The sequence below is a fragment of the Mycobacterium asiaticum genome (assembly GCF_001673365.1).
Taxonomy (GTDB): Bacteria; Actinomycetota; Actinomycetes; order Mycobacteriales; family Mycobacteriaceae; genus Mycobacterium; species Mycobacterium asiaticum_A.
The window spans coordinates 1-55,812 of record NZ_LZLS01000086.1 but is presented as its reverse complement, the minus strand read 5'-3'; the positions used below and the strand labels follow the sequence as shown (position 1 = coordinate 55,812).

Below are 55,812 nucleotides of genomic sequence, written 5' to 3'. Positions count from 1 at the left end.
GCGCGCGACCACAGCCAGCATTCACGCAACCGCTGCTTGGCTTGTCGCACGGCATTGTCTGAGTTCACAACCACTGTGGCAGATGCCGCCAGCTCCGCGCCATAGGCTGCGACTCGGTGATAGGTCTCGGCGAAACTCAATTTGGCGATCGAGCCGTCGCCCACCTGCTCGTCGCCCGATATCAGCCGCTCGACATAGTCGTCGATGAACGCCTTGGCTACTTCGACCTCGACCGCCAACTCGGCCACCTGCTGACGGACGTCGGCGAACTTCAGTGCCGGCACGCCGTCGATGTGGGCGTGGCGCGCCACGGTGACTAGATCATCGATCAGCAGTTCCAGCAGGATGACGTTTCCGCCGATACCAAATCGTTCAAAGTCGAGGCCTGCCATGATGATTGACCAGCCTTGACCTACCTCACCGATCAGGCCGTCGGCGCCGATTCGGACTCTGGTCAGGAAGACCTCGTTGACCTCGATCGCATCGCCGATCGTGCGGATCGGACGAATTTCGACGCCGTCCGCGCCGAGCGGCACGGTGAAGACCGAAAGCCCATGGTGGCGCGACGAAGCCGGGTCGGTACGAATCAGCGCAAGGCCCATATCGGCCCAGTGGCCGTCAGTGATCCAGATTTTCTGACCATCGAGGAGCCAGCCGCCATCATCTTGCTGCACACCGCGACTGCGCACCGCGGCGATGTCACTGCCGGCATCGGGTTCGCTGAACAGCTGGCACCAGACATGCTCGCTGCGCCGAATCGGCGGCAGCAGGGTGCGCTTCTGTTCTTCGGAACCGAAGTGCAACAAGACGTGTGCGGCCAGGTTGACCTGGTCGATGGGCCGTGGTGCGCGGGCGCGCAGGATCTCCTCGCTCGTAATGCGATCGTGCAGCGGGTGGTGGTCGACGCGCCCGCCGTATTCGACGGGCCAGTCCGCACCCACGAAACCCGCCTCGAAAAGGCCGGCGAACCACGCGCGCAGCTGGGCCTCCTGTTCGGTGGTCTTAGGTGCCCGGTGGCCTTCGCGCGCTTCGATTGCCGGTGCATGTTCAGATATGTGCGCCCTGACCCGGTTGCGGAATTCGCTCAGCTGCGCCTCGGTGGGCCGGTTTCCAAATGCGTTCACCAGCCGCAGGCCTCCGCCAGCAACGCCCGACTGGACCGGGCCGTCCCCACCAGATGACCGTTGGTGAAGACCCGACGCAGTTCGTGGTGCAGCGGGTACTCCCACGTGAATCCGATGCCGCCCGACAGTTGCATGCAATCGTCCACGGCGGCAGTGCCATTCGCCGCTACGAATGCGTGCGCCACCGCGGCCAGCGCCGGCGCCTTCTCCCGCCCCCGTTCATAGCCTGAAGCAACCGCCCGCGCCGCCTTCATGACGACAGCGCGGGCCTTGACCTCAAAAACCAGTAGATCTACCAGTCGGTGCTGAACCGCTTGAAAACTCGCGATCGGCACTCCGAATGCGACGCGCTCTTTGAGGTAAGCCGTGAGCCGTTCCAAGGTCGCCGATACCGCGCCGATGGAGTCGGCGGCAACGAGCAGCCGAGCCACGGCGCTCAGCTCAGCAGCTCGTTCGGGCGATCCGATCGCGACGCTCGGCGCTTCCGTGAGATCGATACGACACACCGGTCTGTTGACGTCCAGCAGATCAGCGTCCAGCTCGAACCTCGCCGGGTCCAAGTCTTCGAGCAGGTGAATCCCGTTACTTCCCAAGATGATAACGATATCCGCATCATCGCGGACGACCCGTGCACAGTCGCCGAGAAAGGTGCAGCCCGCTGTCGCAGTACCGGTCAGCAGGCTGGGCAGCCACTGCTGCCGTACCTGGTCGGGCGCGGAACCCAGGGCCGCGGCGGCCAGTGCCGTGCCGAACCAGGACGATCCGTCCCGGGCTCGCCCGAGTTCCTCGGCAATGACGCACGTCTCGACCGGACACCAGCCGGCTCCACCCATCGCCTCATCGACGAGTAGCCCGGTCCAGTCCATCGCCGCAAGTTCCTTGACGGATTGCGTCTCGCCGCGTTCAGCCAAGAACCTTCGCGCCGACGCCCTCAGCAGGTCCAGATCGAGGTCGACGTCCGCCGAATTGTCGTCGGCCATGCCGCCGTCAACTCCCGACAAGCAACTGGTCGGCGTTGTCGCGCATGATCCGCCGCTTGCTGGCATCGTCGAGGGGGTCAAGCAGCTTCACGAAGTCCGCAGGCTCGGCTATGCCTTCGGCGTGCGGGTAGTCCGAGCCCATCACCAGGCAATCGTCATATCCCATGCCCGCGACGATCGCCGGTATGTCGTCCTCGGGGTACGGGACGACGCGAACGTGACGGCGAAAGATTGCCGATGGCCGCTCCGTCAGCTTTCCACCGATCCACGGCCCGTTGCGGCCCATGCCGCGACTCTTGTCCATGTGTCGGACGAAGAACGGCACCCACTCCGCTCCATGCTCGGCGACAAGAACTTTCAGCTCTGGGAAGCGTCCGAACAGGTTGTCGAAGATGAGTGCGGACAACGTCTCCTCGATCGGGCGCTGACCATAGATGTTCATCCACTGCCACGCCGACATGTGCCACGAGGCAGGATCAGGGTTCTGACCCCACGCGGGCGAGATCGCATTGAAGTACCAGAACGGCATGATGTGAAACACCAGGATGCAACCGGCCTCCTGCAAGCGTGCGTAAATCGGGTCGAAGTACGGGTCACCGGGTGAGCGTCCGTAGGCCGGCCCGGTGGGCAGCAACACGAACTTTGCGCCTTGGGCGATAATCGCCTCGGTTTCTGCGACCGCAGAATCCAAGTCGCGCAACGACATCAGCGCGGTGGCGAAAATCTTGTCGTCGTAGCTGAAGCCCCACTCTTCGTCAAACCATCGGTTGAATGAGCGCAGATTGGCATACAGTGCCGCCGTGTCGTCGACGTAGTGTTCAGCGGCCAGGGCCATCCCGCTCGGATAGATGACCATGCGCTCAACGTTCTGCTCGGCCATCACGGCCAGGCGTGCACCGCGCTCGATGAATTCCGGCTGCATGGGCTGCGGCTCGTAGGATTCCTCGGGGTTGCCCGATCCCATTTGCTTGAGCATTTCCTTGAGCGAGCCGGGCCGGTACGCGACGTCAAGTCCCAGACCCCCTTCGCTATTGAAGGTGGCAACGCGATGCCCTGCCAGGATCACCTCGACGCCGTCCGCCCCGCGCACGGTGGTGATCGCCCGGTCCCGAAACTTTTCCGGCAGATAACGGGTGAATGCGTCCCGCGTCTCGTAGCAGTGGGTATCGCAGTCGAAGATGCCGTAATCGAGTTTCGTTGCCAACGCGTCGCTCCTAACGAGAATGATTATTCTCTATTTCCAGGAAAGATACTATCCTGATCCAGGAGTGGCCATTCGGGACGGTGACCACGCTGTGCCCGTGCCAGGCCCGCCCAGAAAGGTTTGTCGCCATCAAAGCCACTGACGGACAACATGATCAGTGGACCGATGGCTGAAGTTGACGATTTTCGACGGGTCGTGCGCGACTACCTGACCAAATCGTCGCCGAGCGGGACCGTCCGCGCGCTGATGGCGACGGAGAGCGGGTACGACCAGGACTGCTGGCGCCAGATGGCCGGAGAACTGGGCCTGCACGGCATCGCGGTTCCACAGCGGTGGGGCGGCGCGGGAGCTGGCATCGCCGAACTGGCTGTGGTCTTCGAGGAAATGGGGCGCGCGCTGTTGTGCTCTCCCTTTTTCGCCACCGTGGCGCTGGCGACACAGGCCGTCCTCGCCAGCGGTGACGACGCCGCTGCGCAACGGTTCGTCCCTGGTTTCATCGACGGCTCCAGCATTGCGACGCTGATCCTCAACGGCCGACTCGGCGCGTGGGACCCCGCGGCCGTGACGCTGCGGGCCGACCGCTTCGGCACCGGAGGTACCGGCTACCGGATCTACGGTGACGCGCCGCTCGTGATCGACGGTCACATCGCTGACGTCGTGCTGGCAGCGGCCAATACCGACGCCGGCATATCTTTACTCGCGGTGCGCGCCGGGTCGGAGGGGGTTCGGCGCACACTGCTGGCCGGGCTCGACCGCACCCGCAAGATCGCCAGAGTGCAATTCGACGGCGCCCCAGCGGAAGCGATCGGAGCCGACGGTGCTGCCGCGAACTTTCTCGCGCGGACATCGGATCTCGCCATCGTCGTGTTGGCGGCGGAACAGGTTGGCGCCGCGCAACGATGCCTCGATATGGCCGTGGACAATGCCAAGAACCGGATCCAGTTCGGTCGGCCGATCGGCAGTTTCCAGGCGATCAAGCACCGGTGTGCGGACATGTTGGTACAGGTCGAGGGGGCACGTTCGGCCGCCTCGCATGCGGCCGATGTCGCCGGTACCGATGGGGGGCCTACCGCCGCGTCGGTCGCGAAAATGGTGTGTTCTGAAGCCTTTCTCCAAGTCGCACTGGACAACATGCGCATTCACGGCGGCATCGGCTTCACCTGGGAACACGACGCGCACCTGTTCGTCCGGCGGGCCAAGGCCACCCAGTTGATCTTCGGCGACCCCGACTACCACGCCCAGCGCCTGGCGGCACTTGTCGCACCGTGAAAGGACCTGTTGAATTGACCGTTTCCTTCTCCCTCGAACTGCCCACCCAGCGCGTCGAGGCGGTGGACGAGTTCGTCACCGCTGAAGCCATCGCTGACATCGCACGAGTGGCCGAGGCAAGCGGATTCGGGGCGGTCCACGTCACCGACCACCCCGCGCCCGATGCGAAGTGGTTAGACCACGGCGGCCATCACGCCCTTGATCCCTTCGTCGCACTGACGTTCGCCGCCGCCGCAACTACCGATGTCAAGCTGCTGACCAACGTCTACATCGCCGCCTACCGCAACCCGTTCCTTGGTGCCAAATCGATTCAAAGCCTCGCCGCGCTGTCCAAGGGGCGGCTCATCCTCGGCACCGCAGCGGGCTACCTCAAGCCCGAATTCAAGGCCCTCGGAATCGATTTCGATCGCCGTGGCGCCCTGCTCGACGAGGCGCTGGAGGTCCTGGACAAGGTCTTCACCGGTGCCGACATCGCTTATGAAGGCACGTCGTTCGCCGCCCGCGGTGTGCGCCTACGCCCACTGCCGGACACACCGCCACCGGTGTGGATCGGAGGCAATAGCAAGACGGCCGTACGCCGCGCGGTAGCCCGCGCCCAGGGCTGGGCGCCGTTCAACACGTTCGGCTGTGCCGCGGCGTCGCGTACCGCGGAGATCTCGACGATCGATGAGTTGGAGCGCGCCATCGAATGGGCGAAGCAGTACGCGGCCGAAATCGGCCGCACCGCACCGCTGGATATCTGCTTTTCGGCGGGAAACTTGTTGGATGACAGCAAATCCACCGACGAGCGGCACGCGGGGATCGCACGGCTCCAAGCGGCCGGGGTCACCTGGCTCACCATCGCAGCACCGGGTGTCGACCGGGCCGAGTTGATCGAGCGTTCCCGATCCTTCGCCGCGGAGTTCATCGCGGCGTGAGGCGTTGACCACCATGTCAACAATGTCCCGCAAGACACGATAACGTCTATTCTCATGCCGCAACCTAGTCTGCACGACCTGATCGACCCCGCCACCACCGCGCTGGTTACCCAGGAGTGCCAGGGTGGGGTGATCGGACCGCAAGCCGGACTCCCCTTCCTCGCCGAAGAAGCTCGCCGCGAAGCGATTCCAAACATCGCAAAGTTGCTTGGCGCTGCCCGGGCCGCCGGGGTCGCGGTTGTGCACTGTCTGATGCAGAAGCGGCCGGACAACCGCGGGTCGAATACCAATGCCCGGCTGTTCATGGCCGGCAAGTCGTTCGCCACCGACCTGACTCCCGGCAGCGCGGGTGCATCGGTGTTGCCGGAGCTGGGGCCGGAGCCCAGCGATCTCGTGCTGACGCGAACGCATGGGGTTGGACCCATGACCGGTACCGACCTCGACTCCGTACTTAGGAACATGGGGATCAAGACAATTGTGGGAGTAGGTGTTTCGGTCAACATCGCGATTCAGAACTTCGTGATGGATGCCGTGAACCGCAGCTATCAGTTCGTGTTACCGCGCGACGCGGTGAGCGGCTATCCCCGAGAGTATGCCGAAGCCATCATCGACAACACCCTGTCATTGCTCAGCACCGTGACCACCACCGACGCGGTTGTCGGCGTATGGCAGGAGTTTCGCCAAGCCTGACCTGATCTGGATGCGCCGAGTCGATGGTGATAACGTCGTTCCCACATAGCGTAAATGCGCATATTCGCTGTTCAGGAGGAGAGTCCCATGTCTTCCCGGTCATTGCCGTACCCGGTGTTCGACATCGACAATCACATGTACGAGACGACGGACGCGCTGACGAAATACCTGCCGAAGGAGCACCGCGGGAAGGTCGGTTACGTCGAGGTCAACGGCCGGCCGAAATTGGTCGTCAAGGATCACATCAGCCACATGATCCCCAACCCCACCTTCGCGCGCGTTGCGCGGCCCGGCAGCGCGGAGGACTACTTCCTCGGCAACAATCCCGAGGGCCTCAACTTCCGTGAATTCATCGGCGAGGCAATGGATGTCATTCCCGCCTACCAGGACCCGGCGCCCCGGCTGGAGCTGATGGACGAGCTCGGCATCGACCAATGCGTCATGTATCCGACCTTGGCCAGCCTCATCGAGGAACGCACCACCGACGACGTCGTGCTCACCCACGCGATCATCCACGCGCTCAACGAGTGGATGCACGAGCACTGGACGTTCAATTACCACGACAGGATCTTCGCGACGCCGGTCATTTGTCTGCCGTTGGTGGACGAGGCCATCAGGGAATTCCATTGGTGCCTCGAACGCGGCATTAAGACTTTCCTGGTCCGGCCCGCCCCGGTGCCCAGCCGCTTCGGTGGGTCTCGCTCGATGGGCCTACCCGAGTTCGACCCGTTCTGGACAGAGGTCGTCAAAACGGGCATGCCGGTGACCATGCACGCCTCGGACAGCGGCTACCAGAAGCATCTGATGGAGTGGGAAGGCGGCGACGAGTACCTGTCCTTCAAGCCCAGCGCACTGCGTGAGGTCGTGATGGGCCATCGGGCGATCGAGGACACCCTGGCTGCAATGATCTGCCACGGCGCACTGTCGCGCTTTCCGGACCTGAGGATCCTCTGCGTAGAAAACGGCAGTGGCTGGGTTCGCAATCTGCTCGACCAGCTCAATACGGCGTACCGGATCATGCCCAAGGAATTCGACGAGCACCCCGTCGAAGTGTTCAAACGCAATATCTACATCCACCCGTTCCTCGAAGACGACCTCAAGGGAATCATCGACATCATGGGCGAGGACCACGTGATGTTCGGCTCCGACTTCCCCCACCCCGAGGGCATCGGCGATCCGCTGAGCTTCATCGACCGGCTCGACGGCATTTCCGAATCAGCCAAAGCGAAGATTATGGGCGGCAACGCGATTGAGCAGCTGGGGCTCAAGGTTCCGGCGTGACGCCCGCGTCTCCGAAGGAGTACGCCGGTGTCGCCGGCTTCGAGGCCCACGTCGGCGAGCATCTCGGTTACAGCGACTGGCGCCAGGTCACCCAGCAGGAAATCGATCTGTTCGCCGAGGCAACCGGTGATCATCAGTGGATTCACGTCGACCCGGAGAAGGCGGCCACCGGCCCCTACGGCCGGACCATCGCCCACGGCTATTTGACCTTGTCGCTGGTTCCCATTCTGGTGCAACAGATTTACCGAGTGACCGGATTGGCCATGCAGGTCAACTACGGCAGTGACAAGCTGCGCTTCCCAGCGCCAGTGCCGGTCGAATCACGCATCAGGGCGGGGGCCGAGCTCATCAAAGTGGAACGCACCGACAAGGGCGGCCGGGCCACCGTGCGCGTCACCGTCGAGGTCGAGGGAAGCCAGCGGCCGGCGTGCGTTGTCGACACGATCGCGGCGATGGTCGACGCCTGATCAAGCACGCGTTCAGTCTTCAGAATTCCTCGGCTTTCGCGCGCACGGGCACGTTGGACCACCCGCAGACATTGGACATCGCCACCCGACGCAACCCGCCGCGGTCGACTTCGTACTGAGGAAGGAGATCGAGTAGTGCCTCGAGCGCGATGCGGCTCTCCATCCTCGCCAGCGCCGCACCCAGGCAGCTGTGGATGCCGTATCCGAACGCAAGATTGAATCCCATCTTGCGCTCCCTGTCGATGTCCAGGCGATCGGGATCGGGGAACATCCGCTCGTCGCGCGTCGCCGAGCCCGTGACGAGCAACACGGCGCTGCCCGCGGGAATTGTCCTGCCGTGCAACGTGACATCACGGGTAGCGGTGCGGACCTGGTATTGCGACGGCGCCTCGTAACGCAGCAACTCCTCGATCGCGGCGGGAACCTTACTACGGTCCTCCCGCAACTTCTGCCACTGGTCGGGAAATTCGGCAAAGGCGACCATGGCATTTCCGACGAGCTTGGTCACCGTCTCCGCGCCCGCACCGCCGAGCATGGTCGCGAATCCGGTGATGTCCACATCGGAGAGCTTCTCCACCTGTCCGTCCCGCTCTACCTCGGTCTCGATGAGCCGACTGATCATGTCGTCTCGGGGTTCGGCACGGCGCTGCCGCACCAGGTCGTAGTAATACAGGCCGGTGTTCATCGAAGCCTGGAAACCGGCTGGGGTGGTGGCGATCCCACCAGGGTGCCGTTCCAGCAGCAGATCCAGCCAGACCCGAATCTGGTCGCGGTCTTGCTTCGGCACACCCAGCATGGTGGTGATGACCTCGTTCGGAAACAGTGCGGAGAAGTCCGCCACCACGTCGAAGGACGACGGGTCGAGCGCGTGGATTCGTTCGTAGACCTTCTCGCGCACCATGTCTTCCAGCGCGGCGATCGCGCGCGGGGTGAACACGTTGCTCACCAACCGGCGCATCTTTTGATGTTCGGGCGGGTCCATCGAGATGATGACCTTGGGCACCGGTATCGCGTCGTCGTGCGCCTGCACCATGTCCAGCGTGGCGCCCCTGGCCGAGGAGAACGTCTCGTAATCCTTGGTCGCGGGGGCGACATCGTGGTAGCGGGTCAGAGCCCAGAAGTCCCATTTGGCGCTGTAGTAAACCGGGGCGGTGTCGCGTAGACGACGGTACGTGTCGAAGGCTCCGTTGAAGAAGTCTTCCGAGAAGGGGTCGAATTCCACGGGGTCGCCTGAAACCGATTGCGGTGCAGTCGGACTCATAGGATTGCTCCGGTCCCCCGGTGGCCCGCGATAGTGTCCCAGTCGAAGGCGGCGTCTATCAGGACCTCCTCGGCGTGCTGTTCGTCGTGCCAGCGCACCGGCAGACAGCAACGGCGACAACGCCTGTTTGCATTATCCGAGAATGGCAGTTCTGGACGAGTTTGTAAAACGGGGCGGCGCCGGGCTCCGACATCGACCGGCAACCAACAATTGAGAACTGGTGTTTTCGCTTTACGGAAGGCCTACTATTCTGCGCCTATGCCCTTCCCGACCACTGCGCTCACGATTCCTGCACTGGTGAGGTCGGGCGCGGAACGCTACGGGGACAAGCCCTTCCTCATCGCCGACGGGCAGGAATTGACCTATGCCGACCTCGACCGCCGCTCGGCCGCACTGGCGAATGTCCTGTTGGCGCAGGGTATAAGCAAGGGTGATCACGTCGGAATCTTGATGCCCAACAGCGTCGACTGGGCACTGGCTTGGTTTGCCACCACACGCATCGGCGCGGTCGCCGTACCGCTCAACACTTTCTACAAGGCGCCCGAACTTGCCTGGACCGCCCGCCACGCTGACCTGCAAGCGATTCTGGCGTGGTCGCAGTTCCGCAATCACGACTTCCTCACCCGATTGGAGGAAGCGCTGCCAGGCCTGGCCGAGCAAGGCGAGCCAGGCCGCATCGCGGTACGCACCGCGCCGTTCCTGCGGACCGTGGCAGTGTGGGGACCATCCGATCGGAGCTGGGCGACAACCATGGACGCCGTTGCCGCGGTCTCGGCTGGCGACGCCGACTTCCTTCCCGCCGTGGAATCGTGTGTGACACCGGCGGACGAGGTGACGATCATCTACACCTCGGGAAGTACCGGTGACCCCAAAGGACCCGTGCATACGCAGGGCACGTTGATCCGTCACACCTACAACCTGACCTTTAGCTACGGCGTCACCCACGATTCGGTGATGTTCACGTCGATGCCCTTCTTTTGGGTGGGAGGACTGATCACCGGGTTGCACGCCGTGATTCATCACGGCGCGACCCTGGTCACACAGCCCGCCTTCGATGCTGCGGAAGCGCTGGAACTGATTGAGCACCACCGCGCGACGATCACGCTGGGCTGGCCGCAGCAGGGAAAGACCCTGGCCGAACATCCCGACTTCGCCATCCGTGATTTGAGCTCGGTGCAACGCACCAGTATGCCGGCGATGGTGCCGCTCGAGCGTCGACCCACGGGTCCCCCCAATGCTTTGGGAATGACGGAGTTGTGCGGCAATCACATCGGGGTGGACCCCTATGTGCCGCAGCCGCCCGATCGATCCGAAACCGGCGGCGTACCCATCGAAGGGCTACACCATCTGGTCGTGGATCTGGATACGGGACAACCGGCGGCCACTGGGAGCCCGGGCGAAATATGGGTTCGCGGATATTCGTTGATGCAACGGCTGCACAAGCGTGAACGCGAGGAGGTGTTCACTGCAGACGGCTACTACCGGACTGGTGACTGCGGTGTCGCCTACGACGATGGATGGATCAAGTTCACCGGCCGGTTGGGCGACATGATCAAGACGGCCGGCGGGGCCAACGTCACACCCGGCGAAGTCGAGCTGGCGCTGGTTGATTGCGACGGCGTGCTGGAAGCGTACGTGGTCGGCGCCGAAAGCGGTGACGACGCAACGGTGGTCGCCGCCGCGGTGGTGCCGCGCGGTGGATCGACGCTCGACGGCGAGTCTTTGCGGGTGCAGCTGCGTGCCCGGCTGTCGGCGTACAAGGTGCCGAAGTTCATCTGGGTCACCGCCAAGCAAGACCTCCCGTTCACCGCGACCGGAAAGATCAAGAAGCCCGAGCTGGCGCGACAGCTGAGCAGCTTAATGAAGGAGCAATATCTGTGAGTAGCAGGCCCTTACGCGTTGCGGTCATCTCCACCGGTTGGATCAGCAGCCTGGCGATACGCGCGATCGTGCGCCGTCCGCATCTCGAACTGGTCGGGGTGTGGGTGCACAGTCCGGAGAAGACCGGGCGCGACGCCGGCGATATCGTCGGCGTGGGTCCGATCGGGATTACCACGACCAACGATCTCGGCGACATCATCGCCTTGAAGCCCGATTGCGTCGTATACGGTGCGGCCAGCGCCGAGATGGATGCCGCCGCGGTGCCCGACTACATACGCCTACTCGACGGCGGGCTCAACGTCGTCACGACCAATACGCCCGGAATGATGTTCCCCGACAGGTGGATTCCCACCTTCGCCGACCAGGTGCGCACAGCCGCCCTGGCCGCCGGGAAAACCATCTATACCTCGGGTATCGAGCCCGGCTTCGCGGGCGATCAATTCGCGGTGTTGCTAACGACTTTGTCAGACACCATCCGGTCTATTCGTGCGCAGGAGATCTTCGACTACTCTGCGTATCCGAATCGGGACCTGATGGTCGACGCCATGGGGTTCGGCAAGCCGCTCGACTTCACTCCGCTGATCGAACTCGAAGGTGCTCAGCAGTTCGCCTGGGGGCCGCCTATCGGGTTGGTGGCGAAGGCCCTCGGCGTCGAACTCGAAACGGTCACCGAGAAGTACGAACGAATCGTCACCCCGCGCGACCTCCAGGTGGCGTGCGGGACCATTCCCGCCGGTACCTGTGGTGCCGTGCGGGCCGAAACCACAGGAGTGGTCGACGGGCACCCGGTGATCACCATCGAACACATCAACCGGATGGCTCCCGACCTCGCGCCGGAATGGGCGTCTGCGCCACAAGGCACGTACCGCATCGTCATCGAGGGTGAGCCGCACATCCAGTGCGACCTTCGCTTCGGTACCGAGGGCACCGCGGCATCGGCGAATGCGAATGCCATGCTGGCAACGGCGATGCGCGTGGTCAACGCCATCCCCTACGTCGTCGATGCGCCTCCCGGCATCGCGACGTCGATGGATCTACCGATCACCGCGCCGCGCAACGCATTGGATTTCAGCTAGACAACTAGCCGACGCGAGAGTCGGGTGACGAGTTCCGGTCCGGCCAGCGGCATTTCGATGACGCCGGGGGCCGCGGCCACCACTTGAGGAATGGCATTTACCGCGGCCATCGCGGTTGCCGTGATTCCCGGATTAGTCCGGTCTCCGCTGGACTGTTCCATGTACAGTTCCAGACTCATACTCGGGTCGCCTTCAACTCGGAACACCATGCCCCCCTGACCCTCTCGCGAAGGCTTGGGCCAGCTTTCGGGCCACGGGGTCGAACTCACCGTCGCGAAGTATTGAACGGCCACCGCTTTGCGATCGTCGACCACTCCCGAAAGTTGCCAGCGGTGACCGCAAATCGTGCCCGACGGCACTACACCGAGGGCGGTCGGTAGATCCGCTGGAGCCAGCAAGGTCTCCCAGTCGAGTTCTACGCGGTCAAGTTCGATACCCAACACGTCCGCGAGATAGCGGACGACCGTCTCCCAGTCATGATTCACCTTCCCCGAAGCGATTCGGACGGGTATGTGGCCGTCCGGCTTTCCGAAACCCATCGACTCATGCAGCACATCCCAGATCGGATAGGCCTTGTCCAAGTTGACCGCAAATTCGTCCATCCGGTAGGAGTCCACCCTGCCCGCGCCGGCCAGCAGGGCGGTCGGAATATTGAGACTGATGAAGCCGGGCTCGCTGCCGGTAGCGTAGAACGTCGAATTGCCCTTCCTGGCGGCTGATTCCAGCGCGGCACGCCAGTGTTGCGGCGCGGCAACTGGGTAGACCATCGGAATCGTCGAGATGGTGACGACGTTGATGCCCGACTCCAGTAGCGCAGCAATGTCCGCGATCGCGTCATCTTCCCGGCGGACCGCTGTTGCGCAGTACGAAACGCAATCGGGTTTCAGCGCAATGACTTCCGCCATGTCGCCGGTGGCCGTCACCCCAACGTCCGGCACACCGCAGAGCTGTCCCGCATCGGTGCCGACCTTGCTCGTGGTTGAGACGTGTATGCCGACAAGCTCCAGAGCAGGGTCGAGGATTGTGGCCCGCAGGGCTTCCCGTCCGGTAAAACCCGTCCCAATGTGCACGACCCGGTAGCTATCGACGGGGTGAGCAGTCACCTACCGCTCCCTTCTGTCCAATATCGCCACCGAGGCCGGCCTGATGCCCACGGCACGCCCACGCCGAGAATAGCAATTCTCGACATGCGACAATCACGCTAGCCCGCACGCTAGCCGCCACGGTAGGCCGAATTGGAAGGATGACTTCATGGATCTCGGTTTCCAAGGCGCCACCGCGGTCGTAACCGGAGGCAGCAAAGGGATGGGGCTCGCCATCGCCGAGAGCCTTGGGGGCGAGGGTGCCTCAGTGGCGATCATGGCGCGCGGGCGGCCTGGGTTGGACGCGGCCGCAGACCGAATCCGGCGAGCCGGCGCACGCGAGGTATTGCCGATCAGCGTAGACATGGCCGACGCGGATTCCATTGCAGCGGCGTTCGCATCTGTTGGTGAAGCGTGGGACAGGCTGAATGTCCTGGTGCACACTGTCGGCCCGAGCGCGGGCGCATTCGAGGATCTCGACGACGACGACTGGCACGCCGCATTCGATCTCGGCACGCTTTCGGCCGTGCGCTCGGTTCGGGCCGCCTTACCGCTGTTGCGATCGGCGGACTGGGCTCGGATCGTCACCCTTTCGGCGCACTCGATCCAGCGCCAGAGCTCGCGCCTGGTCGCCTATACGGCTACCAAGTCAGCGCTGTCGAGCTTTACCAAGAACCTGTCGAAAACCCTTGGTGCCGAGAGAATTCTCGTCAACTGCGTTTGCCCGGGGACCATCGTGACGGCTAGTTTCACCGAGATATTGCGCGACGTGCTGGCTGCGGACGGCCTCGACTCCTCGGACCCCAAGGACGTAATGACGTGGGTCGAAAAGACTTACGGTCATCCCTGTGACCTCGGTCGCGCCGGCTTGCCCGAAGAGATCGCTTCCGTCACCACGTATCTGGCGTCACGACGAAACGGTTACGTGACGGGGGCGACTGTGAACGTGGACGGCGGATCGGACTTCATCTGATTTCCGGTTGCGCGCCGACCGAAGCTCGTGGCTCAATCCCATACGACGTCGAGGCGCGGCGGCGAACGGAACATGGTGCCCTCCACATAGGGCGGCGGGGCGTCAGGGTCGAGCCGCAGCCCCGGCAGCTGGTCGAGCAGCGCGTTGAAGAACTTGGTGCTCTCGAGCCGAGCCAAGTGCATACCCAGGCACAGGTGCGCACCGTGACCGAATCCGATGTGCGGCTTGCGTTCACGGAAGATGTTGAACGACTCGGCGTTGTCCCAGCGGGTCTCATCGTGGTTGGCACTGCCGAGATTCACCATCATCGTCGACCCCTTCGGAATGTCGAGGCCGAAGAACTCGATGTCGGTGCTGACTTCCCGGATGAAGTTCAGCAGCGGTGTCTCCCAACGGATGCCCTCTTCGATGGCTTGTGGCAACAGGCTGCGGTCGGCGCGCACCGCATCGAGTTGGTCGGTGTGGGTCAGCAGAGCCAGCGCAAGGCTGGCGGTCGATCGGGAAGTGGTCTCCGCTCCCGCCGGTAGAAGGTTGCGCATGAACCCGTAAATCTGCTCGTCCGACATCTTGACACCGTCGATCTCGGCCTGCGACAGGATGGTCACCATGTCGTCCTTCGGCGTTTTGCGCCGGTCGGCGAGCACGCCGATGAAGTACTCCTTCATCTCCGCCGAGGCTTTAAGCGCGGTCTTCATGTCTGCGCGAAAGCCAAGCAAATCTATGGCCAGCCGGTGAAACTCGCCGACGTCGGATTCCGGCAGGCCGAGCAGCGCCGCGATGATCCGCACCGGGATCGGCATGAACACCGCGTCGACCAGGTCGGCACGCTTGTTGTCACGGAACTTGGCCCGGAATTTGGTAAGGGTGCGCTCGACGAGGGGACCAACGAGTTCGGTGTCCCAGCGTTTCATCGAGGACTTGGCAAAGGCGAATTCGTGCAACTTGCGGTAAGTGGCGTGCTCTGGCTCTTGCATCTCCAGGATCGTCGGCCCCTGCAGCGGCCGCACCATGTCCTCGTAGACCCGGGTGCTGAACGTGATGTTGTCGGTGAAAACGGCTTTGACGGCATCGAATGAGTAGGCTGTGAACGTCTTCGCGCCGTTGGGTCCGTCCTCGGGAACCCCCATTTCCGGCCAGCCCGGGTGAACGGCCGCTTTCTTGCGCAGCTCGCGCAGCAACGGGTACGGACTCGCGTCGCCGGCGGCGCCCATTCCGGCGTTGAACTTCTTCTGCGCCTCGCGGATGCGCTGGTCGATGTCGTCAGCAACGGTCGGTTCCACCACGTGTCACCCCTCGTCCAGCCGATCAACCTACATCCTGTTGGTTGCAAAGTTACCTGATGTATCTTTGACCGACCAGAAACCCGCCAATTCACGAAAGCACAACCTGGAGCGTTCGATTGGCTATTCGAGTCGTGCAATGGGCGACCGGCGCAGTCGGCCGCGCCGCCCTTCAGGAGCTTATTGAGAATCCGCGTTATCAACTGGTGGGCGTGCTGGTCTACGACCCGGCCAAGACGGGTCTCGACGCGGGCGCGCTGTGCGGTCTACCGCCCACGACGGGCGTGCTCGCCACGGCGGACAAGGACGAGATCGTCGCGCTGGGCGCAGATGTCGTCGTGCATGCGGCGAGCAAGGCCCACGCCGTCGAGACCAACGCCGAGGACATCTGCCGCCTGCTCGCGGCAGGGAGCAGCGTCATCACCACGACGTCCTACAACCACCTGCCCACCTACGGCGCGGAAACCGAAAGCGCGTTCGTCGAAGCCTGCCGACAGGGCGGGTCGCGGTTTCACGCGGCGGGCGAGAACCCCGGTTTCATGTTCGAGCGACTCGTGGCAACGGTGACCGCACTGAGTAAGACGATCGACCGCATCGACCTCTACGAGGCCACCGACGTTTCGGCCGTCGACAGCCGGCCGATGCTCGTCGACCTCATGGGCATGGGCCGGCCGCCGGAGGACGCCAGCATCGATTCCCCGATCATCAAGAAGCTCGACATGGCGTATCGCCAGGCTCTCAATGCCACGGCCGACGTCCTCGGGATCACGCTCACACACGTCGAGGTTTCGGTCGACGCGACCACGCTGCCCCACGACATCAAAGTTCTCGCCGGCACGATCGAGGCAGGAACCGTTGTTGGACAGCGATTTTCGTGGGTCGGACACTGGTCGGGACGGCCGCTGCTGGCCATCCACGAGGAGTGGGTGCTGACGCGTGACCTTCCGCAGTGGGGCATGGCGCCGCTGGCGCCCGGCGAGAAGGCGCCGCTGATCCGCGCGGTCATCAAGGGTGAACCCAGCTTCGATCTCCAGCTCGACGTCGGATCCGATCTGTCAGCGCCGACAGGCCGCCACGCCATGTCGGGTCATTTGATGATCGCGATGGGCGCGGTTCGCGCCATTCCCTACGTGCTGGCCCAACCGCCCGGCATCGTTACCGCGCCGGTATTCGGTGCGATCCAACTAGCTTGAGGCCAGTGCTACCGCGCGTGCGATGTGGTCGCTGGGTGCCGCATGGAAGACGTGAGCGGTGCCGTCCGGCAACACCCGTCGCGCGATGAGATAGTCCGAGCCCAGCCAGCCCTGTCGGATGAATCGCCCGAAACGCAAGAATGTTCCGGGAGCACCGCTGGCCGACGGCACGAGCTTCACCTGCTCCATCCCGGTCTTTACTCCCTCGCCGGTCAGCGGGCGGGCAGCGGCGAGGCCGCGCACGATCACCGTGGCCGCGTCGTGGCACAGGCCCGGCATCGAATGGGTCGGCCGACGCCCGTATCTGGCCTCGAACCGGTCGAGGAACGCCTGCCCGATGCTGTTGCGTTCGTCGTAGCTGTCCAGCCCGATCCAGCCGGACAGGTGCCGCATCCACTCCGCGTTGATGTGAGCCATTTCGAAAGCTGTCGTCGTATAACGCGGCGGATCCCAGCCTGCGGCCAATAGCGCATCGGTGAAGCCCCATAGGCCGTGCCCGAATCCGACGTGAACCAGCGCGTCGGGCTCCGAGGCACGCAGCGCGGCAACCGCATCGGACTTGTCGGCCTCCACCTGAGGAATCGCCACCGCGGCAACGACCGTCAAACCCGCTGCACCGTATGCCTTTTGGGCGGACGCGAGGTACTCCTTGCCGATAAGCGACGATTCGTAGGCGACGGCGATCCGTGACCGGCCGTCGCCGATCATCACTGCGGCCAGCATCACCGGCTCCTCCGCGATTGAGCCGTTGTTCAGCGCGAAACACCACTCGCCGAGCGCACCCTCTGAGCCAGAGAGGGTAAGGATCGGGACCCGCGCGGTGGCCTCGACGTGCGAGCGCAGCGGCACCACATTGTCCGACACCCAAGGCCCGTAAATGACCAGACAACCCTCGGCGACGAGCTCGTCGAAAGCGCGTTCCACCGCGAGGTAGGTGCCGTTGGGCAGGCCAACCACGTTGCGGGTGACGAGTTCGATTGGCCGGTCGAGCAACCCGCAGGAAAGCGCTTCGTCCATCACCAGCCGCAGCGCGTCGACGCTGTCGCTGTCGGTGTCGCCGCTGGTCGGATAGTCGTTGAGTAAGCCGACTTTCAGGGGAGCGACCGAACCATACGCGCGAACCCCGTCGTCTGCCATAGCCGCAACATACAGGATGAATGTTGTTACGATCGTCGGCATGGCCAAGCGTGGTGGGGCAGACGACGATCGTCGCGCCCGTGGCGAGCAGACCCGTCGCGCCCTGATCGACGCGGGCCGGCAACTGTTCGTGGAACGGGGATTCTTCAACACGAGCATCGGCAATCTGGTGACCACGTCCGGCGTCGGCACGCGCGGCGCTTTTTACCACCACTTCAAGGACAAGGCCGAGCTGTTTCGCGCCGTGTTCGAAGACGTCGAGAACGACCTCACGCTTCGATCCATCGCAGCTCCCCCGCCCGGCGCGGACCCATGGGAACGGCTCAGGAGCGGTCTACACGGATTTCTCGACGCGGCACAGGAACCGGCCGTGCAGCGGGTAATGCTCGTCGACGGACCCGTCGTGCTGGGCTGGCAAACCCTGCGCGAGATCCAGGAGCGCAACAGCATCGCCCTGATCAACGACGTGGTCCGCGAGGCGATCGCCGAGGGAATCATCGACGACCAACCCGTCGCGGAGCTGACGCACATGCTCGTCGCCGCGCTCGAGGAGGCCTCGCTGCTGGTTGCGCATGCCGCGAATCCCACTGCGGCGCGCCGTCGGGCCGCCCGGATCCTTGACCGACTCCTGCTCTCGTTTGCCGTTGCATCCCCAAAAGTCCCAAAAGTATTGCGGCGCTGATCGTTGTGGCTACCACGTGTCTGATAGCGGCGCGGCAGTGGAAACATGCATTTCCATATATCGAAACAGTTCCTCCGCTCGACTGATAACCTCGCTCTCAGCCTCTGCGCAAGGAGACCAATGCAGCCCGAAGACATGAACCTGGTGAGCGCCGACGATCATCTTTCGGGAGTCCTCGGCTTCGTCAACACCAAACTCGATGTCTGACAACGCAGAACGCGCGCTGCGGGTAGCTGTCGTCGGCGCATCCGCCGGGCTCGGCCGATGCATCGGGACGGGACTGGCCCACCGCGGCGCACGCGTCGCGCTGTTAGCGCGCCGATACGAACGGTTGGTCGAGGCCGCCGAGGAAGCCGGTAACGGCGCAGTCGCCGTCGCCTGTGACGTCACCATCGCCGACACCTGTCAGAAGGCGATATCCGACGCGGTCGACGCGCTCGGCGGTCTCGATGCGCTGGTGTACACCACCGGCATGGGCGTGCTCGCACCGCTGCGCGAGGTGACCGCGGATCAATGGGCGCAACTGTTCGCCACCAATGTCACCGGTGCCTCGATCGTCACCGCCGCCGCCGCGCCACACCTTGCCGCATCGGGAGGCTCTGCCGTGTACCTGTCCTCGCTCAGCGCGTCCTACACAACCCCGTGGCCAATGCTCGGGGCCTACGCGGTGACCAAGGGCGCGCTCGACAAGCTGGTCGAAGCCTGGCGCGCCGAACATCCGGAGATCGGCTTCACCCGACTCGCGGTCGGCGACAGCCTCGGCGGCACCGGCGATGCACAGACCGAGTTCAGCAAGAACTGGGACCCCGCGGTCCTGGAATCTGCAATCAGGTACTGGATGGAGAACAAGTACATGCTGGGTGGTCTCGTCGACGCCGAGCATCTGACCGATGTCGTCAACGCCGTCATTCGTTGCGGCAACAGCAGTTTCATCCCTCAGCTGACACTGGCCCCACGCGCCTCCGGCGCAGTAAAGGAACTCCGGAAATGGTGACTTGGCCGGCCCCCTAGGCCGAGTCGCCCTCCCCCAAAAAGCGAAAGCGGCGCGATGAAGTCCAAAGCAGCGGTCTTGCGTGGTGTTGGTGTCGACTGGGAAGTCACCGAAGTAGAACTCGATCCGCCGCACGCCGGGGAAGTTCTGGTCAAGATGGCCTACGCCGGCGTCTGTCACTCCGACGAGCACTTCTATACCGGCGACAGTGTGCCGTCCGCGGACATGGAAGAGATGATGCGGGCCGCCGGTCGTCCGGTGCCGGAGTGGTTCCCCATGCTCGGCGGGCACGAGGGGTCCGGTGTCGTGGCGGCGGTCGGCCCCGAGGTGCGGACGCTGAAAGCCGGTGACCACGTGGCCATCTCGTTTCTGCCTGCCTGCGGCAGCTGCCGATGGTGCTCCGCCGGCCACACGTATCTGTGCGACGTCGGGGCCGACATCTACGACAAGGCGATGACCACCGACCGGACCCGGCGACGCCACCTCGGCGGCGAAGACCTCATGGCGATGATGCAGGTCGGCACCTTCTCCGAGTACGTAGTCGCATCCGAGCGCTCGCTGGTCAAGATTCACGACTGGATACCCCTGGAGGCTGCATCGCTGGTGTCCTGCGGTGTGACAACGGGATTCGGCTCTGGTTCGGTCGCGGCAGGCACCGAGGTGGGCGACACGGTCGTCGTTGTCGGTGTCGGCGGGATCGGCATGAACGCCGTGCAGGGCGCAAAGATCGCGGGCGCCAAGCACATCGTCGCCGTCGATCCCAACGAGTTCAAACGGGCGGTCGCACCGAGCTTCGGCGCTACCCACACGGCTACCGACACCGGCGCCGCGCTGGAACTGGTCAAGGGGATCACCTGGGGCGTGATGGCCGACCGGGTCGTCCTGACACCGGGCGTCGTGCCGGTGGACATGGTGCTGATGGCGATGCTGTTGTTGCGCAAGGGCGGAACCTGTGTCCTCACCGGCATGGCCAAGCTCACCGACATGATGGTGCCGATGATGCTCAGTGACATGGTCAGCTCGTGCAAGACGTTCAAAGGCGTGCTCTACGGCGAGATGAACCCCCGCGAGGCCATGCCGAAACTACTGTCGATGTATGAGGCGGGCCTGCTCAAGCTCGATGAGCTGGTCACCCAGAAGTACAAGCTCGACGACATCAACGAGGCCATGAAAGATCTTCGCGCGGGCAAGAACATCCGCGGCGTCATCGCTTTCGAGTGATTCGACAGCATTACCTGCGGTTTGCGGATATCTGCAATTGTGCGCCCGACGCCGTCGACGCCGTGCTAGGTTTCGCTCCACCAAACCAACGTCGAGGCGGGTGATGAGATGGGCTTCGGACAAGCGATCTCAACCGGATTCATCAAATACTTCAATTTCAGCGACCGGGCCTGCCGATCCGAATTCTGGTACTGGACCCTGTTTACCTTCATCGTCAGCTTGGGGACGTCCATCATCGACGCCCAGTTGGACTCACAAATAGTCAGCGGACTTTTTTCGCTCGCGACTTTCATCCCCAGCATCGCCGTCAGCGTTCGCCGCCTACACGACATCGATCGCACCGGTTGGTGGGTTCTGATCGCGTTTGTGCCGTTACTCGGCATCGTCGTTCTGCTCGTCTTCTGGGTTACCGAGGGGACCCGTGGGACCAACCAGTATGGTCCGAATCCCCTAGCCGCAGAACCATTTCCAGACCAGCAATTCGGCGCGAGGACTTAGCGCAGGATGCGCGCTGCGCCGCGCTAGTGGCGCGCTTAGATAAAATCCGTAACATCGCTTCATGGGGCGTGTTGCGAAATCACCAGGTGCATTATTGAGTCAGGCGGGCCTGCTCGCCACGGCATTGGTGATCGCCCTGGCGGTCGCACCCGGCAAGCCGGCGGCATTGATCCCTACCGCATCAGCGGCCTGCCCTGGTGCCGAAGTCGTCTTCGCTCGCGGTCGGGAGGAACCGCCCGGGGTTGGCGCTGTCGGCGACGTACTAGTCAGTTCGCTGCGCTCCAAGACCAACGTCTCGATCGGGGTGTACGGCGTCAACTATCCCGCCAACATCAGCGTCGACAGCGGCGCCAGCGACATGAGCGCCCACGTTCAGTCAATGGCCAAAGATTGCCCGAACACCCGCGAGGTGCTCGGCGGCTATTCGCTGGGTGCAGAGGTGGCTGACCTGGCGATCTGGCGCCGGCTGCCAGCGGGAATGGAGCAACACGTAGCGGCGGTCGCGTTGTTCGGCAACGGCACCCGGGGAGTCCCCCCGGCCTATGCGTCGAAGACCATCGACCAGTGCGCCCAGGGCGACCCGATTTGCGGCAGAGGCACGAATTGGCCATCGCACCTGCAGCCGTCCTATATCGACTCCGGGCTGGTAGACCAGGCGGCCAGCTTCGTCGCCGGAAAGCTCTAGCATCAGCCGCGGGGCGCACTGATTCAATGGGTCTATGGTCACTCTGCTGATCTTGATCGTGATGGCACTTGTCGGGCTCGTCGTTGTCGCCGGGATCATTGTGGTGCTGGTGCGCCTCGTCGATTCGCCCAAGTCGCAACCCGACCAGTGGCAGTCCGCGGCCGTGCCGGGTTGGTACCCGGACCACAACGACCCGAAGGTGTTGCGCTACTTCGACGGTCGCGCGTGGACGGCAAACACCAGGGACAACGAGCCTAGTCCGAATTAGATTGTCCCGCAAGAGATTCGATGACCTCGACCAATTTCTCGGGCGCTTCCCAATTCAACGCGTGCCCGGCGCCGGGCACCGTGACGAGCCGGGCGCCTGGGATGCCGTCGGCGAGCCGTCGAGAGTGGATTGGCGGGGTGGTGCGATCCGCGGCGCCGACCATAACGACCGTGGGCACCGCGATCTCGCCGAGGCGCGGGTAGCGGTCTTCACGCGAGAAAGCCCGCACGATCGGTAGCAGCGGGCCGTGTTCGGCGACGTGCTGCTGGAATCCCTCAGTGAAGATCGCGACCATCGCCGGTGACGGACGCGTACCGCATTGCGCGGCACCAAAGAGCACCGCGATCGTCTTGATCCGGATGAGCCGTTGCAGGATGCCGAGTTCGAGCAAGGGAATCTGCAGCTTGTTCTGCGGTGCCCCGTCCAGCACCCGGCCGGCCCAGGTGGCGAACAGCACCACCCCGCGCAGCCGCTGCGCGAAATCGGGATGGTCCAGCAGGGCTCGGATCGTCACGAAGCCGCCCATCGAGTGCCCCACCAGCACAGCGTCGGAGACGTCGAAATGCCGCAGCACGGCCGCGACGTCGGCGGCCATCGACTCCGATCCGATCCCATCGGAGCCGAGCGTCGAGCGACCGTGGCCGCGCTGATCGAAAGCAATTACCCGAAAGCCCCGCGCCAACAGGTCATCCCAGACCACGTTCCACTCCGCGAGGGTGACCGTGTAGCCGTGGACCAGGACCACCGGCGGCCCCTGCCCCGCGACCAGCGCGCGCAGCACCGTCCCGTCCGGACGGGTGATCGTTACTTCCTCGCCGTTCGGTTCGGCGAGTAGCTGTTCGCGCGTGAACGGATCCGGATTGCGCCGGATCCAACCGACCAGCGCCCGAAGACCGCCCCAGCCCAATAGGCCGGTGGTCAACAATGCCGCAGTCGCGCCCATCCTCATCGTGAGACTCAGCCGCCGGACGTCGACTGCGCGTTGGGCAACTGCGCCGGACAGTAAACACCCGCCGAGATCGCGGTGAATTTCGCGGCGTTGGTCTGGGTCAACCCCGGGTTCCCGTCTTGAAGAACCTTGACGACCTCGATGCCGGATTTGCCTTCATTGGCCATCTCGCACACCTTCTTCCCGGCGGCGATCGCGCTGTCCGGGTCCTTATAGCTGATACCGGCGGCGCCGAGTGAGACCAGAAAAGCCTGGTCCTGATTGGCATCCGCGTGCGCGGGCCATACCGTACCGAGCGCGGCGACAAGGCCAACCAACGTCAGCAGGAGTTTCATAGTGCTCTGATCGTCGCAGAGCACCCGCGCAACCGCATCCCGACACAAACGTCAACCCAAGGTTGACACGAGCGCAGCGTCAACCTAACGTTGACGCCATGGTGCAGCCGACTCCAATCGCCTACCCGGTCCGCCTCGACGAACTGATCAACGCGATCAAGAAGGTCCACAGCGACGCCCTCGATCAGCTTGCCGATGCCGTCCTGACCGCAGAGAGTCTCGGCGAGGTCGCGGACCACCTGATCGGCCACTTCGTCGATCAAGCCCGCCGCTCGGGAGCATCCTGGACCGACATCGGCAAGGCCATGGGGGTCACCAAACAGGCGGCACAAAAGCGGTTCGTCCCGAAAGCCGACACCACCCCACTCGACCCCGACCAAGGATTCGCCCGGTTCACCCCACGCGCCCGAAACGCCGTTGTCGCGGCGCAGAACGCCGCACACCAAGCCCGCAACAGCCAGATCACGCCTGAACATCTACTACTCGGCGTGCTAGACGATCCGGCGGCACTCGCCACGCTGCTGCTGCAACGGCAGCAGATCGACGTCGAGGAATTACGCAGCGCCGTGCAACTGCCTGACGCCGCCGCCGAGATCCCCGCGCTGATTCCGTTCAGCGGGCCATCCCGCAAGGTACTCGAGTTGACCTTCCGCGAGGCACTTCGGTTGGGCCACAACTACATCGGCACCGAACACCTACTGCTAGCACTGCTCGAACTCGACGACGGGCAAGGCCCGCTGCACGGGGTGGACAAACAACGGGTCGAGGTGGACCTGATTGCCGCACTCGAGTCCCTCTCAGGCGGGTCCGCCGAGGCCTGAGTGCGCCAACCCCTCCCCTTCGCATTACCGCGTGTGTAATCATGCGATGGTCCGGACAACAAGCCCAGGAGGCGAAGATGCACCGCAGGCTGATCGTCCTTTTCGCCTTCTTCGCCACCGTGGTGGTCACGACATCGGTCATGTTGTCGGTGGACGCCGCGCTGCCGCGCGCGCAGGCCGGCGACGCGCCGATCGGCCACATCGGTGACACGTTGCGGGTAGACACCGGCACCTACGTGGCCGACGTGACCGTCACCAGCGTGGTACCTGTCGACCCGCCGCCGGGATTCGGCTACACGCGCAGTGGTGTCCCGGTGAAAAGCTTCCCCGACAGCTCGGTAGCGCGCGCCGACGTAGTGGTGCGCGCAGTCCGAGTGCCCAATTCCCACATCATGGCGACCAACTTCAGCTTCGACGGCGTCACGCCCTTCGCCGACGCCTACAAGCCGCGGCCCTGCGATGCGCCGGACTGGCTGGACGCCGTGTTGGCAAATGCGCCGCAGGGAGCGGTCGTTCGCGGCGGGGTGTACTGGGACGCCTACCGCGACCCGGTGTCCACGGTCGTGCTGCTGGACCGGAAGACGGGCGAGCACCTCGCACAGTGGAATCTTTGACCTGCACGTAGCGGTCGCACGCGCCGGTGACGCCGACGAACTGGCCGAGATCGCCGCGCGCACTTTCACATTGGCCTGCCCACCCGCGGTGACAGCGGAGAACGTCGCCTCGTTCGTCAACGCCAAGTTGTCCCGCGCCCGGTTCGCCGAATATCTGGCCGATCCCGACCGCTCGATCCTCGCCGGCCGTCATGACGGCCGAATCGTGGGCTATGCCATGCTCATTCGCGACGGCGACGGTGAGCGGGAGGGCGAAAGCGCCGAACTATCCAAGCTCTACGTACTGCCCGAATGGCACGGTACCGGCGTGGCCGCGACACTGATGGAAGCCGTGCTCGTCCGCGCTGCGGCGTGGGGCGCCCGCAGTGTGTGGCTGGGTGTCAACCAGGAAAATCAACGCGCGCAACGCTTTTACGTCAAAAGCGGCTTTGTGGTCAGCGGCACCAGAACGTTTCGGCTGGGCACCCATGTGGAGAACGACTACGTCATGACCCGGGCGGTCGCGCGGTAAGAGCCAGCAATCTGGACGTCGCGCGCAGATACTTCTTTCGGTAGCCCCCGGCCAGCATCTCCGCACTGAAAATGCTGTCCAGCTTCGCCCCCGACGCCGCCACCGGAATGCCCGCGTCGTAAAGGCGGTCGGTCAGCGCAACCAGGCGCAGCGCGACGTTCTGGTCGTCCAAACCGTGCACTCCGGTCAAGAACACAGCCGTCACGCCCTCGATCAACGTCAGATACCGCGACGGATGCATGGTGGCCAGGTGCGCGCACAACGCGTCGAAGTCGTCCAGCGTCGACCCGCCCAACGCGGCGGCACGCGCGGTGACGTCATTGTCGGACAACGGTGGTGGCGCCGGCGGTAGGTCGCGGTGCCGGTAGTCCGGGCCTTCGATCCGCACGGTGGTGAAAATGCTTGCCAGCGTATTGATTTCACGCATGAAATCCTGGGCGGCAAACCGCCCCTCGCCCAGTTGCTCGGGCAATGTGTTCGAGGTCGCGGCCACCGACACACCCCGCTCGACCAACGACGAGAGCAGCCGTGAGATCAGCGTGGTGTTGCCCGGATCGTCCAGTTCGAATTCGTCGATGCACACCGCGGTGTAGTTGCTCAGCAGGTCGACGCATTCGGCGAAGCCGAACACACCGGCCAGTTGCGTCAGCTCACCGAAAGTTGCGAAGGCTTTAGGGTTTTCGGCCGCGCCAGGCCCGGCTCCAGGTAGTTGGTAGTACGCCGAGGCCAGCAGGTGGGTCTTACCCACACCGAACCCGCCGTCGAGGTAGAGCCCGACGCCGGGCAGCACCTCGCGCCGGCCGAACAGCTTCTTGCGGCCCGCCCGTCGCTGCTGCGCCTCCCGGCAGAATTCCTGGCACGAAACCAGCGCCGCGGCCTGGGTCGGCTCCGCGACATCGGGACGATACGTCGCAAAGCTCACATCAGCGAACGTCGGTGGCGGTCGTAATTGAGCGATCAACCGCTCCGGTGTCACCGAAGGATGCCGATCCACCAGGTGAGCCACTCCGGGCCCGGAAGCCGAATAGGAGGACCCGTGCATGGTGGCACTGTAGCGACGTGCTGCAATCAAACCCATGCCCGACTTCGAGGGCGGTATCGCAGCTGGCCTGGCCGCAGAGACCTCACTGAAGCTGCTCGGCTCCCAAGGCGAACTCGGCCACGACGAGCTTCCCCGCCTTTACGGCTACCCGGGTGACCACACCACCTACGTCCGCGCGAATTTCATCACCAGCCTCGACGGCGGCGCCACCGTCAACGGTCTGAGCGGCGCGCTGGCCGGACCTGGGGACCGTGCCGTCTTCGTCGTCCTGCGTGAACTCGCCGACGTCGTCGTGGTCGGTGCGGGCACGGTCCGGTCCGAGGGTTACTCCGGCGCCCACCTGAGCGTCGCGCAGCGCCAAAACCGGCAGGCCCGCAGCCAGAACGAAATCCCGCCGCTGGCGATCGTGACAAAAACGGGCCGCTTGGACCGCGACCTGGCCGTGTTCACCCGCACCGAGGTGCCACCGTTGGTGCTCACCTGCACCGCGGTCGCCGAAGAAACCCGCCGGCAGTTGGCCGGGCTGGTCGCCGAGGTGATCGACTGTTCCGGCGACGACCCCGGCGAGGTCGACCCGGCGGCGATCGTGTCCAACCTGGCGCAGCGTGGCCTGCATAGCGTGCTGACCGAGGGCGGGCCGACGCTGCTCGGCGCGTTCATCGAGGCCGACCTGCTCGACGAGCTGTGTTTGACCATCGCGCCGTTCGTGGTCGGCGGATTGGCCCACCGCATCGCGGCTGGACCGGGGCAGCTGCAGACCCGGATGCGTTGTGCGCATGTCCTCACCGACGACGCGGGCTATCTGTATACGCGCTACATAAAGGCCACCTAGCGGTTCCCGCTACTGTGGTCGGCATGCGTCGGCACCTCACGTCCGCCACGATTCTGGTGGCGGTCACCACAGTGCTGGCCGGCTGCGTTCCCGCCTTCGGTGCCGATCCCCGTTTCGCCACCAACTCCGGCGCCCGGCCCCAGGGCGCGGCCACCACAAAACCGCCGCCCAGCGGGCCGCCCCCCATCGCCGCGCCCAAGAACGACCTGTCCTGGCGTGACTGCACGTCAAAGGTCAACGCGGATGCGGGTGTTCCTGGCGCCCCGGGAGTCAAGCTGGAATGCGCCACCTTCGACTCCGACCTCGACCCGGTCAACGGCGGGTCGGGCTCGGTCAGCGTCGGCGTGGTGCGCGCCCGCTCGGGTAAGACGCCCAAGGACGCGGGACCGCTGATCTTCACCACCGGCTCAGACATCGCATCGTCGACGCAGCTACCGGTCTGGTTGTCCCACGCGGGCGCCGACGTACTGGACGCCCATCCGATCGTCGCCATCGACCGCCGCGGCATTGGCATGTCCAGCCCGATCGACTGTCGCGACCGCCTCGACCGTGAAGAGATGCGTGACCAGGCTCAGTTCCAAACCGGCGACGACCCGGTGGCCAACCTTTCGGAAATCTCCAACACCGCCACCACCAACTGCACCGATGCGATCGCCCCTGGTGATTCGGCCTATGACAACACCCACGCGGCATCCGACATCGAGCGGCTGCGCAACATTTGGGATGTCCCAGCGGTTGCCCTGGTCGGCATCGGAAACGGCGCGCAGGTGGCGCTGACGTATGCCGGATCGCGTCCGGACAAGGTCGCCCGGTTGATCCTCGACTCGCCGGTGGCCATCGGCACCAGCGCCGAAGCGGCCGCCGAACAACAGGTCAAGGGCCAGCAGGCGGCGCTGGACGCGTTCGCTGCGCAGTGTGTGGCGGTGAACTGTGCGCTGGGCCCCGATCCCAAGGGCGCGGTAACAGCACTGCTGACCAGCGCGCGAAGCGGCCAGGGCGTGAGCGGTGCTTCGGTCGCAGCTATCGTCGGCGCCATCACCACCGCGCTTGGGTTCCCGCTCGGCGATCGCGTTGCCAACACCACCAACCTGGCCAACGCACTGGCGGCCGCGCGCAGCGGTGACATGAACCAGCTGAACAACCTGATCAACCGCTCCGAGAGCACCCAATACAGCGACGGCCAGTTCGTCAACGGCTGCAGCGACGCGGTGAACCGGCCCACCCCGGACCGGGTGCGCGAGCTCGTTGTCGCCTGGGCCAAGCTCTACCCGCAGTTCGGCACCGTGGCAGCGCTCAACCTCGTCAAATGCGTGCACTGGCCCAGCGGGTCGACACCCCAAGCGCCCAAGGAACTCAAAGTCGACGTGCTGCTGCTGGGCGTCCAGAACGACCCGATCGCCGGCAACGAGGGCGTCGCCGCGACAGCCGCGACCGTCATCAACGCGAACTCCGCCAGCAAGCGGGTGATGTGGCAGGGCATCGGCCACGGCGCCAGCATCTACTCCTCGTGCGCGGTTCCACCGCTGGTCGGTTACCTGGACAGCGGCAAGCTGCCCGGCACCGACACGTACTGCCCCGCCTGATCCCGGATCGCCGCACCGGCCGGTGTACGGTGCGACGGTGACGGCAGCTGACTCGACCAGAACCGGCTTGCGCGAATCCGTACAGGCCGCATTCCGTCCCGGCCCACACAGCACCGCATCGATCCTGCGGGCCGTGCTGTGGCCGGTGGCCATCCTGTCGGTGTTGCACCGCAGCATCGTGTTGACCACCAACGGCAACATCACCGACGATTTCAAGCCGGTGTACCGGGCCGCATTGAATTTTCGGCAGGGCCTGGACATCTACAACGAGCACTTCGACTACGTCGACCCGCACTACCTGTACCCCCCCGGTGGCACCCTGTTGATGGCCCCGTTCGGGTACCTGTCGTTTGCGCCGTCGCGCTACTTGTTCATTTCCATCAACACCATCGCCATCTTGGTCGCCGCGTACCTGTTGCTGCGGATGTTCAACTTCACGCTCTCCTCGGTAGCCGCACCGGCCCTGATCCTGGCCATGTTCTGCACTGAAACCGTCACCAACACACTGGTATTCACCAACATCAACGGCTGCATCCTGCTGCTGGAGGTGTTGTTCCTGAAGTGGCTGCTGGACGGCCGACCCAGTGCCCAGTGGATGGCGGGACTGGCCATCGGGCTGACGCTCGTGCTCAAACCGCTGCTCGGCCCGTTGTTGCTGCTGCCGCTGCTCAACCGGCAGTGGCGGGCGTGGGTGACGGCGCTGATCATCCCCGTCGTCCTCAATCTTGCCGCGATCCCGCTGGTGTCGCGCCCGATGGACTTCTTCACCCGGACCCTGCCCTACATCCTGGGCGTGCGGGACTACTTCAACAGCTCGATCGAGGGCAACGGGGTGTACTTCGGCCTGCCCTTCTGGCTGATCATCGCCCTGCGACTGCTCTTCACCGCGATCGCCATCGGCGCGTTGTGGCTGCTGTACCGCTACTACCGGACCCGCGACCCGCTGTTCTGGTTCACCACCTCCTCCGGTGTGCTGCTGCTGTGGTCATGGCTGGCGATGTCGCTGGCCCAGGGCTACTACTCGATGATGCTTTTCCCGTTCCTGATGACCGTCGTCCTGCCCAACTCGGTAATCCGCAATTGGCCTGCCTGGCTGGGGATTTACGGGTTCATGACGCTGGACCGCTGGCTGCTGTTCAACTGGATGCGGTGGGGGCGGGCCATGGAATACCTGAAGATCACCTACGGTTGGTCACTGTTGCTGATCGTGACGTTCACGGTGCTCTACTTCCGCTTCCTGGATGCCAAGGCCGAGAACCGATTGGACGACGGCATAGACCCGGCGTGGCTGAGCACCGAGCGAGACCGCGCTAGCGTGTAAGTGACGTTAGGAGTTGCGAGATGACTGAAATCGCGCGTCCCAAGCTCACCCTCTCCGACGACGAGTGGCGCAAGAAGCTCAACCCGCAGGAGTTCGACGTGCTACGCCGCGCCGGCACCGAGCGGCCCTTCACTGGCAGGTACACCGACACCAAGACCAAGGGCGTCTACCAGTGCCGGGCCTGCGGTGCCGAATTGTTCCGCAGCACTGAGAAATTCGAGTCACACTGCGGCTGGCCGTCGTTCTTCGACCCGTCAAGTTCCGACGCCGTGATCCTGCGTCCGGATCACTCGATGGGCGCCATCCGCACCGAGGTGCTGTGCGCGAACTGCCACAGCCACCTGGGTCATGTGTTCTCCGGCGAGGGCTATCCGACGCCCACCGATCAGCGCTACTGCATCAACTCGATTTCGCTGCACCTGGTCCCCGACGAGGCCTAGCGCCCCCGGCCGACCTCTCGCCGCGCCCCCGCCGAGTGTGTATTTCACGACGCTCCGCGCGTGTCGCGTCGCAGAACGCACAGTCGGCGCGGGGATCGCCGCCCGTCAGGGCAGCGCGTTGACCAACTGCTCGACCGGCACCCGCGGACCGGTGAAGAACGGCGTCTCCTCCCGCGTGTGCCGTCGAGCGTCGGTGGCCCGCAGTTCGCGCATCAGGTCGACGATGCGGTGCAGGTCGGGGGCCTCGAACGCCAGGATCCATTCGTAATCGCCAAGGGCGAACGCCGGGACCGTGTTGGCGCGGACATCCTTGTACTCCCGGGCGGCCATGCCGTGCTCGGCCAGCATGCGGCGCCGTTCCTCGTCGGGCAGCAGGTACCACTCGTAGGAGCGCACAAACGGATACACGCAGATGTAGTTGCCGGGCTCTTCCCCGGCCAGGAATGCCGGAATGTGGCTCTTGTTGAACTCCGCCGGCCGGTGCAGCGCGACGCTGCTCCACACCGGCGTGCTGGCACGACCCAGCGTGGTTGTGCGTCGGAAGTCGGCGTAGGTCGCCTGCAGCGCCTCGACGCGTTCGGCATGGGTCCAGAACATGAAGTCGGCGTCCGCGCGCAAGCCCGCGACGTCGTAGACCCCGCGCACCACGACGCCGCGCTCCTCCTGCTGCTTGATGAACGTGGCGGTCTCGTCGACGACGCCGTCGCGCTGGTCTCCCAGCGCACCCGGCTGCACCGAGAACACCGAGAACATCAGGTAGCGAATGGTCGAGTTGAGGGCGTCGAAGTCCAGGCGTGACATGGTTCTATGGTGCCATCACGTGCTTGACCGCCCGGCCGGCCGCCCCGATACAGGCCGGAACACCGATCCCGTCCAGGTAACTGCCCGCGACTGCGAGCGTCGGGGGCAGACCCGCTCGCAATTCCGCGATCAGATCGGCGTGCCCGGGCCCGTACTGCGGCATCGCTTCGATCCAGCGCTGCACGCGTGCGTCGAGCAGTTCAACCGACAGATCGAAGACGTCGACGAGGTCGCTCAGCGCCCATCCCAGCAGTTCGTCGTCCGAGGTCCGGGCGGCCAGGTCGTCGCCGAAGCGTCCGAACGACAGCCGTAGCTGCTGCACGCCCCCGCGCAACCCCCATTTACGTGAGGACAGGGTAATTGCCTTGGCGCGCAAGCGTTCTCCGCTGGCCACCAGCACACCGGAGGAGTCCGGAAACGGGGTGTCGGCGGGAACCGCCAGCGCCACCACCACCGACGATGCCGTCACGATCTTGGCTGCGGCCGCCGACGTGCGCGGCGCCACCGCTCGCACCAGTCGTGCGACCTGTGCGGCGGGCACGGCCAGGACCACCGCATCGGCCTGCCAGCACGCCCCGGTGTCGTCGCGCAACGTCCAACCCGGCTCGAGCGCGCTGATTCCGGCCCGGATCCAACGGATGTTGGCACGCTCGACGAGCTCATCGAGCAGCACCCGGTAGCCGCCTTCCAAAGAACCGAACACCGGTCCCCCGCCCGCTGGCGGTAACCCGCTGCGGACGGCTTCGGTGAGACTGGCGGCGCCGCGGTCCAGTGCGGCCGCGACACTCGGCACGGCAGCCCGCAATCCGATAGTCGCGGCCGATCCCGCGTACACCCCGCCCAGCAGCGGGTCCACCGAACGGGCCACCACCTGCTCGCCGAACCGGTCGGCCACCAGCGCGGCCACCGCCGGGTCGCTGCCCGCGGTCCAGTTCAGCGTTCGTCCCGGCTCGGCTTCGATGCGCGCGACGGTGGCGTCGTCGACCAGCCCGGCTACTGACGCGGCCGACGACGGGATCCCGGCCACCGTGTCCGCCGGCAACGGGTGCAGCCTTCCCCCGCTGTAAATCAGCGGCCGCACTCCGGTCGTGGTCCGCTGGCGATCCGCCAGTCCCAGCTCGGCTAGCAACGCCGGCATCTCGGGCCGACGCAACACGAATGCCTCGGCACCCAGATCCATGGGCTGTGCACCGACCAACTCGGTGCGCAGCACGCCGCCGAGCCGGTCGGCCGGGTCGAACAACGTAATGTCTGCGTCGTCGCCGGCCGCGACCCGCAGTCGGTAGGCCGCGGTCAGCCCCGAAATACCGCCTCCCACAACACAATACGAGCTATTGCCGATTGCCCGGCTCCTCCTCGGGCCGTCCCGGCCCGCATCGTCGCCGAACGTCATAGCGAGTGGACCAGCGCCACCAATTCGGTCAGCACGCCGGGATCGGTCTGTGGCAGCACGCCGTGGCCGAGGTTGAACACGTGCCCGGCCGCACCTGCGTCCACTGCACGTCGCCCGTCGTCGACGACCGCACGCGCGGCACGTTCGGCTACCGCCCAGCCAGCCAACACCACCACCGGATCGAGGTTGCCCTGCAGTGCCGTACCGGCAGCGACGCGGCCGGCCGCGTCGGTCAGCGAGGTGCGCCAGTCGACACCGACCACGCGGGCAGTTGCGGGCCGCACCGCTTCGGACATCGCACCCAGCAGTTCGGCGGTCCCGACCCCGAAATGCGTCATCGGCACGCCATATTCGGCCAGGGTCGCAAACACCCGGGAGCTGTGCGGCAGCACGAACTGGCGGTAGTCGGCCAGCGACAAGGTGCCGGCCCACGAATCGAAGACCTGGATCGCGTCCACCCCGGCTTCGATCTGGCCGCGCAGAAACGTGATGGTGAGGTCGGTCAGCTTCGACATCAACGCATGCCAGTTGGCCGGCTCGGCCAACATCATCGCCTTGGTGCGCGCGTGGTTGCGGCTGGGCCCGCCCTCGACCAGATAGGAGGCCAGCGTGAACGGAGCCCCGGCGAACCCGATCAGCGGGACATCGCCCAGCGCGGCCACCAGCAGCCCGACCGTCTCCAACACCGGCTGAACCGCTTGCAGGTCAAGGGGTTTCATGGCGTCAATGTCGGCGGTGGTGCGGACCGGGTCGGCGATCACCGGACCGACGTCGGGGACGATGTCTAGATCCACTCCCGCGGCGCGTAGCGGTACGACGATGTCGGAGAACAGGATGGCCGCGTCGGTGCCATAGCGACGGATCGGCTGCAAGGTGATCTCGCAGGCCACCTCCGGTTCGAAGCAGGCGGCCAGCATGCTGTGGTCTTGGCGCAACGAGCGGTATTCGGGCAGCGAACGGCCGGCCTGCCGCATGAACCACACCGGTATCCGGTTGGGCTTGCGGCCGGCGACGGCGGCCAGGTAGGGCGACTGCGGAAGGTCACGGCGGGTAGGCACAGGAGTAATCACTGCCGTAATGCTCCCACGTAGCATCAACCCGATGCCCGCAACCTATGACGACTTCCCCAGCCTGCGCTGCGAACCCGGTTCCCAAGGCGTGCTGAACCTGGTTCTCGACGCGCCCGGTCTCAACTCCGTCGGACCGCAAATGCACCGCGACCTGGCCGACATCTGGCCGGTGATCAATCGCGACCCCGACGTCAAGGTGGTGCTGGTCCGCGGTGAAGGTAAGGCCTTCTCCTCGGGCGGCAGCTTCGATCTGATCGACGAAACGATCGGCGACTACGAGGGCCGGATCCGCATCATGCGCGAAGCCCGCGACCTGGTGCTCAACCTGGTCAACTTCGACAAACCGGTGGTGTCGGCGATCAGAGGCCCCGCGGTCGGCGCGGGACTGGTGGTGGCACTGCTCGCCGATATCTCCGTGGCGTCGCGGACGGCGAAAATCATCGACGGGCACACCAAGCTGGGCGTTGCCGCCGGTGATCACGCCGCGATCTGCTGGCCGCTGCTGGTCGGCATGGCCAAGGCCAAGTACTACCTGCTGACCTGCGAGACCCTCTCGGGCGAAGAGGCTGAGCGCATCGGCCTGGTTTCGACCTGCGTCGACGACGAGGAAGTGCTCTCCACAGCAACGCGGCTGGCAGACAGTTTGGCCGCTGGGGCCCAGAACGCGATCCGCTGGACCAAACACAGCCTGAACCACTGGTACCGGATGTTCGCACCGGCTTTCGAAACATCGCTCGGCCTGGAATTCCTCGGGTTCAGCGGGCCCGACGTCCTTGAGGGGCTGGCCGCGCACCGAGAGAAGCGTCCCGCGCAGTTCGGGGGCGGCCCCCGATAGCGGCGCGCCTGTCGGCACGTTTCGTCCGATAGGTCTACCGTCGGAGGCTGTGACGTCAGCCGTCGAACCCGAGCCATTCCGCGAAGCGGTAGCGGCCATGAACGGTGTCACCGTGCGGCCGGAAATCGAGCTTGGCCCCATCCGCCCGCCGCAACGCCTGGCACCGTTCAGCTACGCGCTGGGCGCCGAGGTCAAACACCCGGAGCTGGAGATCGTGCCCGAACGCTCCGAGGGTGACGCCTTCGGCAGACTGATCCTGCTCTACGACCCGGACGGGTCCGACGCATGGGACGGGACGATCCGCCTGGTCGCCTACATCCAGGCCGATCTGGACTCGCACGAGGCCATCGACCCGCTGCTGCCGGAGGTGGCGTGGAGTTGGCTGGCGGAGGCGCTGGAGTCGCACACCAAGCACATGACCGCCCTGGGCGGAACGGTCACCGCGACCACCTCGGTGCGCTACGGCGACATCTCCGGTCCCCCCCGCGCGCACCAGTTGGAGCTGCGGGCGTCGTGGACGGCCACCACGCCCGACGTGAGCAGCCATGTCGAGGCGTTCTGCGACGTCCTCGAGCACGCCGCGGGTTTGCCGCCGGCGGGTGTCACCGACCTGAGTTCCCGGTCACGCGCCTGACATGTGCCCCGACCCGTCTCCGGCGGAGCCCGATCCGCCGCGCGGCACGGATCCGCCGGAAAACCAAGCTCCGCTGCTCCTGCAGCCCGCCGAGGGTATGCCTCATCTGTCCGTCACCGCCGACGACATCGCCTCGGCCGCGGAGAAACTCGACCGCGGCCACGGCCCGTTCGCCGTGGACGCCGAGCGCGCCTCGGGCTTTCGCTACTCCAATCGGGCCTACCTGATTCAAATCCGGCGGTCCGGGGCCGGCACCGTCCTGATCGACCCGGTCAGCCACGGAGGCGACCCGCTGACCGTGCTGCAACCGGTCGCTGAAGTCCTGGGCCAGGACGAGTGGATTCTGCATTCCGCCGACCAGGACCTGCCGTGTCTGGCCGAGGTCGGCATGCGGCCACCGGCGCTGTACGACACCGAATTGGCCGGGCGGCTGGCCGGATTCGATCGGGTGAACCTGGCAACCATGGTCGAACGGCTGCTCGGTCAGGGACTGGCCAAAGGCCACGGCGCGGCCGACTGGTCCAAGCGCCCGTTGCCCTCAGCCTGGCTCAACTACGCCGCCCTCGACGTAGAACTGCTCATCGAACTACGCGGCGCCATCGCCGACATTCTGGCCGGGCAGGGCAAAACCGACTGGGCCGCAGAAGAATTCGACTATCTACGGACATTCGAGGAAAGGATGGCTACCGGATCCGGGCGGCGCGACCGCTGGCGGCGCACGTCTGGAATCCATCGAATACACGACCGTCGTGGGCTGGCCGCGGTCCGCGAACTGTGGACGACACGCGACCGCATCGCGCAGCGACGTGACATTGCGCCGCGCCGCATCCTGCCGGATTCGGCCATCATCGAGGCCGCGGTGACTGACCCCACATCCGTCGACGACCTGATCGCGCTGCCGGTGTTCGGTGGGCGCAACCAACGGCGAAACGCCCAGATGTGGTTGAGCGCCTTGGAGGCCGCCCGCCAGAAACAGGATCTGCCGGACGTGGCAGAACCCGCGGCCGGCCCGCCCCCACCGGCGCGGTGGAGCAGGCGCAAACCCGACGCCGCGGCCCGCCTGGAAGGGGCCCGTGCGGCGTTGGCGGAGCTGTCGAAGCGGGTCGCCATTCCGGCTGAGAACCTCATTGCTCCCGACCTGGTGCGCCGGCTGTGCTGGGAGTGGGACGCCCTCGGTGCGGGCAGCGCCGATCCTGTCGCGATCACCGACGAATTTCTGCGCGCCGGGCAAGCCCGGCCATGGCAACGCGAATTGGTGGTGCCTGTCCTGGCCGCCGCGCTGATCGGAGCTCCCCAAACCGGCGAGGACACTTAGTCCAGACGTTCGCTGATCTCGTTCTGTTCAACCGACGAATGCGCAAGCGCTGCAACCCAACCCGTGATGCGCCGGGCCACATCCTGATCGGTGAGCCCCAGCTCGGCCAGCACCTCACCGCGCGACGCGTGCTCGTAGAAACCCTGCGGCAGACCGACATCGCGGCATGGCACGTCGATTTCCGCGGCTCGCAGCGCCGCCGACACCGCTGAACCGACACCGCCGGCCAGCCCGTTGTCCTCCAACGTCACCAATAGCTTGTGCTGTTTGGCCATGTCCCGTATCACTTCCGGCACCGGCAACACCCAGCGAGGATCGACCACGGTCACGCCGATTCCCTGGTTGTGCAGACGTTTGGCGACCGCGATCGCCATCGGTGCGAACGCACCGACGGCTACCAACAGCACATCGTTGCTCAAGCCGGCCGCCGGCACTGCGAGCACGTCCACGCCGTCGCGTCGCTCTAACGCTGGAATGTCTTCGCCCACATCACCTTTGGGGAAACGCAGGGCCGTCGGCCCGTCGTTTACGTCCAGCGCCTCGCCCAGTTCCTCGCGCAGCCGGGTGCCATCTCGAGGCGCGGCCACCCGCATGCCCGGCACTACGCCAAGAATCGACAGATCCCACATGCCGTTATGGCTGGCTCCGTCGTTGCCGGTGACTCCCGCCCGGTCCAGCACCATCGTGACCGGCAGCTTGTGCAAGGCCACATCCATCATGATCTGGTCGAATGCCCGATTCAGGAATGTCGAGTAGATCGCCACCACCGGGTGCATCCCACCCATCGCCAGCCCGGCCGCCGACGTCATCGCATGTTGCTCGGCGATGCCGACGTCGAATAACCGGTCCGGGAACGCTTCGCCGAACGCCGACAGTCCGGTGGGGCCAGGCATTGCGGCGGTGATGGCCACGATGTCGCGGCGTTGACGGCCCGCGGCGATCAGCGCCTCGGCGAACGTCGCCGTCCAACCCGGGCCAGCGACCTTGGTGGCCAGGCCGGTCAATGGGTCGATTGGAACCGTGGAGTGCATCTGCTCGGCCTCGTCGGCTTCGGCCGGGCCGTACCCCATGCCCTTGCGGGTGACGACGTGCACGATCACCGGGGCACCGAAGCCCCGGGCGCTGCGCAACGCAACCTCCACAGCTCGTTCGTCGTGACCGTCGACCGGTCCGACGTACTTCAGTCCGAGGTCGGTGAACAGCAGCTGCGGCGACAGAGAGTCCTTGATGCCGACCTTGATGCTGTGCATGAAGTGATAGGTGACCTCACCAACCAACGGGAGCGACCGCATCGTGTTGCGACCGCGCTCGAGGAACTGCTCGTAGGCCGGCTGCAATCGCAAGGTGGCGAGGCGATCGGCCAAACCGCCGATCGTCGGCGCGTAGCTGCGTCCGTTGTCGTTGACGACGACGATCACGGGCCGGTTCGAGGCGGCGATGTTGTTCAGCGCCTCCCAGCACATGCCGCCGGTGAGCGCGCCGTCCCCGACGACCGCTACCACGTGCCGGTTCCGGTGGCCGGTCAACTCGAACGCCTTGGCCAGACCGTCGGCATAGGACAGCGCCGCGCTAGCGTGGCTGGACTCCACCCAGTCGTGCTCGCTCTCCGCGCGCGACGGATATCCCGAGAGTCCGCCCTTCTTGCGCAGGCTCTCGAAGTCGTGTGCGCGTCCCGTCAGCATCTTGTGGACATACGCCTGGTGGCCGGTGTCGAAGACGATCGGATCGTGCGGCGAATCGAAGACGCGGTGCAACGCAAGTGTCAGCTCGACGACCCCGAGGTTCGGGCCGAGATGCCCGCCGGTGACAGCCACCTTGTGGATCAGAAACTCGCGAATCTCGTGGGCCAGCTCGCGCAGCTGCTGTTGGGAAAGGTGCTGCAAATCGGCGGGACCGCGGATCTGTTCCAGCATCCGGCCAGTCTACGCAGCGTTCGTGATGATGGCGCTCACCCGCTGCGCCCACAGCAGCGCTACGAGTCGCCGAACAGCTCGGCGAGGGTGTCACGCAGCTCGGGATCGGCCAGCACGACGACCTCGTCGCCGGCCCGAAGTTCGGTGTCACCCCGCACCGGCACCAACCCCGAGCCCCGGACCACCATGCTCACCCAGATGTCGCCGGCCCGGTCCCCAAGCACTTCGATCGTGCAGCCCTCCGCCGCTGACTTAGCGGCCACATTGAAGTGGTGCACGCCCTGCGGTTCGTCCTGAAGACGGACGCTCACCTCCCACGGCTGGGTCTGGACGGTACGCATGGGCAGGCGCAACAGTTGCGCGAGGCCCGGTACCGAGCTGCCCTGCACCAGCACCGAAAAAATGACGACGACGACCACGATGCCGTAAAGCCGCTCCGCGTCTGCAATGTGGGCGGCTCGGAGAAATTCGCCCAGCAGGATGGGCACCGCGCCCTTGAGGCCGGCCACCAGGATGAACAGCCGTTCGTTTCGCGACAGGTCGACGCGAACGAGGCAGGCACCGACCGCCAACGGCCGGATCACCACCGTCAAGGCGACGCCGAGCACGAGCCCGGGAATCCACACGTCGGGATGGGCGAGCACGCGAATGTCGACGGTCAAACCCAGAACGGCGAAAGCGACGAGTTCGGCCAAACCGGCCAGGGCAGCATGGAACCGTTTGATCTCGGGTTTGTAGGGTGCGCGAGCGTCACCGATCATGATGCCGCCGGCAAACACCGCCAGGAACCCCGAGCCGTGGGCGAGCGTGGCGATGCCGTACAGCATCAGACAGCACGCCAGTGTTCGTAGTGGATAGAGGCCCTCGCTGGGCAAGGCCACTCGCCGCATGAACACCAACAGTGCGCGGCCGCCGATCACCCCGACCGCCGCCCCGATCACCATCTGCTGCGCGAATTGCGCTCCAACACTGGCGAAGCCGGCGGCGCTGAGTCCGCCGGCCGCGATCAGGCTGGCCATCAACGAGATACCGACCGGATCATTGGCGCCGGACTCGCCCTCCAGAATTGTGCTGCTGCGGCCGGCGATCTCGCGTTTGCCCAACACCGAGAAGACGACGGCCGGATCGGTGGGTGCCACCGCGGTCGCCACGAGAACCGCGGCGTACCAGTCGATTCCGCACAAATAGTGCAACAGGAACGCGGCACCGGCCGCGGTGAGGGCGGTACCCAGCACGCCGACGGAAAGGATCGGACCCAGCGCGGCACGGAAGCGCGCCTGCCCAATGTGCATACCGCCGTCGAACAACACCAACACCAGCGCGATAGTGAGCACCCGTTCCACGGTCCGCTCGGATGGTGGCTGCACCACCGGGACCGCGTGCACCACCACAGCGGCACCGACCAGCACCAGGACGGCCACCGGGACTTTCACCCGCTCAGTGAGGCGGTTCGCCAGCACGGCGATCAAACCGACTGCGCTGGCGAACAATACGATCAGCGCGTAATGGGCGGAATCGTTCACGATCGCTGGCTTTGAATCTGGCTGCGGGTCAACAACGCAACGCACTCCACGTGATGAGTCAACGGGAACGCGTCGAACACCCGGATCTCAGCCACCTCATAGCCGTGGCCGCGGTACAGGCCGACGTCACGGGCGAAAGACGCTGCCTCACAGCCGATGTGCACCACCCGCGGCACCCCCGCGCCAGCCAACAGGTCGATCACCTCACGCCCGGCACCCGATCGCGGCGGATCCAGCACCGCGACATCGGCGCCGGTTTCTTGCGCCGCCAGCACCCGGCGCACCGAGTCGGTGACGATGTCGACCTGCGGCAGATCGGCCAGGGCGGCCCGCGCCGCGCCCGACGCGCCCCGTGAGGTGTCGACAGTGAGCACCCGTCCAGACTCCCCCACTCCGGTCGCCAGCGCGGCCGCGAAAACCCCGGCGCCGCCGTACAGGTCCCAGGCGGTCGCGCCGGGAGCCGCCTGCGCCCAGTCCGCGACCAGTTCGCTGTAGGCCCGGGCGGCGTCGCGGTGCGACTGCCAGAACGCCGTCACCGGCACCCGCCAGCTGCGCTCCCCCACTCGCTGTACCGCGTGATAGTCGCCGTCCATCACCTTGGAGACCGTGCGGTTGCCCTTGCGCACGGTGCGCACCACATGACGCTGCCCGTCATCGTCGAGGGCGACGTGAAGGTGAGCGCCAGACGGCCATCCACACCCGCTCAGTCCGTCCAGCATCCCCTTGGTCAGCTGCCCGCAGCGCAGGTCGGTGACGAGCTCGTCGCTGTGGTAGCGGTGGAACCCGGGCCGACCATCCGCGCCGACATCCAGCCGCACCCGAGTGCGCCAACCCGTCGGTGCGCCAGCTAGTGCCTGGGCCTCACCGGACCACGTGTACCCGCCCAGCCGGTCCAGTTGATTGGCCACCACCTGCGCCTTGAGCGTGCGGGCCGCGGCGGGGTCGACGAACGCCAGATCGCAGCACCCGGCGCCGTCGACCCCGGCGATCCGACACAGCGACTCGGTCCGGAACTCCGAAGCCTCCAGTACCTCGATTACCTCTGCGCGCCAATAGGATCCGCGGTCCGCCGTCACGCGGACCCGCACCCGCTCACCGGGTAGCGCGTAACGGACGAATACCACCCGTCCCTCGTGATGCGCGACGCAGCTGCCGCCGTTCGCAGGGGCCCCAGTGACCAGTGTCAGTACCGTCAGTTCCCCGCAAGCGGATTCGGGGTTCAATCGAAGATGCCCCGTCTTGCGTCGCCCGGAGCGGCGTGCGGCTGCAACGTCTTGACCCGCTCGGACGAAGTCAGTTGCCAGGGCACCGAAGTCACCATCACGCCAGGCATGAACAGCAACCGGCCCTTGAGCCGCAACGCACTTTGGTTGTGCAGCAACTGTTCCCACCAATGGCCCACCACGTATTCCGGAATGAACACCGTCACCACGGTGCGCGGCGATTCCTTGCTGATCCGTTTGACGTAGTCGAGCACCGGTCGGGTGATCTCACGATACGGCGAGGCAATGGTTTTCAGCGGCACGCTGATGTCGCTGTTCTCCCACTGCAGCCGCAGATCCCGAGCTTCGGCGTCGTCCACGCTGACCGTGACGGCTTCGAGCACATCGGGACGGGTGGCTCGGGCATAGGCCAGCGCGCGCAATGTTGGCAGGTGCAACTTCGATACCAACACCACGGCGTGGTTGCGGCTGGGCAACACGATCTCGTCGCCGTGTTCGGCGGCTTGGTCAGCCAATTCCCGGCTCACCGCGTCGTAATGCCGGCGGATCAGCTTCATCAGAATGAACAGCGCGGCCATCGTCACGATCGCGATCCACGCCCCGGCCAGAAACTTGGTGACCAGCACGACGAGCAGCACCGTGCCGGTGGCAATGAACCCGATGGTATTGACGATCCGTGACCGCATCATCTGCCGGCGTGCCGACGGTTCAGTCTCGGTGCGCAGCAGCCTGGTCCAGTGCCGCACCATGCCGATCTGACTCAGCGTGAACGAAATGAACACCCCGACGATGTACAGCTGGATCAGGGCGCTCAACTCAGCGCGAAACGCGACGATCGCCGAGAGCGCCGAGACGGTGAGAAAGCCGATGCCGTTGGAGAAGGCCAGCCGGTCGCCGCGGGTGTGGAACTGACGAGGCAGATAGCTGTGCTGCGCCAATACCGAGCCCAGCACCGGGAACCCGTTGAACGCGGTGTTGGCCGCCAGCACCAGGATCAGCGCGGTCACGGCGGTGATCACGACGAATCCGATGTGGAAGTTTCCGAACACGGCTTGGGCAAGCTGGGTGACCATGGTCTTCTGCAGGTAGCCGGGCGGGGCTCCGGCCAGTTGCGTGTCGGGGTCGTCGACCACCTGGACCCCGATCATCTTCGCCAACACGATGATCCCCATCAGAAGGGCCACCGCGATGCCGCCGAGCATCAGCAGCGTGGTGGCCGCGTTCTTCGACTTGGGCTTCTCGAACGCCGGCACTCCGTTACTGATGGCCTCCACACCGGTCAGTGCGGCACAACCCGAGGAGAACGCTCGCGCCATCAGGAATACCAGCGCAAAACCGGCGACCTTGCCGTGTTCGGAATGCATGTGGAACTCAGCGGATTCCGCCCGCAGCGGATCACCGAGCACGAGCATCCGGAAGAGTCCGTACCCGAGCATGCCGGCCATGCCGATGATGAACGCATAGGTGGGGATGGCGAACGCCAGGCCGGACTCCCGCACCCCGCGCAGATTCAACGCCGTCACCAACAAGATCGCGGCCACACAGAACCACACCTTGTTGTGCGCGACCATCGGAACCGCCGAACCGATGTTCGAGATCGCCGATGCTGTCGAAACCGCAACGGTCAGAACGTAATCCACCATCAGCGCACTGGCTACCGTCAGGCCGGCACTGGCTCCGAGGTTGGTGGTCACCACTTCGTAGTCGCCACCGCCGGAGGGATAGGCGTGCACGTTCTGGCGGTAGCTGGCCACCACCACCAACATGACCGCAGCCACGGCCAGTCCGATCCACGGTGTCAGCGAGTACGCCGCCAAGCCGCCGATCGACAGCATCAGGAACACCTCTTCGGGCGCGTAGGCCACTGAGGACAACGCGTCGGAGGCGAACACCGGCAGCGCGATCCGCTTGGGCAGCAGCGTGTGGCTCAGCCGGTCGCTGCGGAACGGCCGGCCGATGAGCAGTCGGCGCGCAGCGGTTGAAAGTTTGGACACGAGAGCCAAGAGTAAGCCCACGTGGGTTTGGCGGTAGCGTTCCGTGACGAGATTCCCAGGCGGGAATCGTCACGACCGAAATCGCTTCGCGGGACAGAACCGAAAGGACCTCCAAGTGCGGGTGGTTGTGATGGGGTGCGGCCGGGTCGGCTCGTCGGTGGCCGACGGTCTGTCGCGGATCGGCCACGACGTGGCGGTCATCGACCGCGACAGCGCCGCATTCAACCGGCTCAGCCCTGAGTTCGCCGGCGACCGGGTACTCGGCCAGGGTTTCGACCGGGACGTGCTGCTGCGCGCCGGTATCGAAGAAGCCGACGCATTCGCCGCGGTGTCCTCCGGAGACAACTCCAACATCATCTCGGCGCGCTTGGCCCGGGAAACGTTCGGCGTGCGCCGCGTCGTCGCCCGCATCTACGACGCCAAGCGCGCCGAGGTCTACGAGCGGCTCGGCATTCCCACGATCGCCACCGTGCCGTGGACCACTGATCGCCTGCTCAACGCCCTGACGCAGGAGACCGAGACCGCCAAGTGGCGAGATCCCACGGGTACCGTCGCCGTCGCCCAGGTGGCGCTGCACGAAGACTGGGTGGGGCACCGCGCCACCGACCTCGAGCAGGCCACGGGCGCCCGCGTCGCGTTTCTGATCCGATTCGGTGCCGGCGTGCTCCCGGAACCCAAGACGGTCCTGCAGGCCGGCGATCAGGTCTACGTCGCCGCCATCTCCGGCCGCGCCGCCGAAGCGGTGGCCATAGCCGCTCTGCCGCCGAGTGAGGACCTGGAGACGGGATCGCGCAAATGAAAGTAGCGGTCGCCGGGGCCGGCGCGGTCGGCCGTTCGGTCACCCGAGAGCTCGTCGCCAACAACCACGACGTCACGCTGATCGAGCGCAACGCCGAGCACCTCGACACCGATGCCATCCCCGCCGCCCACTGGCTGCTGGGCGACGCCTGCGAGTTGAGCCTGCTCGAGCAGATGCACCTCGAGGAGTTCGACGTGGTGGTGGCCGCAACCGGTGACGACAAGGTCAACGTCGTGCTCAGCCTGCTGGCCAAAACCGAGTTCGCGGTCCCGCGGGTGGTCGCCCGGGTCAACGACCCCCGCAACGAATGGCTCTTCACCGACGCGTGGGGTGTCGACGTGGCGGTCTCCACGCCGCGGATGCTGGCCTCGCTGATCGAGGAAGCCGTCGCCGTCGGCGACTTGGTGCGGCTGATGGAGTTCCGCAAGGGCCAGGCCAACCTGGTCGAGATCACCTTGCCCGACGACACCCCGTGGGGCGGCAAGCCGGTGCGCAAGCTGCAGTTGCCGCGGGATGTCTCGCTGGTGACCATCTTGCGCGGGTCGCGGGTGATCGTGCCGCAAGGCGACGAACCGCTCGAAGGCGGCGACGAATTGCTGTTCGTCGCGGTCACCGAGGCAGAAGAGGATCTGCGGAAGCTGCTGCTGCCGACCAATTAGGGCGGGCGGACGCTAATCCAAGACACGGTCGTCTTCGCGTTCCTGCACGGAGATGGCCCTCAGCACGGCCCTGATCGCCCCATAGGTAATCAACGCCGCCAGCGCGGTCAACGGCCAGCCCATCGCGATCCGGGTCACGCCCAGCCACCCGGTCTTGCCGAGTTCGTACAGATGCCCTTGGACGCCGAAGCGCGCGAGGAACACCAGCGTCCACGACAGCGTCGCGATGTCGAAGGCGTATACCGCGCGGGACACCTCGCGCCATCCACGGTCCCGCCCGGTGGCCCAGCTCCACAGGTAGCCCACCACTGGTCGGCGAATCAGGATGGACACCGCGAACACCACAGCCCAAAACAACGACATCCAGATGCCCAGCAGGAAATAGCCTTTGGACTGCCCAACCAGGTAGGCGATCAATGCGCACACGGCGACCCCGAAGAATCCGGACAGCGCCGGCTGCACGGAGTCGCGGCGGATCAGCCGCCACACCAACACCAAAGCTGCGGTAGCCAGCGCGGTGCCGATCGCGGGCAGCAGGCCGGCGACGCTGGACGCGATCACAAAAGTCAGGACCGGCAACGACGAGTAGACGAGGCCGCTGACGCCACCGGCTTGGGCCAGCAAGCGCTCGGCACTAATGCGGTTAGCGCTCACGGGAATCAGACGCGGCAGAACCCGACAAGACCGAAAGACCCGTCACCGCTGAATTTCGTAGTGCGGGTTGTAGATGGCCTTGGTGCCGTTTTCCATCTTGCCCAGCCGTCCACGCACTCGTAGCGTGCGGCCCGATTCGATGCCCGGGATGCGCCGCTGACCGAGCCACACCAGGGTCACGGTGTCGCTGCCGTCGAACAGCTCGGCACGAACGCCGCCAGAGCACTTCTTGCCGTTTGTCTCGACACTGCGCAGCGTGCCCACCATCGTGACCTCCTGGCCGCGCTGGCAATCGATGGCGCGCTGCGCGCCGGTATTGAGGACTTCGTCTGAGAGTTCTTCGACGTCGCGTTGCTCTGGGTCTTCTGTCAACCGACGGGTTAGCCGGCGTAGATAGCCTTGGGCCCCCATGGCCACTCCTGACACTTCGACGTCGTTACGGAAACTCTGCAATAAATCAGCATTTCCACCATGCCAACGGTCACCGTAGACCTGTTGGTTCCCGGATGCCACATGGATGAAACCACCGATCTGTGTTCGTTCCGGAGCACCGGGCACTATGAGGAGGTGGCTGTCAATTTAGGCGGTGTCACCACCGTGTTGCTGCCTGGTACCGGGTCGGACGAAAACTACGTTGACCGGGCCTTTTCCGCAGCACTGGCGGGTGTCGATGCGGTGTTGGTCACACCTGCGCCACAACCGGCCCGATTGATCGACGGCTACCTGGCCGCCCTCGACGATGCGGCACGGCACGGCCCGCTCGCTGTGGGTGGCGTGTCGATCGGAGCCGCGGTGGCCGCGACGTGGGCACTGGCCCACCCGAAGCAGACTGTCGCCGTGCTGGCGGCCCTACCGGCCTGGACCGGGGATTCCAGTTCTGCGCCGGCCGCGCACGCCGCGCGCTACACGGCATCGCAGTTGCGTCGTGACGGGCTGGAGGTCACGACGGCGCAGATGCGCGCGTCCAGTCCGTCCTGGCTGGCCGACGAATTGGCCCGGTCCTGGCGGGTGCAGTGGCCGCAGCTGCCAGATGCAATGGAGGAGGCGGCCGCCTACATCGCGCCGAGTTGCGCCGACCTTTCGCGCCTGGTCCCGCCGCTGGGCGTGGTCGCTGCCGTCGACGACCCGATACACCCGCTGCAGGTGGGTGTCGACTGGGTGGCTGCCGCGCCCCGCGCGGCGCTGCGCACGGTGACGCTGGACGAGATCGGCGCGGACACCGCCGCATTGGGCGCGGCCTGCTTGGCCGCGCTGGCCGATACCGGCTAACCGCCGGTGATGGTGCTGCGTAACTGCTGCATTGCCGATCCGTCGACTCCGCGGCGGGCGACCGGCTCGTTGGACGGCTGCGGTGTCTGCACCTGTTCGCCGCCTTCTGCCGCCTGGGCAGCGGCCGCTTCGCGCAGCTGCTGGATCATCGGCTCGGGCAGCTGCACCGGCAACGGCGTCCGCACCGGAAGCGGCGTGTCGCCACGTCGAACCACGGTGTCCGCCAACGCCTCACGCGCCTCGTCGGTAAGAGCGTCGATAGTTTCGTGCGGGCCGTTCACCACACACCGGATCATCCAGCGGTAACCGTCGACACCGATGAAGCGCACCGCTCCGGAGGCGACCCCGACCACCTCGCGGCCCCACGGGCCGTCTTTGATGGAGACCTTGGCGGAGTCTTTGCGCAACGAGTCGGCGAGCTCGCTGGCCACCTCACGCCACAGACCGGCCGACTTCGGGGCAGCGTAGGCGGCGATGGTGAAACGGCCGTTCGGCGTGATAACCCAGACCGCGCTGGGGACCCCGGTCTCGGTCAACTCGACCTGGACCTGGCCGGCGGCCGGCATCGGGATCAGGACCGAACCCAGGTCGAGTCGGGCGACCTCAGCGACCGCGGGGTCGTCGAAGTCTTCGATGTCGAAGGGACCGTCGAGTTCTTCGTCGGCCTCGTTGTCAGGGGGCTCGACCGCCGCAGCGGTCGGCTCGTCCGAAGTGCTGTCGCTGTCGTCTTTGCGTCTACCGAATGCCATCGCTAACTCACAAACTCGCATGTCCGCCGGAGGAACCGTGACCACCGTCGCCACGGGATGTTTTGGCCAGTCCGGCCTCGTCGAACGACGACACCTCGACCGGCTCGACCAACTCGACCCGCTGCACGAGCAACTGGGCGATGCGGTCGCCGCGATGCACCACGATCGGCGTGGTGGGGTCCAGGTTGATCAGCGCGACCTTGATCTCGCCACGATAACCCGCGTCGATGGTGCCGGGGCTGTTGACGATCGAAAGTCCGACCCGAGAAGCCAACCCCGAACGCGGGTGCACCAACCCGACCATCCCGAACGGGACGGCAACGGCGATGCCGGTGCGCACCAAGGCCCGGTGCCCGGGCGGCAGCTCGAGGTTTTCGGCACTGAACAGATCGACCCCGGCGTCGCCTTCGTGAGCGCGGCTGGGCATCGGGAGTCCCGGGTCGAGGCGGACTACGGCCAGACTGTTCGACACGGGGGCACAGACTACCCTTGACCGCGTGTCCGATACGCGGGTCGCGCCGCAGAGCGTGCGATATCGCGAACGACTGTGGGTGCCCTGGTGGTGGTGGCCACTGGGATTCGCGCTGGCGGCGATCGCTTCATTCGAGGTCAATCTGGGTCTGCGCTCGCTTCCGAACTGGTTGCCATACGCGACGCTGTTCGCCGTCGCCGCGGGCGTGTTGCTGTGGCTGGGCCGGGTCGAGGTCAGGGTCACCGCCGACGGCGATGCCGTGGAACTCTGGGCCGGCCAGGCGCATCTGCCCGTCACCGTGATCGCCCGGTCCGCGGTGGTCGCGCGCACCGCCAAGTCCGCGGCGCTGGGCCGCCAACTCGATCCGGCGGCCTTCGTCGTACACCGGGCCTGGATCGGCCCGATGGCGCTGCTAGTCCTCGATGATCCCGACGATCCAACGCCGTACTGGCTGGTGAGTTGCCGTCACCCCGAGCGGGTGCTGTCGGCCCTGAGAAGCTGAGTTCGACTGTCAGGCTGCGCAGTCGGTACAGATCATCAAGCCGTTCTTCTCGGTGGCCAGCCGGCTGCGGTGTTGCACCAAAAAGCAACTCGAGCAAGTGAACTCGTCGGCTTGCTTGGGAATCACGCGCACCGAGAGTTCTTCGCCGGACAGGTCGGCACCAGGCAGCTCAAAAGACTCTGCGGACTCGGACTCATCGACGTCGACCACCGCCGATGCAGCCTCGTTCCGTCTCGCTTTGAGCTCCTCCAGCGAGTCTTCCGAGACGTCGTCCGTCTCGGTACGCCGCGGAGCGTCATAGTCGGTAGGCATTTTTCTCCCCGTCCCAACCCCTCAGTGCCGTATCAGTTCAAGGAACGCTTTGTACCAGCGTCGAACGCCTGCACCAAATGATTGGTGCCCGTATTGAGGCTGAATCCAGTGTGATTTACGTCACACCACTGAGTTGACCCTTGTATCTGGCCTTAAACGGTGCGTTTACCGTGCCACTAGAGTGCGTGTGTGGTCGCACACATCACCGAGGGTACCGCCTTCGATAAGCACGGCAGACCCTTCCGTCGCCGCAATCCCCGCCCCGCCATCATCGTGGTGATTCTTCTCGTGGTGGCGACGGCTGTGGTGTGGACGGTGGCCCTGACCCGACCGACAGACGTGCGGGAGGTCGCTGTGTGCAACCCTCCCCCGGAGCCCACCGGCACCGCGGCTCCCGGCAAGCTCGGCGAGCCCGTATCGCGGTCGGAGATGGTGGACGTCACGCCCGCCAAACTCGCCGAGACCAGGGTGCACGTGCTCAACGCGAGCGGCCGCGGCGGCCAGGCCGGTGATGTGGCCGGCGCGCTGCAGGACCTGGGCTTCGCCCAGCCAACTTCTGCCAACGACCCGATCTATGCCGGGACCCGACTGAACTGCCAGGGGCAGATTCGGTTCGGCACAGCGGGACAAGCCACCGCGGCCGCGCTGTGGTTGGTGGCGCCGTGCACCGAGCTGTTTCACGACAGCCGCGGCGACGACTCTGTCGACCTCGCACTGGGAACCGACTTCAACTCGCTGGCGCACAACGACGACATCGACGCCGTACTTGCCAGCCTGCGGCCCGGCGCCAGCGAACCGGCTGATCACGCACTGCTGGCAAAGATCCACGCCAACAGCTGCTGAGGCTCAATCCGGGATCGGATCCAAACCGCCGAACTCCCCCAGCGCCGCCAGCAACTGGTCGGCAATACCCGGCGCCGCGGCGAGAACCAGGCCGGCACCATCCCCATCCGGCGGAGGCAACACCACGCACGCACCCGCCTCGGCCGCGATCAGAGCGCCGGCCGCGCCGTCCCACACCTGCAACCCGTGCTCGTAGTACGCGTCCAACCGCCCTTCGGCGACCATGCACAAATCCAATGCCGCCGAACCGATCCGCCGCACGTCGCGCACCACCGGCAGCATCCGCGCCAGCAAAGCGGCCTGATGGGCCCGGCGCGGCGGCGAGTAGCCGAATCCGGTGCCCAGCAAGGCCATCGAGAGATCTTGCACATCGGTGCACCGCAACGGGTGCCTCCCGTGCTCATCGGTGACATGCGCCCCAAGGCCGACCGCGGCCGAATACACGCGTCCGGCAACGACATCGGCCACCGCCCCGGCTACCGACACCCCTCCCACCTGGGCACCGATCGACACCGAGTACGCCGGGATGCCGTAGACGAAGTTGACCGTGCCGTCGATGGGATCGAGCACCCAGACCACGGTATTTCCGGCGTCACCGGTCAAATCACTGGTCAAATCGCTTGGGCCGCCGCCTTCTTCGCCCAGAATCAGATCATCCGGCCGCCGTCGAGCCAGGCGATCACGGACCAGATTCTCGGTCTCGGTGTCCACCACGGTCACCGGGTCGGTCGGAGTGGTCTTTGCGCGCACCGCGGAATTGGTACCGCCGTTTCGGGTCCCGAAGACCTCTGCGCGCCGGTTCCGAACGAATGCGGCCGCCTCCGCTGCCACGGCTTCGGCGATTTCGCGCAGTAGCGCGGGGGCGTTATCCGGTGGAGTCACAGGCCTATCGCACCACAACCGCGAAGTTCCTCATGGGCGCAACCCGATGACTCCCAATAGTCGCTATAAGGTGAGCGGACAACTTTGTCTCGTCGAGGAGATTCCGATGACCAGCACTGTTCCCGGAACCGATTCGCCACAGCGTCAAGGATTCGGAATCGACGTCGGAGGCAGCGGCATCAAGGGCGCGATCGTCGATCTGGACACCGGGCAGTTGATCGGGGACCGAATCAAACTGCTGACACCGCAACCGGCCACCCCGAAAGCGGTGGGCAAGACCATCGCCGAAGTCGTCAACCGATTCGAGTGGACCGGTCCACTCGGAGTCACTTACCCGGGCGTTGTCACCCACGGCATCGTGCAAACCGCGGCCAACGTGGACAAGAGTTGGATCGGGACCAACGCCCGCGACATCATCAGCGCCGAACTGTCCGGACAGGACGTGACCATTCTCAATGACGCCGACGCGGCCGGACTGGCCGAGGAACGTTACGGCGCGGGCAAAGGCCATGAGGGGCTAGTCGTCCTGCTCACCTTCGGCACCGGTATCGGTTCGGCCGTCATCCACAACGGCAAGCTGATTCCGAACACCGAATTCGGTCACATCGAGGTCGGCGGCAAGGAAGCCGAGCATCGGGCCGCGTCGTCGGTGAAGGAACGCAATGGGTGGAGCTACGAGAAATGGACCAAGCAGGTGACCAAGGTGCTGGTCGCCATCGAGAACGCGATCTGGCCCGATTTGTTCATTGCCGGCGGCGGAATCAGCCGTAAAGCCGACAAATGGGTGCATCTGCTGGAAAACCGCACCCCCGTCGTGCCTGCTGTACTGCAGAACGCCGCGGGCATCGTCGGCGCGGCCATGGCCTCAACCCAGGACGTGACGCACTGATTTTGCGCGCTCGGCCAGTAGGAGCGCCCGGTGAAGTTACAATGGTCGTCGGCGGCCGCCCAAACCGATAGCGCGCGATACTCGCGCTGGTATCAAACGCCGACACTCGAGATAGAAGACACTTTCGGTCAACCATGCCCAGACCCACCGGAAGTGCGTCCAACCGAAGGGGTGTATGTGGCAGCGACGAAGGCAACTCCGGCGACCGATGAGCCGGTGAAACGCACCGCCACCAAGTCTCCCGCCAAACGCACGGCGGCCAAGAGCGCCAACGGCACCGCGCCGGCAAAACGCGCCGCCAAGGCCGCTGCGCCGGCTGCGGACGGTGCCGCTCCGAAAAAGACCCGCGCCAAAGCCGCCGCGAAGGCCCCGGCGGCGCGCGGCGCCGCGAAGGTGACAGACGCCGACGCTGACGCCACCGACGCAACCGAGGTCACTTCCGAGGAGTTGGACACCGACCTCGACGTGGAGCCCGGCGACGATCTGGAAATCGATGCCGGCGAACTCAGCCTGGACGACCTCGAAGACGAGGTCGCCCCGGATGCCGAGGACAGCGAACTCGAAGCGGGCGACGCCGACGAGACCGAGACTGCGGCAGCCGTGCAGCCCGCCGAAGGCGCCGGCGAAGACGAAGAGGAAATTGCCGAGCCGACCGAAAAGGACAAAGCCTCCGGCGATTTCGTCTGGGACGAAGACGAGTCCGAGGCATTGCGGCAGGCCCGCAAGGACGCCGAGCTCACCGCGTCGGCCGACTCGGTTCGCGCCTACCTGAAGCAGATCGGCAAGGTAGCGCTGCTCAACGCCGAGGAAGAGGTCGAGCTCGCCAAGCGGATCGAGGCCGGCCTGTACGCGACCCAACTGATGGTGGAGCTGACCGACCGCGGCGAGAAGCTGCCCGCCGCGCAGCGTCGGGACATGATGTGGATCTGCCGCGACGGCGATCGCGCCAAAAACCACCTACTGGAAGCCAACCTGCGTCTGGTGGTCTCCCTGGCCAAGCGGTACACCGGCCGCGGCATGGCGTTCCTGGACCTCATCCAGGAGGGCAACCTCGGTCTGATCCGCGCGGTGGAGAAGTTCGACTACACCAAGGGCTACAAGTTCTCCACCTACGCGACGTGGTGGATTCGCCAGGCCATCACCCGCGCCATGGCCGACCAGGCCCGCACCATCCGAATCCCGGTGCACATGGTCGAGGTCATCAACAAGTTGGGCCGCATCCAGCGCGAGCTGCTGCAGGACTTGGGCCGGGAGCCCACCCCTGAAGAGCTCGCCAAGGAAATGGACATCACGCCGGAGAAGGTGCTGGAGATCCAGCAGTACGCCCGTGAGCCCATCTCGTTGGACCAAACCATCGGCGACGAGGGCGACAGCCAACTCGGCGACTTCATCGAAGACAGTGAAGCCGTCGTTGCCGTCGACGCGGTGTCGTTCACGCTGCTGCAAGATCAGCTGCAGTCGGTGCTGGACACGCTCTCCGAACGCGAGGCCGGCGTCGTTCGGCTGCGCTTCGGTCTCACCGACGGCCAGCCGCGGACCCTAGACGAAATCGGTCAGGTCTACGGCGTCACCCGGGAACGCATCCGCCAGATCGAGTCCAAGACGATGTCGAAGTTGCGCCACCCCAGCCGCTCTCAGGTACTGCGCGACTACCTCGACTAGGCAATTCCACTGCGATCACAACAACCTGATCGTCGCGCCTCTCGTGTAGGCCACAACGCAGGCCACCGCACGCATCGCCGGTGCCGCGCATCTGCCCACCCTGCGCAGCCACCAGCGGAAGGCGTCGGACATAAAGCACCACCGTAGGGTGACGCAATGTCAGCTAGCCGGCATGACGTCTCGTTGCGCCGGATCTGTTGGTAGAGATCGAAGCCGACGCCTACGTCGTGTCCTGACCGTCCAGGAGCGCCGAGAAGCTCCCATCGGCCGCTGGCTGATACCCGACAGCCTTGCGGACGGCTGCCACCGGCAGCGGGCCGTACAGGTGCGGGAACCGCATCGAATCCGGGTCGGTCGGAACGCCCGGTTCCCACCGCAGCGGCGCGCCCAGTTCAGCGGAGTCGACGTAGAGCAGAACCATGTCGCGGCGACCGCGGTAGAGCCGGTTGGCGGGCAGGTGCACCTGCTCGATCGTCGACAGGTGGACGAACTCCGCGCTGCCTGATTCGTCGGGGTCCGGTTGGATCCAACCGGTGCCGCGGGCCGAGGACCACTCCTGCTCAGAACACAAACGCACCAACAAATCAGAAGTAGTTGGCATAAGTGATTAGCCTGCCCGAATTTTGGGCAAATATTCGTGAGAAACGACACACCCTATAACGCTCGGGGAACAAGGCGAAAACTTCGAACGTCTGACAGAGTGAATTTATCGCCAGAACGGAGGAGCCATGAACGCAACTCTGACCAGTCCCGAGCTGACTCGCGCCGACAGGTGCGACCGCTGCAGTGCAGCCGCCCGGGTTCGCGCCAAGCTGCCGTCCGGAGCTGAGCTCCTCTTCTGCCAGCACCACGCCAACAAGCACGAGGCTAAGTTGATCGAGCTGTCGGCCGTGCTTGAGGTCAGCGGGGAGTAGTTGCGCCGAACTCGCCCGGCGGCAATGCGAGCCGTCCGTGCTTTGATCGGCAATGCTGGACGGAATGAGCGACCAGGTCCCTAAACCATCTCGCCACCACATCTTACGAATCAGTCGTAGGACGTTATCCAAAGCGTGGGACGACTCAATTTTCTCCGAGTCGGCGGAAGCAGGTTTTTGGACGTGTCTCTCAACGCCGCCGCTGCTGCTGGGGATTTTGGGAACGCTGGCCTGGATTGCGCCGCTTTTCGGTGCCGACACCTTGCCCTCGATCATCAAGAGCACCCTGTCCACGGCCCGTAACTTCTTTTCCCACAACGTGGTCAACGAGATCATCGAGCCCACCATCCGCGACATCACTACCCACGCCGGCGGCGAGGTGGCCTCGCTGGGGTTCCTGATCTCCTTGTGGGCGGGGTCCTCTGCGGTTTCGTCATTCGTAGACGCGATCGTGGAGGCCCACGATCAGACACCCTTGCGCCATCCGGTTCGCCAGCGATTCTTCGCGCTGTTCATCTACATCGTGATGCTTGCGTTCGTGGTGATCACCGCGCCGGTGGCGGTGGTAGGTCCGCGCAAAGTGAGCGAGCACATCCCTCTCGGTCTGCAGAATCTGCTGCACTACGGCTACTACCCGGTGTTGATCCTGGGCCTGATGGCCGGCGTGACGGTGCTGTACCGGGTGGCGCTGCCGGTTCCGCTGCCCACGCATCGGCTGATACCGGGCACGATCCTGGCCACCGTGGTCTTTTTGGTCGCCACTCTGGGCTTGCGTCTGTATTTGAGATGGATAGGCAGCACCGGTTACACCTACGGTGCGCTGGCCACGCCGATCGCGTTTCTGCTGTTCGCTTTCTTCGGCGGCTTTTCGATCATGATCGGCGCCGAGCTCAACGCCGCGATCCAGGAAGAGTGGCCCGCTCCGGCAACCCATGCGCACCGGGTGCGCAACTGGATCGTTCGTCGTACCTCCCGTGTGGCCGGGACCCCAGACCCGGGGCCGCCACGGGCAAAAGCGGTCCCACAGACCGCCGAGACCGACCTTGCCACTACTCCCCCGGTGGAAGCCCCGGTGGAGCCGAAGACGTGATCAGCCCTTCTTGAGGCGCTCGTAGATCTGCTTGCAGTCCGGGCACACCGGTGACCCAGGCTTGGCGGCCTTGGTGACGGGAAATACCTCTCCGCACAACGCGACAACGTGATTGCCCATGACCGCGCTCTCGGCGATCTTGTCCTTTTTCACATAGTGGAAGTACTTCGGTGTGTCGCTACCGGTCCCGTCGTCGGTGCGTTCGTCGGCGTCGGTGCGCTCGATCGTCTGGGTCTCCATTCCTAACATTGTGCCTCCTGACCTCCGGTCTGACACCGCAGAGTCACGATCGCTTTATCTGTGACACAGTGGAGGGATGAAGCGCGGCCCCGAGCTGAGTTTCGACGGTTTCGATGACGACGGCCGCCCGGTACTGATCACTGCAGCTGCACCTTCCTACGAGGTGCAGCATCGAGCGCGGGTGCGTAAATACCTGACGCTCATGGCGTTCCGCATCCCTGCGCTCCTGTTGGCCGCTTTCGCGTACGGCGCCTGGCACAACGGTCTTATCTCACTGCTGATCGTCGCCGGCTCAATACCGCTGCCGTGGATGGCCGTCCTGATCGCCAACGACCGTCCTCCGCGCGGCGCCGACGAGCCACGACGCTTCGACGCGGCCCGGCAGCACACGCCGTTGTCCGCGAGTTCTGAGACAGTGGCTCTCGAGAGTCGCCCGAGCGCCCCGCGGCAGTCGGATACGCCTTACATCGACGCCGACGGTTCGGACTAGTCGCGATCGCAAGAGCGGCCGCAGGCCGGTCGCCGCGGGTCGCGACCATCGGACCCCTCGCGATCGCAAGAGCGGCC

General features: G+C 65.2%; 60 protein-coding genes (1 of these 60 only partly in view). 35 read left to right on the top strand and 25 right to left on the bottom strand.

Going from position 1 to position 55,812, the window contains the following annotated elements:
- The 3 genes in view from A5634_RS09225 to A5634_RS09215 are tightly spaced (at most 7 nt apart) and all read right to left on the bottom strand, a layout consistent with a single transcriptional unit that may run on beyond the window.
- On the bottom strand, window positions 1-1,124 hold the 5' portion of the coding sequence (locus A5634_RS09225) for an acyl-CoA dehydrogenase family protein (RefSeq protein WP_065143735.1). 79 nt of this gene lie to the left of the window's left edge; 1,124 of the gene's 1,203 nt are visible here — the first part of the coding sequence; its start codon is at window positions 1,122-1,124; its stop codon lies beyond the left edge, outside the window.
- Window positions 1,121-2,104 carry an acyl-CoA dehydrogenase family protein gene (locus tag A5634_RS09220; RefSeq protein WP_065143734.1) on the bottom strand — a complete coding sequence of 328 codons (984 nt, stop codon included), beginning with the start codon at window positions 2,102-2,104 and terminating at the stop codon, window positions 1,121-1,123. Before A5634_RS09220 ends, A5634_RS09225 begins: the two co-directional genes overlap by 4 nt.
- A gap of 7 nt (window positions 2,105-2,111) precedes the next feature.
- Window positions 2,112-3,308 carry an amidohydrolase family protein gene (locus tag A5634_RS09215; RefSeq protein ID WP_065143733.1) on the bottom strand — a complete coding sequence of 399 codons (1,197 nt, stop codon included), beginning with the start codon at window positions 3,306-3,308 and terminating at the stop codon, window positions 2,112-2,114.
- A 165-nt stretch (window positions 3,309-3,473) separates the two neighbouring features.
- Here A5634_RS09215 and A5634_RS09210 point away from each other — a divergent pair, with 165 nt between their 5' ends.
- From A5634_RS09210 to A5634_RS09190, 5 genes are all read left to right on the top strand, one after another.
- The gene (locus A5634_RS09210) at window positions 3,474-4,577 is read left to right on the top strand and encodes an acyl-CoA dehydrogenase family protein (protein ID WP_172831668.1); all 1,104 of its coding nucleotides are present in this window, start codon (window positions 3,474-3,476) and stop codon (window positions 4,575-4,577) included.
- Window positions 4,578-4,591: 14 nt separating this feature from the next.
- Entirely contained in the window at window positions 4,592-5,494 is a 903-nt protein-coding gene (locus A5634_RS09205; RefSeq protein WP_065143798.1) for a TIGR03619 family F420-dependent LLM class oxidoreductase, read from the top strand.
- Between the two features lie 54 nt (window positions 5,495-5,548).
- Window positions 5,549-6,184, top strand: a complete 636-nt coding sequence (locus A5634_RS09200) for a cysteine hydrolase (RefSeq protein ID WP_065143731.1) — start codon at window positions 5,549-5,551, stop codon at window positions 6,182-6,184.
- Between the two features lie 87 nt (window positions 6,185-6,271).
- Window positions 6,272-7,465 (top strand): amidohydrolase family protein, encoded by a 1,194-nt coding sequence (locus A5634_RS09195; RefSeq protein ID WP_065143730.1) that lies wholly within the window; start codon window positions 6,272-6,274, stop codon window positions 7,463-7,465.
- Window positions 7,462-7,932, top strand: coding sequence for a MaoC family dehydratase (locus A5634_RS09190; protein ID WP_065143729.1), 471 nt, complete (start codon window positions 7,462-7,464; stop codon window positions 7,930-7,932). The genes A5634_RS09195 and A5634_RS09190 overlap by 4 nt, the downstream gene beginning before the upstream one ends.
- A gap of 19 nt (window positions 7,933-7,951) precedes the next feature.
- Here A5634_RS09190 and A5634_RS09185 read toward each other — a convergent pair whose 3' ends face one another.
- Entirely contained in the window at window positions 7,952-9,193 is a 1,242-nt protein-coding gene (locus A5634_RS09185; protein WP_065143728.1) for a cytochrome P450, read from the bottom strand.
- Between the two features lie 258 nt (window positions 9,194-9,451).
- Between A5634_RS09185 and A5634_RS09180 the strand changes: the two genes are divergently transcribed.
- Together A5634_RS09180 and A5634_RS09175 are read left to right on the top strand one after the other, a co-directional pair.
- Window positions 9,452-11,074 carry a class I adenylate-forming enzyme family protein gene (locus tag A5634_RS09180; RefSeq protein WP_065143727.1) on the top strand — a complete coding sequence of 541 codons (1,623 nt, stop codon included), beginning with the start codon at window positions 9,452-9,454 and terminating at the stop codon, window positions 11,072-11,074.
- Between the two features lie 41 nt (window positions 11,075-11,115).
- Window positions 11,116-12,150, top strand: coding sequence for an NAD(P)H-dependent amine dehydrogenase family protein (locus A5634_RS09175; RefSeq protein ID WP_081290310.1), 1,035 nt, complete (start codon window positions 11,116-11,118; stop codon window positions 12,148-12,150).
- Here the strand turns inward: A5634_RS09175 and A5634_RS09170 are convergent.
- Window positions 12,147-13,073 (bottom strand): dihydrodipicolinate reductase, encoded by a 927-nt coding sequence (locus tag A5634_RS09170; protein WP_065143797.1) that lies wholly within the window; start codon window positions 13,071-13,073, stop codon window positions 12,147-12,149. The genes A5634_RS09175 and A5634_RS09170 overlap by 4 nt on opposite strands.
- A gap of 328 nt (window positions 13,074-13,401) precedes the next feature.
- On the opposite strand from A5634_RS09170, the gene A5634_RS09165 reads away from it, so the two are divergent.
- A complete protein-coding gene (locus tag A5634_RS09165; RefSeq protein WP_065143725.1) occupies window positions 13,402-14,205 on the top strand; it encodes an SDR family NAD(P)-dependent oxidoreductase in 804 nt (267 codons plus the stop codon).
- Between the two features lie 32 nt (window positions 14,206-14,237).
- On the opposite strand, the gene A5634_RS09160 is transcribed toward A5634_RS09165, so the two are convergent.
- On the bottom strand, window positions 14,238-15,488 hold the full coding sequence (locus A5634_RS09160) for a cytochrome P450 (RefSeq protein ID WP_065143724.1): 1,251 nt from the start codon (window positions 15,486-15,488) through the stop codon (window positions 14,238-14,240).
- A gap of 131 nt (window positions 15,489-15,619) precedes the next feature.
- Between A5634_RS09160 and A5634_RS09155 the strand changes: the two genes are divergently transcribed.
- Complete coding sequence (locus A5634_RS09155) at window positions 15,620-16,678, top strand: NAD(P)H-dependent amine dehydrogenase family protein (protein WP_065143723.1); 1,059 nt, start codon at window positions 15,620-15,622, stop codon at window positions 16,676-16,678.
- Here the strand turns inward: A5634_RS09155 and A5634_RS09150 are convergent.
- Window positions 16,670-17,815: an ABC transporter substrate-binding protein gene (locus A5634_RS09150; protein ID WP_065143722.1), complete on the bottom strand. Its 1,146-nt coding sequence runs from the start codon at window positions 17,813-17,815 to the stop codon at window positions 16,670-16,672. The two genes, A5634_RS09155 and A5634_RS09150, sit on opposite strands and share 9 nt — an antisense overlap.
- Before the next feature lie 40 nt (window positions 17,816-17,855).
- Here A5634_RS09150 and A5634_RS09145 point away from each other — a divergent pair, with 40 nt between their 5' ends.
- The 6 genes from A5634_RS09145 (at window position 17,856) to A5634_RS09120 (ending at window position 22,160) form a co-directional block, all read left to right on the top strand.
- The gene (locus A5634_RS09145) at window positions 17,856-18,497 is read left to right on the top strand and encodes a TetR/AcrR family transcriptional regulator (protein WP_065143796.1); all 642 of its coding nucleotides are present in this window, start codon (window positions 17,856-17,858) and stop codon (window positions 18,495-18,497) included.
- 199 nt (window positions 18,498-18,696) lie between these two features.
- Window positions 18,697-19,491: an SDR family oxidoreductase gene (locus A5634_RS09140; RefSeq protein ID WP_065143721.1), complete on the top strand. Its 795-nt coding sequence runs from the start codon at window positions 18,697-18,699 to the stop codon at window positions 19,489-19,491.
- Window positions 19,492-19,545: 54 nt separating this feature from the next.
- Window positions 19,546-20,709 carry an NDMA-dependent alcohol dehydrogenase gene (locus A5634_RS09135; RefSeq protein WP_065143720.1) on the top strand — a complete coding sequence of 388 codons (1,164 nt, stop codon included), beginning with the start codon at window positions 19,546-19,548 and terminating at the stop codon, window positions 20,707-20,709.
- A 108-nt stretch (window positions 20,710-20,817) separates the two neighbouring features.
- Complete coding sequence (locus A5634_RS09130; protein WP_065143719.1) at window positions 20,818-21,207, top strand: DUF805 domain-containing protein; 390 nt, start codon at window positions 20,818-20,820, stop codon at window positions 21,205-21,207.
- A 61-nt stretch (window positions 21,208-21,268) separates the two neighbouring features.
- Complete coding sequence (locus A5634_RS09125) at window positions 21,269-21,892, top strand: cutinase family protein (protein ID WP_065143718.1); 624 nt, start codon at window positions 21,269-21,271, stop codon at window positions 21,890-21,892.
- Window positions 21,893-21,926: 34 nt separating this feature from the next.
- A complete protein-coding gene (locus tag A5634_RS09120; RefSeq protein WP_065143717.1) occupies window positions 21,927-22,160 on the top strand; it encodes a DUF2510 domain-containing protein in 234 nt (77 codons plus the stop codon).
- Here A5634_RS09120 and A5634_RS09115 read toward each other — a convergent pair.
- Window positions 22,147-23,109, bottom strand: coding sequence for an alpha/beta fold hydrolase (locus A5634_RS09115; protein ID WP_065143716.1), 963 nt, complete (start codon window positions 23,107-23,109; stop codon window positions 22,147-22,149). The two genes, A5634_RS09120 and A5634_RS09115, sit on opposite strands and share 14 nt — an antisense overlap.
- Before the next feature lie 8 nt (window positions 23,110-23,117).
- Window positions 23,118-23,444, bottom strand: coding sequence for a DUF732 domain-containing protein (locus A5634_RS09110; RefSeq protein ID WP_065143795.1), 327 nt, complete (start codon window positions 23,442-23,444; stop codon window positions 23,118-23,120).
- Between the two features lie 98 nt (window positions 23,445-23,542).
- On the opposite strand from A5634_RS09110, the gene A5634_RS09105 reads away from it, so the two are divergent.
- The 3 genes from A5634_RS09105 to A5634_RS09095 all read left to right on the top strand — a co-directional run bounded on the left by A5634_RS09105 (window position 23,543) and on the right by A5634_RS09095 (window position 25,390).
- The gene (locus tag A5634_RS09105; RefSeq protein WP_065143715.1) at window positions 23,543-24,265 is read left to right on the top strand and encodes a Clp protease N-terminal domain-containing protein; all 723 of its coding nucleotides are present in this window, start codon (window positions 23,543-23,545) and stop codon (window positions 24,263-24,265) included.
- Between the two features lie 77 nt (window positions 24,266-24,342).
- On the top strand, window positions 24,343-24,879 hold the full coding sequence (locus tag A5634_RS29300; protein WP_065143793.1) for a hypothetical protein: 537 nt from the start codon (window positions 24,343-24,345) through the stop codon (window positions 24,877-24,879).
- 1 nt (window position 24,880) lies between these two features.
- Window positions 24,881-25,390, top strand: coding sequence for a GNAT family N-acetyltransferase (locus A5634_RS09095; protein ID WP_065143794.1), 510 nt, complete (start codon window positions 24,881-24,883; stop codon window positions 25,388-25,390).
- Here A5634_RS09095 and zapE read toward each other — a convergent pair.
- Window positions 25,365-26,468 carry a cell division protein ZapE gene (zapE, locus tag A5634_RS09090; RefSeq protein WP_081290303.1) on the bottom strand — a complete coding sequence of 368 codons (1,104 nt, stop codon included), beginning with the start codon at window positions 26,466-26,468 and terminating at the stop codon, window positions 25,365-25,367. The two genes, A5634_RS09095 and zapE, sit on opposite strands and share 26 nt — an antisense overlap.
- On the opposite strand from zapE, the gene A5634_RS09085 reads away from it, so the two are divergent.
- Genes A5634_RS09085 through msrB form a run of 4 tightly spaced genes read left to right on the top strand, consistent with a single transcriptional unit; the run spans window position 26,467 to window position 30,608 of the window.
- Window positions 26,467-27,264 (top strand): pyrimidine reductase family protein, encoded by a 798-nt coding sequence (locus A5634_RS09085; RefSeq protein ID WP_065143714.1) that lies wholly within the window; start codon window positions 26,467-26,469, stop codon window positions 27,262-27,264. The two genes, zapE and A5634_RS09085, sit on opposite strands and share 2 nt — an antisense overlap.
- A 23-nt stretch (window positions 27,265-27,287) precedes the next feature.
- The gene (locus A5634_RS09080; RefSeq protein WP_065143713.1) at window positions 27,288-28,847 is read left to right on the top strand and encodes an alpha/beta hydrolase; all 1,560 of its coding nucleotides are present in this window, start codon (window positions 27,288-27,290) and stop codon (window positions 28,845-28,847) included.
- Between the two features lie 22 nt (window positions 28,848-28,869).
- Complete coding sequence (aftC, locus tag A5634_RS09075; RefSeq protein WP_065143712.1) at window positions 28,870-30,168, top strand: arabinofuranan 3-O-arabinosyltransferase; 1,299 nt, start codon at window positions 28,870-28,872, stop codon at window positions 30,166-30,168.
- Window positions 30,169-30,197: 29 nt separating this feature from the next.
- Window positions 30,198-30,608: a peptide-methionine (R)-S-oxide reductase MsrB gene (msrB, locus tag A5634_RS09070; RefSeq protein WP_172831670.1), complete on the top strand. Its 411-nt coding sequence runs from the start codon at window positions 30,198-30,200 to the stop codon at window positions 30,606-30,608.
- Between the two features lie 105 nt (window positions 30,609-30,713).
- Here msrB and hemQ read toward each other — a convergent pair whose 3' ends face one another.
- From hemQ to hemE, 3 genes are read right to left on the bottom strand one after another with little or no spacing between them, the layout of a single operon-like run.
- Window positions 30,714-31,409: a hydrogen peroxide-dependent heme synthase gene (hemQ, locus tag A5634_RS09065; RefSeq protein WP_065143710.1), complete on the bottom strand. Its 696-nt coding sequence runs from the start codon at window positions 31,407-31,409 to the stop codon at window positions 30,714-30,716.
- Between the two features lie 4 nt (window positions 31,410-31,413).
- On the bottom strand, window positions 31,414-32,751 hold the full coding sequence (locus A5634_RS09060) for a protoporphyrinogen oxidase (RefSeq protein ID WP_065143791.1): 1,338 nt from the start codon (window positions 32,749-32,751) through the stop codon (window positions 31,414-31,416).
- A 47-nt stretch (window positions 32,752-32,798) separates the two neighbouring features.
- Window positions 32,799-33,860 carry a uroporphyrinogen decarboxylase gene (hemE, locus tag A5634_RS09055; RefSeq protein WP_065143709.1) on the bottom strand — a complete coding sequence of 354 codons (1,062 nt, stop codon included), beginning with the start codon at window positions 33,858-33,860 and terminating at the stop codon, window positions 32,799-32,801.
- A gap of 43 nt (window positions 33,861-33,903) precedes the next feature.
- On the opposite strand from hemE, the gene A5634_RS09050 reads away from it, so the two are divergent.
- From A5634_RS09050 to A5634_RS09040, 3 genes are all read left to right on the top strand, one after another.
- The gene (locus A5634_RS09050; RefSeq protein WP_065143708.1) at window positions 33,904-34,707 is read left to right on the top strand and encodes an enoyl-CoA hydratase/isomerase family protein; all 804 of its coding nucleotides are present in this window, start codon (window positions 33,904-33,906) and stop codon (window positions 34,705-34,707) included.
- A gap of 97 nt (window positions 34,708-34,804) precedes the next feature.
- Window positions 34,805-35,341 carry a DUF3000 domain-containing protein gene (locus A5634_RS09045; RefSeq protein ID WP_253861530.1) on the top strand — a complete coding sequence of 179 codons (537 nt, stop codon included), beginning with the start codon at window positions 34,805-34,807 and terminating at the stop codon, window positions 35,339-35,341.
- Window position 35,342: 1 nt separating this feature from the next.
- Window positions 35,343-36,656: an HRDC domain-containing protein gene (locus A5634_RS09040; RefSeq protein WP_065143706.1), complete on the top strand. Its 1,314-nt coding sequence runs from the start codon at window positions 35,343-35,345 to the stop codon at window positions 36,654-36,656.
- On the opposite strand, the gene dxs is transcribed toward A5634_RS09040, so the two are convergent.
- From dxs to A5634_RS09020, 4 genes are read right to left on the bottom strand one after another with little or no spacing between them, the layout of a single operon-like run.
- Window positions 36,653-38,569: a 1-deoxy-D-xylulose-5-phosphate synthase gene (gene dxs, locus A5634_RS09035; protein WP_065143705.1), complete on the bottom strand. Its 1,917-nt coding sequence runs from the start codon at window positions 38,567-38,569 to the stop codon at window positions 36,653-36,655. The genes A5634_RS09040 and dxs overlap by 4 nt on opposite strands.
- Window positions 38,570-38,628: 59 nt before the next feature.
- Window positions 38,629-40,092: a cation:proton antiporter domain-containing protein gene (locus A5634_RS09030; RefSeq protein WP_065143704.1), complete on the bottom strand. Its 1,464-nt coding sequence runs from the start codon at window positions 40,090-40,092 to the stop codon at window positions 38,629-38,631.
- The gene (locus A5634_RS09025; protein WP_253861529.1) at window positions 40,089-41,288 is read right to left on the bottom strand and encodes a class I SAM-dependent RNA methyltransferase; all 1,200 of its coding nucleotides are present in this window, start codon (window positions 41,286-41,288) and stop codon (window positions 40,089-40,091) included. The genes A5634_RS09030 and A5634_RS09025 overlap by 4 nt, the downstream gene beginning before the upstream one ends.
- A 23-nt stretch (window positions 41,289-41,311) precedes the next feature.
- On the bottom strand, window positions 41,312-43,309 hold the full coding sequence (locus A5634_RS09020) for an APC family permease (RefSeq protein ID WP_065143702.1): 1,998 nt from the start codon (window positions 43,307-43,309) through the stop codon (window positions 41,312-41,314).
- A 115-nt stretch (window positions 43,310-43,424) separates the two neighbouring features.
- Between A5634_RS09020 and A5634_RS09015 the strand changes: the two genes are divergently transcribed.
- Window positions 43,425-44,108, top strand: coding sequence for a potassium channel family protein (locus A5634_RS09015; protein ID WP_155769444.1), 684 nt, complete (start codon window positions 43,425-43,427; stop codon window positions 44,106-44,108).
- Complete coding sequence (locus tag A5634_RS09010; RefSeq protein ID WP_065143701.1) at window positions 44,105-44,767, top strand: potassium channel family protein; 663 nt, start codon at window positions 44,105-44,107, stop codon at window positions 44,765-44,767. Before A5634_RS09015 ends, A5634_RS09010 begins: the two co-directional genes overlap by 4 nt.
- A 12-nt stretch (window positions 44,768-44,779) precedes the next feature.
- Here A5634_RS09010 and A5634_RS09005 read toward each other — a convergent pair whose 3' ends face one another.
- The gene (locus tag A5634_RS09005; protein ID WP_065143700.1) at window positions 44,780-45,421 is read right to left on the bottom strand and encodes a DUF3159 domain-containing protein; all 642 of its coding nucleotides are present in this window, start codon (window positions 45,419-45,421) and stop codon (window positions 44,780-44,782) included.
- A gap of 42 nt (window positions 45,422-45,463) precedes the next feature.
- Window positions 45,464-45,832, bottom strand: a complete 369-nt coding sequence (locus A5634_RS09000; RefSeq protein WP_065143789.1) for an OB-fold nucleic acid binding domain-containing protein — start codon at window positions 45,830-45,832, stop codon at window positions 45,464-45,466.
- 156 nt (window positions 45,833-45,988) lie between these two features.
- Here A5634_RS09000 and A5634_RS08995 point away from each other — a divergent pair, with 156 nt between their 5' ends.
- Window positions 45,989-46,690 carry a hypothetical protein gene (locus A5634_RS08995; RefSeq protein WP_065143788.1) on the top strand — a complete coding sequence of 234 codons (702 nt, stop codon included), beginning with the start codon at window positions 45,989-45,991 and terminating at the stop codon, window positions 46,688-46,690.
- On the opposite strand, the gene A5634_RS08990 is transcribed toward A5634_RS08995, so the two are convergent.
- On the bottom strand, window positions 46,687-47,439 hold the full coding sequence (locus A5634_RS08990) for a DUF3710 domain-containing protein (protein WP_065143699.1): 753 nt from the start codon (window positions 47,437-47,439) through the stop codon (window positions 46,687-46,689). The genes A5634_RS08995 and A5634_RS08990 overlap by 4 nt on opposite strands.
- A gap of 7 nt (window positions 47,440-47,446) precedes the next feature.
- Complete coding sequence (gene dut / locus A5634_RS08985) at window positions 47,447-47,911, bottom strand: dUTP diphosphatase (protein WP_065143698.1); 465 nt, start codon at window positions 47,909-47,911, stop codon at window positions 47,447-47,449.
- A gap of 25 nt (window positions 47,912-47,936) precedes the next feature.
- Between dut and A5634_RS08980 the strand changes: the two genes are divergently transcribed.
- Complete coding sequence (locus A5634_RS08980) at window positions 47,937-48,413, top strand: DUF3093 domain-containing protein (RefSeq protein ID WP_065143697.1); 477 nt, start codon at window positions 47,937-47,939, stop codon at window positions 48,411-48,413.
- 9 nt (window positions 48,414-48,422) lie between these two features.
- Here A5634_RS08980 and A5634_RS08975 read toward each other — a convergent pair whose 3' ends face one another.
- Complete coding sequence (locus A5634_RS08975; protein ID WP_065143696.1) at window positions 48,423-48,725, bottom strand: DUF4193 domain-containing protein; 303 nt, start codon at window positions 48,723-48,725, stop codon at window positions 48,423-48,425.
- Window positions 48,726-48,914: 189 nt separating this feature from the next.
- Between A5634_RS08975 and cei the strand changes: the two genes are divergently transcribed.
- Window positions 48,915-49,568, top strand: coding sequence for an envelope integrity protein Cei (gene cei / locus A5634_RS08970; protein WP_065143695.1), 654 nt, complete (start codon window positions 48,915-48,917; stop codon window positions 49,566-49,568).
- 3 nt (window positions 49,569-49,571) lie between these two features.
- On the opposite strand, the gene A5634_RS08965 is transcribed toward cei, so the two are convergent.
- Window positions 49,572-50,450, bottom strand: coding sequence for an inositol monophosphatase family protein (locus A5634_RS08965; RefSeq protein ID WP_065143694.1), 879 nt, complete (start codon window positions 50,448-50,450; stop codon window positions 49,572-49,574).
- A 106-nt stretch (window positions 50,451-50,556) separates the two neighbouring features.
- Between A5634_RS08965 and ppgK the strand changes: the two genes are divergently transcribed.
- Window positions 50,557-51,339 (top strand): polyphosphate--glucose phosphotransferase, encoded by a 783-nt coding sequence (ppgK, locus tag A5634_RS08960; protein ID WP_065143693.1) that lies wholly within the window; start codon window positions 50,557-50,559, stop codon window positions 51,337-51,339.
- Between the two features lie 177 nt (window positions 51,340-51,516).
- Entirely contained in the window at window positions 51,517-53,001 is a 1,485-nt protein-coding gene (locus tag A5634_RS08955) for an RNA polymerase sigma factor (RefSeq protein ID WP_065143787.1), read from the top strand.
- A 220-nt stretch (window positions 53,002-53,221) separates the two neighbouring features.
- Here A5634_RS08955 and A5634_RS08950 read toward each other — a convergent pair whose 3' ends face one another.
- A complete protein-coding gene (locus A5634_RS08950) occupies window positions 53,222-53,602 on the bottom strand; it encodes a DUF952 domain-containing protein (RefSeq protein ID WP_065143692.1) in 381 nt (126 codons plus the stop codon).
- Window positions 53,603-53,729: 127 nt separating this feature from the next.
- Here A5634_RS08950 and A5634_RS08945 point away from each other — a divergent pair, with 127 nt between their 5' ends.
- Window positions 53,730-53,915 carry a DUF7455 domain-containing protein gene (locus A5634_RS08945; RefSeq protein ID WP_065143691.1) on the top strand — a complete coding sequence of 62 codons (186 nt, stop codon included), beginning with the start codon at window positions 53,730-53,732 and terminating at the stop codon, window positions 53,913-53,915.
- Window positions 53,916-53,979: 64 nt separating this feature from the next.
- Window positions 53,980-55,005 (top strand): YihY/virulence factor BrkB family protein, encoded by a 1,026-nt coding sequence (locus A5634_RS08940; RefSeq protein WP_081290309.1) that lies wholly within the window; start codon window positions 53,980-53,982, stop codon window positions 55,003-55,005.
- Here the strand turns inward: A5634_RS08940 and A5634_RS08935 are convergent, their stop codons facing one another.
- Window positions 55,006-55,245 (bottom strand): DUF3039 domain-containing protein, encoded by a 240-nt coding sequence (locus tag A5634_RS08935; RefSeq protein ID WP_065143690.1) that lies wholly within the window; start codon window positions 55,243-55,245, stop codon window positions 55,006-55,008.
- A gap of 76 nt (window positions 55,246-55,321) precedes the next feature.
- Here A5634_RS08935 and A5634_RS08930 point away from each other — a divergent pair, with 76 nt between their 5' ends.
- The gene (locus A5634_RS08930) at window positions 55,322-55,735 is read left to right on the top strand and encodes a DUF3099 domain-containing protein (RefSeq protein WP_065143689.1); all 414 of its coding nucleotides are present in this window, start codon (window positions 55,322-55,324) and stop codon (window positions 55,733-55,735) included.
- Window positions 55,736-55,812 lie beyond the last annotated feature (77 nt).

Excerpts from the sequence above, each read along its gene's own strand:
- A5634_RS09115 (WP_065143716.1), bottom strand. The coding sequence starts at position 23,109 with ATGAGGATGGGCGCGACTGCGGCATTGTTGACCACCGGCCTATTGGGC.
- A5634_RS09050 (WP_065143708.1), top strand. The coding sequence starts at position 33,904 with ATGCCCGCAACCTATGACGACTTCCCCAGCCTGCGCTGCGAACCCGGT.
- dxs (WP_065143705.1), bottom strand. The coding sequence starts at position 38,569 with ATGCTGGAACAGATCCGCGGTCCCGCCGATTTGCAGCACCTTTCCCAA.
- A5634_RS09130 (WP_065143719.1), top strand. The coding sequence starts at position 20,818 with ATGGGCTTCGGACAAGCGATCTCAACCGGATTCATCAAATACTTCAAT.
- A5634_RS08975 (WP_065143696.1), bottom strand. The coding sequence starts at position 48,725 with ATGCCTACCGACTATGACGCTCCGCGGCGTACCGAGACGGACGACGTC.
- zapE (WP_081290303.1), bottom strand. The coding sequence starts at position 26,468 with ATGGGTTTGATTGCAGCACGTCGCTACAGTGCCACCATGCACGGGTCC.
- A5634_RS08930 (WP_065143689.1), top strand. The coding sequence starts at position 55,322 with ATGAAGCGCGGCCCCGAGCTGAGTTTCGACGGTTTCGATGACGACGGC.
- A5634_RS09150 (WP_065143722.1), bottom strand. The coding sequence starts at position 17,815 with ATGGCAGACGACGGGGTTCGCGCGTATGGTTCGGTCGCTCCCCTGAAA.
- A5634_RS09195 (WP_065143730.1), top strand. The coding sequence starts at position 6,272 with ATGTCTTCCCGGTCATTGCCGTACCCGGTGTTCGACATCGACAATCAC.
- A5634_RS09000 (WP_065143789.1), bottom strand. The coding sequence starts at position 45,832 with ATGGGGGCCCAAGGCTATCTACGCCGGCTAACCCGTCGGTTGACAGAA.
- A5634_RS09180 (WP_065143727.1), top strand. The coding sequence starts at position 9,452 with ATGCCCTTCCCGACCACTGCGCTCACGATTCCTGCACTGGTGAGGTCG.
- A5634_RS09135 (WP_065143720.1), top strand. The coding sequence starts at position 19,546 with ATGAAGTCCAAAGCAGCGGTCTTGCGTGGTGTTGGTGTCGACTGGGAA.
- A5634_RS09165 (WP_065143725.1), top strand. The coding sequence starts at position 13,402 with ATGGATCTCGGTTTCCAAGGCGCCACCGCGGTCGTAACCGGAGGCAGC.
- A5634_RS09125 (WP_065143718.1), top strand. The coding sequence starts at position 21,269 with ATGGGGCGTGTTGCGAAATCACCAGGTGCATTATTGAGTCAGGCGGGC.
- A5634_RS09185 (WP_065143728.1), bottom strand. The coding sequence starts at position 9,193 with ATGAGTCCGACTGCACCGCAATCGGTTTCAGGCGACCCCGTGGAATTC.
- ppgK (WP_065143693.1), top strand. The coding sequence starts at position 50,557 with ATGACCAGCACTGTTCCCGGAACCGATTCGCCACAGCGTCAAGGATTC.
- A5634_RS08950 (WP_065143692.1), bottom strand. The coding sequence starts at position 53,602 with ATGCCAACTACTTCTGATTTGTTGGTGCGTTTGTGTTCTGAGCAGGAG.
- A5634_RS09080 (WP_065143713.1), top strand. The coding sequence starts at position 27,288 with ATGCGTCGGCACCTCACGTCCGCCACGATTCTGGTGGCGGTCACCACA.
- A5634_RS08940 (WP_081290309.1), top strand. The coding sequence starts at position 53,980 with ATGAGCGACCAGGTCCCTAAACCATCTCGCCACCACATCTTACGAATC.
- A5634_RS09210 (WP_172831668.1), top strand. The coding sequence starts at position 3,474 with ATGGCTGAAGTTGACGATTTTCGACGGGTCGTGCGCGACTACCTGACC.
- A5634_RS08990 (WP_065143699.1), bottom strand. The coding sequence starts at position 47,439 with ATGGCATTCGGTAGACGCAAAGACGACAGCGACAGCACTTCGGACGAG.
- A5634_RS09145 (WP_065143796.1), top strand. The coding sequence starts at position 17,856 with ATGGCCAAGCGTGGTGGGGCAGACGACGATCGTCGCGCCCGTGGCGAG.
- A5634_RS09085 (WP_065143714.1), top strand. The coding sequence starts at position 26,467 with ATGCCCGACTTCGAGGGCGGTATCGCAGCTGGCCTGGCCGCAGAGACC.
- A5634_RS09120 (WP_065143717.1), top strand. The coding sequence starts at position 21,927 with ATGGTCACTCTGCTGATCTTGATCGTGATGGCACTTGTCGGGCTCGTC.
- A5634_RS09105 (WP_065143715.1), top strand. The coding sequence starts at position 23,543 with ATGGTGCAGCCGACTCCAATCGCCTACCCGGTCCGCCTCGACGAACTG.
- A5634_RS09040 (WP_065143706.1), top strand. The coding sequence starts at position 35,343 with ATGTGCCCCGACCCGTCTCCGGCGGAGCCCGATCCGCCGCGCGGCACG.
- A5634_RS09110 (WP_065143795.1), bottom strand. The coding sequence starts at position 23,444 with ATGAAACTCCTGCTGACGTTGGTTGGCCTTGTCGCCGCGCTCGGTACG.
- A5634_RS08935 (WP_065143690.1), bottom strand. The coding sequence starts at position 55,245 with ATGGAGACCCAGACGATCGAGCGCACCGACGCCGACGAACGCACCGAC.
- A5634_RS09200 (WP_065143731.1), top strand. The coding sequence starts at position 5,549 with ATGCCGCAACCTAGTCTGCACGACCTGATCGACCCCGCCACCACCGCG.
- A5634_RS09140 (WP_065143721.1), top strand. The coding sequence starts at position 18,697 with ATGTCTGACAACGCAGAACGCGCGCTGCGGGTAGCTGTCGTCGGCGCA.
- A5634_RS09220 (WP_065143734.1), bottom strand. The coding sequence starts at position 2,104 with ATGGCCGACGACAATTCGGCGGACGTCGACCTCGATCTGGACCTGCTG.
- hemQ (WP_065143710.1), bottom strand. The coding sequence starts at position 31,409 with ATGTCACGCCTGGACTTCGACGCCCTCAACTCGACCATTCGCTACCTG.
- A5634_RS08945 (WP_065143691.1), top strand. The coding sequence starts at position 53,730 with ATGAACGCAACTCTGACCAGTCCCGAGCTGACTCGCGCCGACAGGTGC.
- A5634_RS09045 (WP_253861530.1), top strand. The coding sequence starts at position 34,805 with ATGAACGGTGTCACCGTGCGGCCGGAAATCGAGCTTGGCCCCATCCGC.
- A5634_RS29300 (WP_065143793.1), top strand. The coding sequence starts at position 24,343 with ATGCACCGCAGGCTGATCGTCCTTTTCGCCTTCTTCGCCACCGTGGTG.
- A5634_RS09010 (WP_065143701.1), top strand. The coding sequence starts at position 44,105 with ATGAAAGTAGCGGTCGCCGGGGCCGGCGCGGTCGGCCGTTCGGTCACC.